This window comes from Tabrizicola sp., from assembly GCF_041919135.1.
Classification (GTDB): Bacteria; Pseudomonadota; Alphaproteobacteria; order Rhodobacterales; family Rhodobacteraceae; genus Tabrizicola.
In genome coordinates this window covers 163,821-217,253 of record NZ_JAYRUJ010000002.1, presented here as the reverse complement: position 1 = coordinate 217,253, position 53,433 = coordinate 163,821, and the positions used below count along the sequence as shown (strand labels likewise).

General features: G+C 68.2%; 58 protein-coding genes, 1 tRNA gene and 1 other RNA gene (2 of these 60 running past the window's edge). 26 read left to right on the top strand and 34 right to left on the bottom strand.

Annotated elements, in window-relative coordinates:
• From ACE3UA_RS03005 to ACE3UA_RS02995, 3 genes are all read right to left on the bottom strand, one after another.
• Positions 1-551, bottom strand: the beginning of a protein-coding gene (locus ACE3UA_RS03005; RefSeq protein WP_374642360.1) for a toxic anion resistance protein. It extends 622 nt beyond the left edge of the window; only the first 551 of its 1,173 coding nucleotides appear in the window; the start codon lies at positions 549-551; its stop codon lies beyond the left edge, outside the window.
• 14 nt (positions 552-565) lie between these two features.
• Positions 566-1,432 (bottom strand): 5-bromo-4-chloroindolyl phosphate hydrolysis family protein, encoded by an 867-nt coding sequence (locus tag ACE3UA_RS03000; protein ID WP_374642358.1) that lies wholly within the window; start codon positions 1,430-1,432, stop codon positions 566-568.
• 183 nt (positions 1,433-1,615) lie between these two features.
• Complete coding sequence (locus tag ACE3UA_RS02995; RefSeq protein WP_374642356.1) at positions 1,616-2,629, bottom strand: pseudouridine synthase; 1,014 nt, start codon at positions 2,627-2,629, stop codon at positions 1,616-1,618.
• Positions 2,630-2,706: 77 nt separating this feature from the next.
• Here ACE3UA_RS02995 and ACE3UA_RS02990 point away from each other — a divergent pair, with 77 nt between their 5' ends.
• Positions 2,707-3,171 (top strand): nucleoside deaminase, encoded by a 465-nt coding sequence (locus tag ACE3UA_RS02990; protein WP_374642353.1) that lies wholly within the window; start codon positions 2,707-2,709, stop codon positions 3,169-3,171.
• 390 nt (positions 3,172-3,561) lie between these two features.
• Here the strand turns inward: ACE3UA_RS02990 and ACE3UA_RS02985 are convergent, their stop codons facing one another.
• Positions 3,562-4,257: a metal-dependent hydrolase gene (locus tag ACE3UA_RS02985; protein ID WP_374642351.1), complete on the bottom strand. Its 696-nt coding sequence runs from the start codon at positions 4,255-4,257 to the stop codon at positions 3,562-3,564.
• 165 nt (positions 4,258-4,422) lie between these two features.
• On the opposite strand from ACE3UA_RS02985, the gene gatC reads away from it, so the two are divergent.
• The 7 genes from gatC (at position 4,423) to ACE3UA_RS02950 (ending at position 9,271) form a co-directional block, all read left to right on the top strand.
• A complete protein-coding gene (gene gatC / locus ACE3UA_RS02980; RefSeq protein ID WP_374642349.1) occupies positions 4,423-4,710 on the top strand; it encodes an Asp-tRNA(Asn)/Glu-tRNA(Gln) amidotransferase subunit GatC in 288 nt (95 codons plus the stop codon).
• Positions 4,707-6,191, top strand: a complete 1,485-nt coding sequence (gene gatA / locus ACE3UA_RS02975; RefSeq protein WP_374642347.1) for an Asp-tRNA(Asn)/Glu-tRNA(Gln) amidotransferase subunit GatA — start codon at positions 4,707-4,709, stop codon at positions 6,189-6,191. The genes gatC and gatA overlap by 4 nt, the downstream gene beginning before the upstream one ends.
• 34 nt (positions 6,192-6,225) lie before the next feature.
• Positions 6,226-6,951 (top strand): hypothetical protein, encoded by a 726-nt coding sequence (locus tag ACE3UA_RS02970; protein WP_374642345.1) that lies wholly within the window; start codon positions 6,226-6,228, stop codon positions 6,949-6,951.
• On the top strand, positions 6,948-7,589 hold the full coding sequence (locus ACE3UA_RS02965) for an N-acetylmuramoyl-L-alanine amidase (protein ID WP_374642343.1): 642 nt from the start codon (positions 6,948-6,950) through the stop codon (positions 7,587-7,589). The genes ACE3UA_RS02970 and ACE3UA_RS02965 overlap by 4 nt, the downstream gene beginning before the upstream one ends.
• Before the next feature lie 32 nt (positions 7,590-7,621).
• Positions 7,622-8,021: RNase P RNA component class A (rnpB, locus tag ACE3UA_RS02960), an RNA gene on the top strand.
• 236 nt (positions 8,022-8,257) lie between these two features.
• A complete protein-coding gene (gene rpmG / locus ACE3UA_RS02955) occupies positions 8,258-8,425 on the top strand; it encodes a 50S ribosomal protein L33 (protein WP_135448918.1) in 168 nt (55 codons plus the stop codon).
• A gap of 153 nt (positions 8,426-8,578) precedes the next feature.
• A complete protein-coding gene (locus ACE3UA_RS02950; RefSeq protein ID WP_374642340.1) occupies positions 8,579-9,271 on the top strand; it encodes a VIT family protein in 693 nt (230 codons plus the stop codon).
• 56 nt (positions 9,272-9,327) lie between these two features.
• Here ACE3UA_RS02950 and ACE3UA_RS02945 read toward each other — a convergent pair whose 3' ends face one another.
• Positions 9,328-10,059, bottom strand: a complete 732-nt coding sequence (locus ACE3UA_RS02945) for a Bax inhibitor-1 family protein (RefSeq protein WP_374642338.1) — start codon at positions 10,057-10,059, stop codon at positions 9,328-9,330.
• Positions 10,060-10,181: 122 nt separating this feature from the next.
• Complete coding sequence (locus ACE3UA_RS02940) at positions 10,182-10,385, bottom strand: DUF1127 domain-containing protein (RefSeq protein ID WP_374642336.1); 204 nt, start codon at positions 10,383-10,385, stop codon at positions 10,182-10,184.
• 119 nt (positions 10,386-10,504) lie between these two features.
• On the opposite strand from ACE3UA_RS02940, the gene ACE3UA_RS02935 reads away from it, so the two are divergent.
• Entirely contained in the window at positions 10,505-11,356 is an 852-nt protein-coding gene (locus ACE3UA_RS02935; protein ID WP_374642334.1) for a LysR family transcriptional regulator, read from the top strand.
• On the opposite strand, the gene ACE3UA_RS02930 is transcribed toward ACE3UA_RS02935, so the two are convergent.
• Positions 11,344-12,312 carry an NADPH:quinone oxidoreductase family protein gene (locus ACE3UA_RS02930; protein ID WP_374642332.1) on the bottom strand — a complete coding sequence of 323 codons (969 nt, stop codon included), beginning with the start codon at positions 12,310-12,312 and terminating at the stop codon, positions 11,344-11,346. The two genes, ACE3UA_RS02935 and ACE3UA_RS02930, sit on opposite strands and share 13 nt — an antisense overlap.
• A 367-nt stretch (positions 12,313-12,679) precedes the next feature.
• Here ACE3UA_RS02930 and ACE3UA_RS02925 point away from each other — a divergent pair, with 367 nt between their 5' ends.
• The 4 genes from ACE3UA_RS02925 (at position 12,680) to ACE3UA_RS02910 (ending at position 15,740) form a co-directional block, all read left to right on the top strand.
• Positions 12,680-13,042 (top strand): helix-turn-helix domain-containing protein, encoded by a 363-nt coding sequence (locus tag ACE3UA_RS02925; RefSeq protein ID WP_197646365.1) that lies wholly within the window; start codon positions 12,680-12,682, stop codon positions 13,040-13,042.
• A 75-nt stretch (positions 13,043-13,117) separates the two neighbouring features.
• Positions 13,118-13,915, top strand: a complete 798-nt coding sequence (locus ACE3UA_RS02920; RefSeq protein ID WP_374642330.1) for an inositol monophosphatase family protein — start codon at positions 13,118-13,120, stop codon at positions 13,913-13,915.
• Positions 13,916-14,029: 114 nt separating this feature from the next.
• Positions 14,030-15,370, top strand: coding sequence for an 8-oxoguanine deaminase (locus ACE3UA_RS02915; RefSeq protein ID WP_374642328.1), 1,341 nt, complete (start codon positions 14,030-14,032; stop codon positions 15,368-15,370).
• 52 nt (positions 15,371-15,422) lie between these two features.
• A complete protein-coding gene (locus tag ACE3UA_RS02910; protein WP_374642325.1) occupies positions 15,423-15,740 on the top strand; it encodes a ribonuclease E inhibitor RraB in 318 nt (105 codons plus the stop codon).
• Positions 15,741-15,902: 162 nt separating this feature from the next.
• Here the strand turns inward: ACE3UA_RS02910 and guaD are convergent, their stop codons facing one another.
• Complete coding sequence (guaD, locus tag ACE3UA_RS02905) at positions 15,903-17,183, bottom strand: guanine deaminase (protein WP_374642323.1); 1,281 nt, start codon at positions 17,181-17,183, stop codon at positions 15,903-15,905.
• A 118-nt stretch (positions 17,184-17,301) separates the two neighbouring features.
• Between guaD and mgtE the strand changes: the two genes are divergently transcribed.
• Together mgtE and ACE3UA_RS02895 are read left to right on the top strand one after the other, a co-directional pair.
• Positions 17,302-18,672, top strand: coding sequence for a magnesium transporter (gene mgtE / locus ACE3UA_RS02900; RefSeq protein ID WP_374642321.1), 1,371 nt, complete (start codon positions 17,302-17,304; stop codon positions 18,670-18,672).
• Entirely contained in the window at positions 18,669-19,229 is a 561-nt protein-coding gene (locus ACE3UA_RS02895; protein ID WP_374642319.1) for a 5-formyltetrahydrofolate cyclo-ligase, read from the top strand. Before mgtE ends, ACE3UA_RS02895 begins: the two co-directional genes overlap by 4 nt.
• Before the next feature lie 67 nt (positions 19,230-19,296).
• Here ACE3UA_RS02895 and ACE3UA_RS02890 read toward each other — a convergent pair whose 3' ends face one another.
• The 13 genes from ACE3UA_RS02890 to ACE3UA_RS02830 all read right to left on the bottom strand — a co-directional run bounded on the left by ACE3UA_RS02890 (position 19,297) and on the right by ACE3UA_RS02830 (position 31,353).
• The gene (locus ACE3UA_RS02890; RefSeq protein ID WP_374642317.1) at positions 19,297-20,613 is read right to left on the bottom strand and encodes an ATPase; all 1,317 of its coding nucleotides are present in this window, start codon (positions 20,611-20,613) and stop codon (positions 19,297-19,299) included.
• A 63-nt stretch (positions 20,614-20,676) separates the two neighbouring features.
• A complete protein-coding gene (locus ACE3UA_RS02885) occupies positions 20,677-21,174 on the bottom strand; it encodes a hypothetical protein (RefSeq protein ID WP_374642315.1) in 498 nt (165 codons plus the stop codon).
• Positions 21,174-22,031, bottom strand: coding sequence for a tetratricopeptide repeat protein (locus tag ACE3UA_RS02880; RefSeq protein ID WP_374642313.1), 858 nt, complete (start codon positions 22,029-22,031; stop codon positions 21,174-21,176). Before ACE3UA_RS02880 ends, ACE3UA_RS02885 begins: the two co-directional genes overlap by 1 nt.
• A 48-nt stretch (positions 22,032-22,079) precedes the next feature.
• Positions 22,080-22,628 (bottom strand): tetratricopeptide repeat protein, encoded by a 549-nt coding sequence (locus ACE3UA_RS02875; protein ID WP_374642311.1) that lies wholly within the window; start codon positions 22,626-22,628, stop codon positions 22,080-22,082.
• A 19-nt stretch (positions 22,629-22,647) separates the two neighbouring features.
• Positions 22,648-23,613 carry a type II secretion system F family protein gene (locus ACE3UA_RS02870; RefSeq protein WP_374642309.1) on the bottom strand — a complete coding sequence of 322 codons (966 nt, stop codon included), beginning with the start codon at positions 23,611-23,613 and terminating at the stop codon, positions 22,648-22,650.
• An 8-nt stretch (positions 23,614-23,621) separates the two neighbouring features.
• Positions 23,622-24,590, bottom strand: coding sequence for a type II secretion system F family protein (locus tag ACE3UA_RS02865; protein WP_197646390.1), 969 nt, complete (start codon positions 24,588-24,590; stop codon positions 23,622-23,624).
• An 8-nt stretch (positions 24,591-24,598) separates the two neighbouring features.
• Complete coding sequence (locus tag ACE3UA_RS02860) at positions 24,599-26,014, bottom strand: CpaF family protein (protein WP_374642306.1); 1,416 nt, start codon at positions 26,012-26,014, stop codon at positions 24,599-24,601.
• 17 nt (positions 26,015-26,031) lie between these two features.
• On the bottom strand, positions 26,032-27,291 hold the full coding sequence (locus ACE3UA_RS02855; RefSeq protein WP_374642304.1) for a CpaE family protein: 1,260 nt from the start codon (positions 27,289-27,291) through the stop codon (positions 26,032-26,034).
• Positions 27,292-27,533: 242 nt separating this feature from the next.
• Positions 27,534-28,190, bottom strand: coding sequence for an OmpA family protein (locus tag ACE3UA_RS02850; protein ID WP_374642302.1), 657 nt, complete (start codon positions 28,188-28,190; stop codon positions 27,534-27,536).
• A gap of 4 nt (positions 28,191-28,194) precedes the next feature.
• A complete protein-coding gene (locus ACE3UA_RS02845) occupies positions 28,195-29,586 on the bottom strand; it encodes a type II and III secretion system protein family protein (protein WP_374642300.1) in 1,392 nt (463 codons plus the stop codon).
• Between the two features lie 208 nt (positions 29,587-29,794).
• The gene (cpaB, locus tag ACE3UA_RS02840) at positions 29,795-30,643 is read right to left on the bottom strand and encodes a Flp pilus assembly protein CpaB (RefSeq protein WP_374642298.1); all 849 of its coding nucleotides are present in this window, start codon (positions 30,641-30,643) and stop codon (positions 29,795-29,797) included.
• 112 nt (positions 30,644-30,755) lie between these two features.
• On the bottom strand, positions 30,756-30,953 hold the full coding sequence (locus tag ACE3UA_RS02835) for a Flp family type IVb pilin (protein WP_374642296.1): 198 nt from the start codon (positions 30,951-30,953) through the stop codon (positions 30,756-30,758).
• A gap of 205 nt (positions 30,954-31,158) precedes the next feature.
• On the bottom strand, positions 31,159-31,353 hold the full coding sequence (locus tag ACE3UA_RS02830) for a hypothetical protein (RefSeq protein ID WP_374642294.1): 195 nt from the start codon (positions 31,351-31,353) through the stop codon (positions 31,159-31,161).
• A 353-nt stretch (positions 31,354-31,706) separates the two neighbouring features.
• On the opposite strand from ACE3UA_RS02830, the gene ACE3UA_RS02825 reads away from it, so the two are divergent.
• Complete coding sequence (locus ACE3UA_RS02825) at positions 31,707-32,558, top strand: lytic transglycosylase domain-containing protein (RefSeq protein ID WP_374642395.1); 852 nt, start codon at positions 31,707-31,709, stop codon at positions 32,556-32,558.
• Here ACE3UA_RS02825 and ACE3UA_RS02820 read toward each other — a convergent pair.
• The 3 genes from ACE3UA_RS02820 to ACE3UA_RS02810 are packed head-to-tail and all read right to left on the bottom strand — an operon-like array spanning position 32,555 to position 34,180.
• The gene (locus ACE3UA_RS02820; protein WP_374642292.1) at positions 32,555-32,845 is read right to left on the bottom strand and encodes a GNAT family N-acetyltransferase; all 291 of its coding nucleotides are present in this window, start codon (positions 32,843-32,845) and stop codon (positions 32,555-32,557) included. The two genes, ACE3UA_RS02825 and ACE3UA_RS02820, sit on opposite strands and share 4 nt — an antisense overlap.
• Positions 32,835-33,476 carry a 3-oxoacid CoA-transferase subunit B gene (locus ACE3UA_RS02815; protein ID WP_374642290.1) on the bottom strand — a complete coding sequence of 214 codons (642 nt, stop codon included), beginning with the start codon at positions 33,474-33,476 and terminating at the stop codon, positions 32,835-32,837. Before ACE3UA_RS02815 ends, ACE3UA_RS02820 begins: the two co-directional genes overlap by 11 nt.
• Positions 33,476-34,180 (bottom strand): CoA transferase subunit A, encoded by a 705-nt coding sequence (locus ACE3UA_RS02810; protein WP_374642288.1) that lies wholly within the window; start codon positions 34,178-34,180, stop codon positions 33,476-33,478. The genes ACE3UA_RS02815 and ACE3UA_RS02810 overlap by 1 nt, the downstream gene beginning before the upstream one ends.
• A gap of 117 nt (positions 34,181-34,297) precedes the next feature.
• Here ACE3UA_RS02810 and ACE3UA_RS02805 point away from each other — a divergent pair, with 117 nt between their 5' ends.
• Both ACE3UA_RS02805 and ACE3UA_RS02800 read left to right on the top strand, forming a co-directional pair.
• Entirely contained in the window at positions 34,298-34,846 is a 549-nt protein-coding gene (locus ACE3UA_RS02805) for a LuxR C-terminal-related transcriptional regulator (protein WP_374642286.1), read from the top strand.
• 141 nt (positions 34,847-34,987) lie between these two features.
• A tRNA-Leu gene (locus ACE3UA_RS02800) sits at positions 34,988-35,073 on the top strand.
• 19 nt (positions 35,074-35,092) lie between these two features.
• Here ACE3UA_RS02800 and ACE3UA_RS02795 read toward each other — a convergent pair.
• Entirely contained in the window at positions 35,093-36,001 is a 909-nt protein-coding gene (locus tag ACE3UA_RS02795) for a LysR substrate-binding domain-containing protein (RefSeq protein WP_374642284.1), read from the bottom strand.
• A 93-nt stretch (positions 36,002-36,094) separates the two neighbouring features.
• On the opposite strand from ACE3UA_RS02795, the gene ACE3UA_RS02790 reads away from it, so the two are divergent.
• Both ACE3UA_RS02790 and ACE3UA_RS02785 read left to right on the top strand, forming a co-directional pair.
• Complete coding sequence (locus tag ACE3UA_RS02790; RefSeq protein ID WP_374642282.1) at positions 36,095-37,666, top strand: trimethylamine methyltransferase family protein; 1,572 nt, start codon at positions 36,095-36,097, stop codon at positions 37,664-37,666.
• Positions 37,667-37,803: 137 nt separating this feature from the next.
• Positions 37,804-38,787: a GlxA family transcriptional regulator gene (locus ACE3UA_RS02785; protein ID WP_374642280.1), complete on the top strand. Its 984-nt coding sequence runs from the start codon at positions 37,804-37,806 to the stop codon at positions 38,785-38,787.
• A gap of 64 nt (positions 38,788-38,851) precedes the next feature.
• Here ACE3UA_RS02785 and ACE3UA_RS02780 read toward each other — a convergent pair whose 3' ends face one another.
• The gene (locus tag ACE3UA_RS02780) at positions 38,852-39,313 is read right to left on the bottom strand and encodes an Lrp/AsnC family transcriptional regulator (RefSeq protein ID WP_374642278.1); all 462 of its coding nucleotides are present in this window, start codon (positions 39,311-39,313) and stop codon (positions 38,852-38,854) included.
• A 104-nt stretch (positions 39,314-39,417) separates the two neighbouring features.
• Here ACE3UA_RS02780 and putA point away from each other — a divergent pair, with 104 nt between their 5' ends.
• Positions 39,418-42,867, top strand: a complete 3,450-nt coding sequence (putA, locus tag ACE3UA_RS02775; protein WP_374642276.1) for a bifunctional proline dehydrogenase/L-glutamate gamma-semialdehyde dehydrogenase PutA — start codon at positions 39,418-39,420, stop codon at positions 42,865-42,867.
• Between the two features lie 30 nt (positions 42,868-42,897).
• A complete protein-coding gene (locus ACE3UA_RS02770; protein WP_374642274.1) occupies positions 42,898-43,644 on the top strand; it encodes a rhomboid family intramembrane serine protease in 747 nt (248 codons plus the stop codon).
• 69 nt (positions 43,645-43,713) lie between these two features.
• On the opposite strand, the gene ACE3UA_RS02765 is transcribed toward ACE3UA_RS02770, so the two are convergent.
• The 3 genes from ACE3UA_RS02765 to ACE3UA_RS02755 form a co-directional block, all read right to left on the bottom strand.
• On the bottom strand, positions 43,714-44,499 hold the full coding sequence (locus ACE3UA_RS02765) for an inositol monophosphatase family protein (protein WP_374642272.1): 786 nt from the start codon (positions 44,497-44,499) through the stop codon (positions 43,714-43,716).
• A 69-nt stretch (positions 44,500-44,568) separates the two neighbouring features.
• Complete coding sequence (locus ACE3UA_RS02760) at positions 44,569-45,258, bottom strand: DUF1194 domain-containing protein (protein WP_374642270.1); 690 nt, start codon at positions 45,256-45,258, stop codon at positions 44,569-44,571.
• Between the two features lie 51 nt (positions 45,259-45,309).
• Positions 45,310-46,218 carry a LysR family transcriptional regulator gene (locus ACE3UA_RS02755; protein WP_374642268.1) on the bottom strand — a complete coding sequence of 303 codons (909 nt, stop codon included), beginning with the start codon at positions 46,216-46,218 and terminating at the stop codon, positions 45,310-45,312.
• A gap of 85 nt (positions 46,219-46,303) precedes the next feature.
• Here ACE3UA_RS02755 and metF point away from each other — a divergent pair, with 85 nt between their 5' ends.
• From metF to ACE3UA_RS02735, 4 genes are all read left to right on the top strand, one after another.
• Positions 46,304-47,170, top strand: a complete 867-nt coding sequence (gene metF, locus ACE3UA_RS02750) for a methylenetetrahydrofolate reductase [NAD(P)H] (protein WP_374642266.1) — start codon at positions 46,304-46,306, stop codon at positions 47,168-47,170.
• A gap of 118 nt (positions 47,171-47,288) precedes the next feature.
• Positions 47,289-47,729, top strand: a complete 441-nt coding sequence (gene aroQ, locus ACE3UA_RS02745) for a type II 3-dehydroquinate dehydratase (protein WP_374642264.1) — start codon at positions 47,289-47,291, stop codon at positions 47,727-47,729.
• Positions 47,726-48,958 carry an AMP-binding protein gene (locus tag ACE3UA_RS02740; RefSeq protein ID WP_374642262.1) on the top strand — a complete coding sequence of 411 codons (1,233 nt, stop codon included), beginning with the start codon at positions 47,726-47,728 and terminating at the stop codon, positions 48,956-48,958. Before aroQ ends, ACE3UA_RS02740 begins: the two co-directional genes overlap by 4 nt.
• Positions 48,946-50,013: a thiolase family protein gene (locus ACE3UA_RS02735; RefSeq protein ID WP_374642260.1), complete on the top strand. Its 1,068-nt coding sequence runs from the start codon at positions 48,946-48,948 to the stop codon at positions 50,011-50,013. Before ACE3UA_RS02740 ends, ACE3UA_RS02735 begins: the two co-directional genes overlap by 13 nt.
• Here the strand turns inward: ACE3UA_RS02735 and ACE3UA_RS02730 are convergent.
• The 5 genes from ACE3UA_RS02730 to ACE3UA_RS02710 all read right to left on the bottom strand — a co-directional run.
• Positions 50,002-50,544 carry a biotin transporter BioY gene (locus ACE3UA_RS02730; RefSeq protein WP_197642242.1) on the bottom strand — a complete coding sequence of 181 codons (543 nt, stop codon included), beginning with the start codon at positions 50,542-50,544 and terminating at the stop codon, positions 50,002-50,004. The genes ACE3UA_RS02735 and ACE3UA_RS02730 overlap by 12 nt on opposite strands.
• Positions 50,545-50,570: 26 nt before the next feature.
• Positions 50,571-51,170, bottom strand: a complete 600-nt coding sequence (locus ACE3UA_RS02725; protein ID WP_374642257.1) for a CbiQ family ECF transporter T component — start codon at positions 51,168-51,170, stop codon at positions 50,571-50,573.
• Positions 51,145-51,879 (bottom strand): energy-coupling factor ABC transporter ATP-binding protein, encoded by a 735-nt coding sequence (locus tag ACE3UA_RS02720; protein ID WP_374642255.1) that lies wholly within the window; start codon positions 51,877-51,879, stop codon positions 51,145-51,147. The genes ACE3UA_RS02725 and ACE3UA_RS02720 overlap by 26 nt, the downstream gene beginning before the upstream one ends.
• Positions 51,880-51,977: 98 nt before the next feature.
• Positions 51,978-52,238 (bottom strand): YMGG-like glycine zipper-containing protein, encoded by a 261-nt coding sequence (locus ACE3UA_RS02715; RefSeq protein WP_374642253.1) that lies wholly within the window; start codon positions 52,236-52,238, stop codon positions 51,978-51,980.
• Between the two features lie 97 nt (positions 52,239-52,335).
• Positions 52,336-53,433: the 3' portion of a sugar-transfer associated ATP-grasp domain-containing protein gene (locus tag ACE3UA_RS02710; RefSeq protein ID WP_374642251.1), read on the bottom strand. The gene runs 57 nt beyond the window's last position; only the last 1,098 of its 1,155 coding nucleotides appear in the window; its start codon lies beyond the right edge, outside the window; the stop codon is at positions 52,336-52,338.

The following is a 53,433-nucleotide window of genomic DNA, read 5'->3' as shown; positions in this document are numbered from 1 at the left end:
CCCGCCGCGATGTAAAGCGCCAGCTCGTTGTAGAAGGTCAGGGTCTTTTCATACAGCACGTCCAGGCTCTTGATGTCCTTCAGCAGCGTATGCTCATGGGTCAGAAGCTCGCCGGTGATCTTGTCGATCTGGCCCTGCACGTCCTCGTATTTGGCGACGAATTCGGCGAAGGGCGCGGCGCGGCCCAGAAGGCGCTCCCACCAGCTCGACTCGCGGCGCAGGTCCAGCTCCTCGCTGGCAAAGCCGCGGATCGTGGTGACGATCTTGCGCAAGCTGTCGCCCGCCGGGCCCACGTCCTTGTTCTTCACGTCCTGCAGCATGGCCTGGCTGATCACCTGCAACTCGGCCTGCGCCGACGAGCCGAAGGCGATGATCGACTGGGTGTTCGACAGGTCGACCTCGGTCATCCGCTGCCGGATCGCCTCGGCCTTGTCGGCGGGGGCTGCGGTCAGGGTCACGACCTCGGCCATGGGTTCTGGCAGGATCACGGCATTGACCTTCTCGACCTCGCTCAGAAGGGCGGCGGCATCGGCCTGGACGGTAGTGGACATGGCAATTCCCCGTTTCAGTGGTCAAGCTTGAGCCGGTCCCGCAGGACGGCGATTTCGACGTCAAGGTCGGTGCGGTTGTTCGACAGGAAGGCCGTCGTCTTCTGCGCGAAGGTGGTTTCCAGATCGGTCAGCAGCGCCTCGTAATCGGCGCGGGCGCTGGCGTCGCGGGTCTGGGCGTAATGGTCGGCGAACTTCACCGTCGCGTCGCGGGCCCCCATCAGGTAGACCGACATGTACTTCCGCGCCGCCGTCAGGTCGCCCGGATCGGTCTCGATGGTGCGGAAAAGGCCGCGGGCGGCGCCGGCGAACTGCGCCACCCGCTTCTCCAGGCCCCGGTCCTTCGCGCGCAGGATCGCGTCCTGCATCGCGGCCAGGTGCTTCTCGCCTTCCTCGACCGCATGGGCGACGCGGCCGGTCTGGAAGGCGTCGATCCCCTCCATCCCCTTGTCGGCCATCGGATCCAGCCCGAAGGCCCCCAGATGCAGGCCCGCGCCGACCAGCGCGTAAAGCAGCGGGATGATCAGGCCCTGATCCGCGATCACGCCGCCCACCGCCAGCGCGGCGCCGGTCAGGATCGCCCCCAGGAGCTTGCGCGGCAGGGCAGGGCGGCGGGCAAGCTTGCGGGAATGATAGGCGGCCTCGGCCTTCAGCCCCTCCCGCGTCAGCCAGGCGGCCAGCACGATCAGCCCGCCGGCGCCAAGGCCCAGCAGCATGTCGCCCGGATCGTCACCGAAGGCGGGAAAAAGGAACAGGAAGGCGCTCAGGAACAGAACCGTCGCCCGCCAGAGCCCGCGCGGCCGTACCTCGACGGTAGCGGATGGTCGCGGGCCGCCCTGGGTCGCGCCCTGCGGCGAATACTTCCCGCCGAACCGTTCGGCCATCAGATGCCCCCCGACCAGGCCACATAGGCCACCAGGGCAACCAGCAGGGTCAGCGCGAGGTTCCTCAATCCGGTTCCAGACATGGCCACCCCCTGCAACCGCCACTTGCGCCGACCTTAGCCGATGGCCCGGCCGCTTGCCAGCAGAGCATGGGGGGAATCGGCGGCAATCTTCCCCCTCGGGTCATCGGTCGCGGGGCGGCTTCGGACGAGGCCCGGGCCGCCCGGCAGGGCTGCGCGGCCCGGTCGGACGGTCGGTCGCGACCCGCTCGCCCGGCTTGCGCGGGGCGGCGGGGCGGGTGGCCTTCTGCCAGCTGTCCGAGAGCTGTTTCAGCCCCTCGCCGGGCTTCAGCGCCTTGCGGGCGGGTTTGGCCGGGGTCTTCTCCGCCGGTTTCGGCGTGGCGCGGCGGGGCTTGTCGCCGGCATCCGCCTCGCCCAGGCCCAACTGCTCGCGCAGGACGCGGGCCCTGACCTCCTCGACCTCGCCGGGCTTCAGCTCGTTCAGGCGGAAGGGCCCGTAGGAGATGCGGATCAGGCGGTTCACCGTCAGCCCGACATGCGCCATCGCCCGGCGGATCTCGCGGTTGCGGCCCTCGCGGATGCCCACGGTCAGCCAGGCATTCGCGCCCTGGTGCCGGTCGAGCTTGACCTCCATCGGCAGGAACTTCTCGCCCTCGATGGTGACGCCCTTGCGCAGGGGTTCGAGGTCCGGGTCGGTCGGGTTGCCCTTGACCCGCACCCGGTACTTGCGCAGCCAGCCGGTCGAGGGCAGCTCCAGCCGCCGCTTCAGCTCGCCGTCGTTGGTGAGGAGGAGCAGGCCCTCCGAGTTCAGGTCGAGCCGGCCCACGGACATCACGCGCGGCATGTCCTCGGGCAGGTGGTCGAAGACCGTGTCGCGGCCCTTTTCATCGGCGGCCGAGGTCACCAGCCCCTCGGGCTTGTAGTAGAGCCAGAGGCGCGGGGGTTCGGGCTGGCCCACGGGCTCGCCCCGGACGGTGATCTTGTCGCGGGGGGTCACGTTCAGGGCGGGCGAGGTGATGACCTTGCCGTTGACCTTGACCTCGCCCAGTTCGATCAGCCGCTCCGCCTCGCGGCGCGAGGCGATGCCGGCGCGGGAGAGGACCTTGGCGATACGCTCGCCCTCGGGGGCGTCGGCCGAGGGCTTTGCGGGGGCTTTGGGCTTTTCTTTTTCGGCCATGACCATCATCCTGCGGCGCAAGGTGGCCAGCCCCGCGGGTGTTCCACCCCCGGACCCCCGAGGATATTTGACCCGGTATGAAAGAGCAACGCGAAGGCTTCCGGTCGTTCATGGCGCTGGCGCTGGAGGAGGCGCGGGCGGCGGCGATGCGGGGGGAGGTGCCGGTGGGCGCGGTGGTGGTGCGCGGGGCCGAGGTAGTGGCGCGGGCGGGAAACCGGACGCGGGAGCTGGCGGACCCGACGGCCCATGCCGAGATGCTGGCGATCCGCGCGGCCTGCCGGCTGGCGGGGTCGGAGCGGCTGGGGGGACACGACCTTTATGTGACGCTGGAACCCTGCCCGATGTGTGCGGCCGCGATCAGCGCGGCGCGGATCGGGCGGCTTTACTATGGGGCGGCGGATCCGAAGTCGGGGGGGGTCGCGGTGGGGGCGCGGGTCTTCAGCCACCCCCAGTGCCACCACGTTCCCGAGGTCTACGACGGGATCGGGGGGGCAGAGGCGGAGGCCTTGCTCAAGGGGTTCTTCGCGGGGAAGCGCGGATAGGTGTCCACAGTGGACATCTTCTGATGGTTCCGTCTTTTCAATGGGATAGGCGCGGACGTTAGGGAATTGGAAAGATTTGCGGGGGAAGCTGCGCCCTCGTCCCGATCCTCTCCCCCAGGGGAGGGGACGCTTTTGGCGGCGGTTGCCCTGGCCCGCAAGGCGGCGCGGGTTCGGGTGGAGGAGCCGCCGGCGGAGGTATGTGCGCCAGTGGGAAGGGACAGGTGGCGCGCCCGTGCCTGGGGCGCATGCCTGGGGCGGGGATACTCGGGCGAAAATGAAAGGGCCGGGCTGGGGGCGGGGCGATACAAGCTTGACGCGGGGGAAATGCCCGCAGTCAAGCTGTCGATCCTGTGCGACCCTCTTTCGCCGACCCGCCTGGACGGCGGCCCTTCAGATGCGAATCGGGTCGAGGACCTCGTGCTCGATCACCTGGACGCCGGGGGGCAGGCCGGCGCGCAGCGCGCTGGCGTCCTGCGCGAGGATCGGGAAGGTCTTGTAGTGGCAGGGGATCACCCAGCGGAAGTTGAAGTATTTCCGGGCGGCGAAGGCGGCGCGGGCCATGTCCATCGTGTAATGCCCGCCGCAGGACAGGATGCCGATGTCGGGCTGGTGATACTCGGCCATCCAGGCCATGTCGGCCATGATGTCGGTATCGCCCGAGAGGTAGATCGTATGGCCCTCGCCCGCGATCATGAAGCCGGCGGCCGAGCCGGCGGGCAGGAGGCCCTTGTCGCCGAAGTCGATGCTGGCGGAATGGACCGCGTTCACCATCGTCACCCTGGCCCCGCCCAACTCCAGCGTGCCGCCCTTGCCAAAGCCCACCGTCTGCGCCCCCTGGCCGTTCAGCCATTCCGAAAGCTCATGGATGCAATGCACCTTGATCCCGAGCTTGCCCGCCAGCCGGGCGGCATCGGCGGCGTGGTCGCCATGGGCATGGGTCAGGAGAAGATGCGTGGCGCCCTGCACGGCCTCGTCCTCGCGGCCTGCGGGAAAGCTGGGGTTGCCGGTGATCCAGGGATCCACCAGGAACACGGCGTCCTCGATCTCGATGCGAAAGCCGGAATGGCCAAGCCAGGTGATCTGCATGGGTCTCTCCATCGTCATTCGGGAAGGGGCCAGTTTCGGGAAATGTCGCGGTCCTGACAATCCGCAATCGTCGGAATGGCCTGATTGCCCCCTGCCGTCGCCCGCCTTGCGCTTGCAGGGGCAGGGGCAGCGGGCTAAACGGAGGCCAAACCATCGGAGAGCCCAATGGCCATTGATATCGACACCGCCCGCAAGGTGGCAAAGCTGGCCCGGATCCGGGTCGAGGAGGCCGATCTGCCCAGGTTGGCCGGCCAGCTTTCGGGGATCCTGGGCTTCATGGAACAGCTGAACGAGGTGGATGTCGAGGGCGTGGAGCCGATGACCTCGGTCACGCCGATGCGGCTGAAGCGGCGGGCGGACGAGGTGACGGACGGCAATATCCAGGCGCAGGTGCTGAAGAACGCGCCGGATGCGCGCGAGGGGTTCTTTGCGGTGCCGAAGGTGGTGGAATGAGCGCGAATACCTGGACCATCGCGGCGGCGCGGGATGCGCTGCGCAAGGGCGAGATCTCGGCGGTCGACCTGACCATGTCCTGCCTGACGGCGATCGACGCGGGCGAGGGGCTGAACGCCTTTGTCCACAAGACGCCGGAGATCGCGCTGGAGCAGGCGCGGGCGGCGGATGCGCGGCTGAAGGGCGGAGAGGCCCCGGCGATGTGCGGGATTCCGCTGGGGATCAAGGACCTGTTCTGCACCAGGGGGGTGCCGTCGCAGGCGGCGTCGAACATCCTGAAGGGGTTCCGGCCGGAATACGAATCGACCGTGACGACGAAGCTGTTCGGTGCGGGCGCGGTGATGCTGGGCAAGCTGAACATGGACGAATTCGCCATGGGCTCGTCCAACGAGACCTCGTGCTATGGCAATGCGGTCAGCCCGTGGCGGCGCAAGGGATCGGACGCGCCGCTGACGCCGGGAGGGTCCTCGGGCGGGTCGGCTGCGGCGGTGGCGGCGGACCTGTGCCTGGCGGCGACCGGGACGGATACCGGCGGGTCGATCCGGCAGCCGGCGGCCTTTACCGGGATCGTCGGGATCAAGCCGACCTATGGCCGGGTCTCGCGCTGGGGCGTGGTGGCCTTTGCCTCCAGCCTGGACCAGGCGGGGCCGATGACCAAATCGGTCCGCGATGCGGCGATCATGCTGGGCGCGATGTGCGGGCATGATCCGAAGGATTCGACCAGCGCGGATATTCCGGTGCCGGATTTCGAGGCGGCGCTGACCGGCGACATCCGGGGCAAGGTCATCGGGATTCCGAAGGAATACCGGATGGACGGGATGCCCGAGGAGATCGACGCGCTTTGGGCACGCGGGATCGAGATGCTGCGCGATGCCGGGGCCGAGGTGCGGGACATCTCGCTGCCCTACACGAAATATGCGCTGCCGGCCTATTATGTGATCGCGCCCGCCGAGGCGTCGTCCAACCTCGCCCGTTATGACGGGGTGCGCTACGGCCACCGCGCCAGGCTGAGCCACGGCGACGGCGTGACCGAGATGTACGAAAAGACCCGGGCCGAGGGGTTCGGGCCGGAGGTGCAGCGCCGGATCATGGTCGGGACCTATGTGCTGTCGGCGGGGTTCTATGACGCCTACTACAACCGCGCGCGGAAGGTGCGGGCTTTGATCAAGCGCGATTTCGAGACCGTGTTCGCCGATGGGGTGGATGCGATCCTGACGCCCGCGACGCCCTCGGCCGCCTTCGGGCTGGGCGAGATGGCGGATGTGGATCCGGTGAAGATGTATCTGAACGACGTCTTCACCGTGACGGTGAACCTGGCGGGCTTGCCGGGGATCTCGGTTCCGGTGGGGCTGGACCACCAGGGGCTGCCGCTGGGGCTGCAACTGATCGGCCGGCCCTGGGAGGAAGGGGCGCTGCTCAATTACGCACATGTGTTGGAAAGCCGCGCGGGCTTTGTGGCCAAGGCCGGGAAATGGTGGTAAGGGGCGGCCGAAAGTTCGCTTGCCGAGGCAGTTGATGAGCCGTAATTCCATTGGTCCCGTTGCCGGTGCCGCCCTTGCGGCGCTGTTGCTGACCGCCTGCACCCCTTCGACCCGGAGCAGCGACTCGGGCGTGGGGTTCCAGGACTACAACTCCTATGTCCGTGGCGCGCAGCCGCAGCCCGCGACGGTCGCGCCGCCCGCCGCCGGCTTCGATCCGGCCGCGGCCTCGGCGGCGATCGACCGGGCCTCGGGCGTGACCCCGCCGCCGGTGGTGACGCCGCTGCCGGGGACGGATGCCGGCATCATCAGCGACAACCGCCCGCGCGGCGGCGCTCCGGCCGGGATCCAGGAAGAATCGGGCGAGGTCAGCCACGCCGGCATCTCGGACGAACAGGACTTCACCGCCGTCGCGGCGCGCGAGACGATCGAGAGCGACGCGGAGCGAATCGCCCGCAACCGGGCGGATTATGTCGTGGTCCAGCCGAAAGACCTGCCGCAGCGGCCGGGGGACACCGGGCCGAACATCGTGGAATTCGCGCTGGCCACCAACCACGCGCCCGGCGTGCAGATGTACAAGCGCAGCGGCCTGGGCTCGCGCGATTCCAGTTCGGCCTGCGCGCGCTTCGCCTCGCCGGATCTGGCGCAGCAGGAGTTCCTGGCCAAGGGCGGGCCGGAGCGTGACCGGATGGGCGTGGACCCGGATGGCGACGGCTTCGCCTGCGCCTGGGACCCGCGCCCGTTCCGCACCGCGCTGCAGTGAGCCTGACGCATCCGTCGCCGAACTTCGGCGACCGGCGCGGCAGGCGGGTGGAACTGGTCGTCCTGCATTACACCGCGATGCTCGGCTGCGCCGAGGCCCTGGCGCGGCTGTGCGATCCTGCGGCCGAGGTTTCGGCGCATTACCTGATCGACACGGACGGAACGGTCCTCTCCCTGGTGGATGAGGGCGCGCGGGCCTGGCATGCCGGGGCGGGGGAATGGCGGGGCGAGGGGGATGTGAACTCGCGCTCGATCGGGGTGGAACTGGCCAATCCGGGCGACCACCCGTTCGCCGAGCCGCAGATGCGGGCGCTGGAGCGGGTGCTGGCGGGGATCCTGGACCGGCATGGCCTGGCGCCGCGGGCGGTGATCGGTCACAGCGACATGGCCCCGGGCCGCAAGGGCGACCCCGGCCGCCGTTTCGACTGGCGCAGGCTGGCCGACGAAGGGCTGTCGGTCTGGCCCGAGGCCGGGGAGCCGGGAGACTTCGCCGCCGACCTGAAGGCCTTCGGCTATCCCGAGGCCGCGCCCGAGACCCTGCTGACCGCCTTCCGCCTGCGTTTCCGGCCCTGGGCGCGGGGGCCGCTGGACGATACCGACCGGGCGCTTGCGGCGGGGCTGCGCCGTTTTGCCGATTGACGCGCCGGGCCTGCCTGCCTAACTGATCCCGCGCGGAGGGCTGGATGACCGCGGGGTGCAAGCCTCGAGGAAAGTCCGGACTCCCGTTGGCAAGGGTGCCGGGTAACGCCCGGCGGGGGCAACCCCAGGGAAAGCGCCACAGAGAACAGACTGCCCTTGTCCGCAAGGGTAACGGTGAAAAGGTGGGGCAAGAGCCCACCGCGGGACTGGCAACAGGACCGGCATGGCAAGCCCCACCCGGAGCAACGCCAAATAGGGGCCTCGCGCGGGGGCCGGTCCCGAAAGGGATACCGCCCGCAGGGACGCCAACGCCCGAGAGGCCCGGGTTGGCAGCTTGACCGCCGTGGCGACACGGTCGGCAGAGGAATGGTCATCCAGCCCCGGATCACGGTCCGGGGTGGACAGAATCCGGCTTACAGGCTCTCCGCGCAGTCACGATCCGGTGGATCTGAACCAACCATGCCAACGCCGCCGGGCCATCCTGCGGAGGCGCAGGACGCCGCCGGCGACCAGGATGGCGACGGCAAGCTCTTGCCCCGGGAGCCGTGGGCGGCGATGTGGCAAGAAGTCAGCCGATTGCGGTTGACTCTGCCACGAAGCTGGCTAAAAGGCGGGCTTCAAGGATTTGACCGGGGGCCGATGGTTTCCCCGATGCAGAGGAAACGACCATGGCAAAGCCCGCCACCATCAAGATCCGCCTGAACTCGACCGCGGGCACCGGCCACTTCTATGTGACCAAGAAGAACGCCCGCACGATGACCGAGAAGATGGTCATCAAGAAGTACGATCCCGTGAAGCGGGAGCATGTCGAATACAAGGAAGGCAAGATCAAGTAAGATCTGCCGATCCGTCGGGAAGCAGGGGCCGTGTCCGTGGGACGCGGCCCTTTCCTTTTGCGCCAGGCCGATGCCGAAGCGATTTCCGGTGCCGCCGCTTGACGGGTTGGCGGCCAGAGGCGATCCCTGCGGTGGCAGGCAGCGGAGGCCCAGATGGAACGCAAGCACCGGGAAGAACATTACGTCGCGCGGGTCGGCTGGCTGCGCGCGGCGGTGCTGGGGGCGAATGACGGCATCGTCTCGACCGCCTCGCTGATCGTGGGGGTCGCGGCGGCCTCGGGCCGGGGCGAGGTGCTGCTGGCCGGGGCGGCGGGCCTTGCGGCGGGGGCGCTGTCGATGGCGGCGGGGGAATATGTCTCGGTCTCGTCGCAGGCCGATACCGAGGCCGCCGACATCACCCGCGAGCGGCGGGAGATCGCCGCGGACCCGGCCGAGGAGCTGCGCGCGCTGGCCGGGATCTACGAGGACCGGGGCGTGCCGCCCGAACTGGCGCGGCAGGTGGCCGAGGCGCTGCATGCCAAAGACCCGCTGGCCGCCCATGTGCGCGACGAGCTGGGGATCTTCGAGCATACCGAAGCGCAGCCGCTGGTGGCGGCGGGGGCCTCGGCCCTGACCTTCGCGGTGGGGGCGGCCCTGCCTTTGGCGGCGGCAGCCCTGGCGCCCGAGGCGCAGATCGCGCTGTGGGTCACCGGCCTGTCGCTGATCTGTCTGGCGCTGCTTGGGGCGGTGGGGGCGAAGGCCGGCGGTGCCAGCCTGCCGCGCGCCGTGGCGCGGGTGACTTTCTGGGGCGCTGTGGCGATGGCGGTGACCTGGGCGGTCGGCCATTTCTTCGGCGCGGTGATCTGAAACGAAAAGGGCCGGTCTTGCGACCGGCCCCCGCCTGTGTGTCGTCGGACTTCGCGTTATTCGCGGTTGCCCAGGAATTGCAGCAGGAACATGAACATGTTGATGAAGTTCAGGTACAGGTTCAGCGCGCCCATGATCGCGGACTTGCCAAGCCATTCCTGGTCCATCGCCTGAGCGTGCTCGATGTAGGAGTTCTTGATGTTTTGCGTATCGAACGCCGTCAAACCTGCGAAAATAAGCACGCCGATCAGCGGAATCGCGAAGGCCAAGCCCTGCGAGCCGATGAAGATGTTCGCCACTGACGCAACGATAAGGCCAATCAGGCCGATGATGAGGAACGCACCGAGCGGCCCGAGGTCACGTTTCGTCGTGTAGCCGTAGAGTGACAACGCAGCAAAGCCGGCCGAGGTCGCAAGGAAGGTCTGGAAGATCGAGCCGAGACTGAAGGCGGTGAAAATCCACGAGATCGACAGACCCATCACCGCCGCGAAGGTGTAGAAGAACAGCTGTGCGGCCGCGGCCGACATGCGGTTCACCATGGCACCGAACGCGAAGATCATCGCGAGGGGGGCGAACATCACCACCCAGCCGAGGATCGTCATCCCACCGTCGGGCGTGCGCAGGAAGTTAAGAAGGTCCGAAGTGCCGACGCCCCAAGCAACGCCGGCGGTGACCAGCATCGCCACGGACATCAGCCCGTAGACCTTGTTCATGTGGGCGCGAAGCCCTTCGTCGATCTGCGCGCGGGCGCCGACGCCTGCGCTGCGGATCGTGTCGTATTGAGCCATTGAAGCCTCCGATGTTGTCCCTAAGGGCAACGCCGGGAACCGGCGCGACCTCATGCGGGAAATATCGGAACGAACGCCTGCGATTTCAAGCGCCTCATCGCGCGCGCGTGGAAGTTTCCCGGTCAGAGTGTCCAATGTGCCGGGGGATCCCAGAGTGGGCGGGCGGTCTCGGCCAGGGCCTCCTCGCGGGTAAGGCCGATGTCGCGCAGGAGATGCGGGTCGAGCCGGGCCAGCGCCTTGCGGCTGCGGTCTGCCTTCAGCGCGGCGGCGAGGGCGGCGAGCGGGCGGGGGCGGCGGGCCAGGAGGCGGAGGGCGAGGGTGGTCATCGGGTCATCCTTTGCGGTGATGCATTGGGAGGGATGGTTCATTTCTGTTGATGAAGATGCGCCCCTGTGGCACATTTCTCAAACGAATGATTGTGACGAAACCGATCAGGATCCGTGATATGTCGCGCAACCTCGACCTGACCGCCCTCCGTTCGTTCGTCACCGTGGCCGAAGTCGGCGGGGTGACGCGGGCGGCGGGCTATCTGAACCTGACGCAGTCGGCGGTCTCGATGCAGATCAAGCGGCTGGAGGACTCGCTGGGCCTGACGCTGTTCCTGCGCGCGGCGCGGAAACTGGCGCTTTCGCCCGAGGGCGAGCAGCTTCTGTCCTATGGCCGCCGGATGCTGGCGCTGAACGACGAGGTGCTGTCACGCTTCTCGGCCAGCTGCTGCCAGGGGTCGATCCGGCTGGGGGTGCCGCATGACGTGGTCTATCCGGCGATCCCGGGGATCCTGCGGCGGATGGCGCAGGCCTGGCCGCTAGTGCAGGTCAACCTGGTGTCCTCGTTCACCGTGCTGATGAAGGAGGAATTCGCCCGGGGCGAGTTCGACGTGATCCTGACCACCGAGGAGGCCCCGGATGCGGCGGCCGAGGTGGTCTCGGCCCGGCCGCTGGTCTGGGTCGGCGCGCCGGGGGGCAATGCCTGGCAGCGGCGGCCGCTGCGTCTGGGGTTCAAGGACAGCTGCATCTTCCGCCCGACGGCGCAGGGCGCGCTGGATACGGCGGGCATCCCCTGGGACATGGCGACCGGGGGCGAAAGCGAGCAGGCGGTCGAGGCGACGGTGGCGGCGGACCTGGCGATCTCGGTGCGGATGGCGGGCAGCATTCCGGAGGGAATGGAGCCGATCACCGGCGACAACCAGTTGCCGCCGCTGGGCGAGATGAAGCTGGCGCTGTACCGCGGCAACCGCCGCAACGACGAGGCGATCGGGACGCTTCTGTCCGAATTGCGCTGCGGCTACGGCGCCTGAACCCGGATCACCACCTTGCCGGTGGCCTTGCGGGCGCGCAGAAGCTCCAGCCCCTCGGGGAAGGCGTCGAAGGGCAGGACCTGGCCGATATGCGGGCGCAGCGCCCCCTCGGCCCGCCACTGCAGAAGCCGGGCCATGCTGGCGGCGACACGGGCCGGGGCATGGGCCTGGAAGCCGCCATACCAGAAGCCGGAGACGGTGAGGTTCTTGACCAGGAGGAGGTTGGCCGGCACCTGCGGCACCTGGCCCGAGGCGAAGCCGATCGCCAGAAGCCGCCCTTCGGGCCGGCAGGCGCGGAGCGCGGCGTCGAAGGCCGGTCCGCCGACCGCGTCATAGACCACGTCCACGCCGCCCTCGGCGCGCAGGCGGTCCTTCAGCCCCGCCGCCTCGCTGTCGATCAGCACATCGGCCCCCGCCGCCCCGGCCACCGCCAGCCGGTCGGCCCCCCGGGCCGAGGCGATGACCCGCGCGCCGAGACGCTTGCCGATCTCCACCGCGGTGAGGCCCACGCCGCCCGCCGCGCCGGTGACGAACAGCGTCTCGCCGGGTTGCAGCCGCGCGACATGGGTCAGCGCGAGATGCGAGGTGCCATAGGCGATGGGAAAGCCCGCGGCCTCGTCGAAGGACATGGCGTCGGGCAGGGCGGCGAGGGCCAGCGTCGGAACGGCGATCCGCGCGGCCAGGGCGCCGCTGGTGCAGGTGCCCAGAACGCGCGTGCCGATTGCGGGGCCCGTGGCGCCGGGGCCTAGCGCCTCGACCACGCCGGCAAATTCCATGCCCGGGATATAGGGCGGGGCGACGCGGACCTGGTACTTGCCCTCGATCATCAGGAGGTCGGCGAAGTTCAATCCAACCGCCGCGACCCGCACCAGCACCTCGCCTTCTGCGGGAGTTGGGCCGGGAAGCCGGACCCGCTGCGGGGCGGCCCCAAGTGCCGGAATCTGCCAACTCTCCATGGATTGTCTCCGATATTATCTTTCGTTTCGCGCGAAAACCTTGGTTCATTTCGCAACCGGGAACAATAATCCGAAGATAGGCGCCAAGCAATCTTTTGCAAAATGCGAAATACAGGGGTTATGTTCGCAAAATGCAATGCAAAGCGGGATTCGCGCATAAGGCGAGTTGCGGCGCCAGGGGGCCTATCGATGATCGAGCTGGGGACAACTCCTCCGTGTCTTATACAAGTGGATAATTCGACTTGTCCAAAAGGACAGGTTTTCCGGGTCGATCAAACTTTTCTTCGCGACTGCCCGATCCGGGCAATCTTGGCACGAAACTTGCTTATAGGATTGCAAGGGGACTGACTTGTACTCGGAGTGAAGAATGAAACATCCCGTAGACGCCCATGTTGGCAAGCGCATCCGTCACCGCCGCTGGATGGTGGGCATGACGCAACAGCAACTTGCCGACAAGGTCGGCATCAAGTTCCAGCAGATCCAAAAATACGAAACCGGCATGAACCGGGTCAGCGCCTCGCGGCTGTGGGATGTCGCGGATGCGCTGGGGGTGTCGATCTCGTTCTTCTTCGAGGGGCTTGCCGACGGTCAGGCGGTTGCCGCGCAGGCGCAAGGCGACATGATGGCCGACAAGGAGGCGCTGGAACTGGTGCGCTCCTATTACGCCATCCCCGAGGCGCAGCGCCGCCGCCTGTTCGACCTGGCTCGCGTGCTGTCGGACGCCGCCTGAGCTTGACCTCGGCCTCGCGAGCCGTTAGCGCCCGCGAGGCAGGCCCCTTCGGCCTGCGGATGACGGAGGGGCAGGATGCGCGTGACACCGGAACTGGCCGAGGATCTGGTCGCCACCGCGCATGAGCTGGCCGATGCGGCCCGCACCGCGACGCTGCAGCATTTCCGCAGCCGGGACCTGACGGCCGATACCAAGGAAACCCACCGCTTCGACCCGGTGACCGAGGCCGACCGGCTGTCGGAGGCGCAGATGCGCGCGATCCTGGCGCGCCGCCGCCCGGCCGACGGCATCCTGGGCGAGGAATATGGCCCGGTCTGCGGCAGCACGGGCCTGACCTGGGTGCTGGACCCGATCGACGGCACGCGCGGCTATCTCTCGGGCACGCCGACCTGGGGGGTGCTGATCTCGGTCCGCGACGCGACGGGGCCGATCTACGGCATCATCGACCAGCCCTATATCGGCGAACGCTTCGAGGGCGGGCTGGGCCGGGCGCTGGTGCGCGGCCCCCTGGGCGAAGCGCCGCTGGCCGTGCGCGCGCCGCGGGCGCTGAACGAGGCGATCCTGTTCTCGACCTTTCCCGAGGTCGGCACCGAGGACGAGGGCGCGGCGTTCCGCCGGGTGGCCGGGCGGGCCAGGCTGGTGCGCTACGGGATGGATTGCTACGCCTATGCGCTGGTCGCGGCCGGGCAGATCGACCTGGTGATCGAGGCCGGGCTGCAGGCCTATGACGTGCAGGCCCCGATCGCGGTGATCGAGGCGGCCGGGGGCATCGTCACCGACTGGCAGGGCCGCCCCGCGGCCGAGGGCGGGCGGGTCATCGCCGCCGCGAGTCCCGCCCTGCATGCCGAGGCGCTGCAACTGCTCAACGGTTGAGCGATTTTTCTTGTTAGAAAGGATTTCGGCGGCTAGAGAGCCGCTGCCGCCGTGTCCTTCTCCCTTCCGACGGTCGGCTGATGCGGCAGAAGGGTATACGAGGCAGTTGCATCCATGCCCGATATCCTGATCCGCAACGCCCTGGTCGTGGTGACGATGAACGCTGCCCGGGCCGAACTGGCCGGGGCCGACATCTATATCCGCGACGGCGTGATCCTGGCGGTCGGTCGCGACCTTGCCGCGGCCGAGGCGCAGGTGGTCGATGCGGCGGGCTGCGTGGTCACTCCCGGCCTGGTGAACACGCATCACCACCTGTACCAGACCCTGACGCGGGCGGTGCCGGGGGGGCAGGATGCGCTGCTGTTCGGCTGGCTGAAGACGCTGTATCCGATCTGGGCGCGGTTTGGTCCCGAGGAGATCTTCACCTCGGCTCAGGTCGGGCTGGCGGAGCTGGCGCTGTCGGGCTGCACGATGACCTCGGACCACCTGTATCTTTATCCCAACGGCGCGCGGCTGGACGACACGATCGCGGCGGCGGGCGAGGTGGGGCTGCGCTTTCATCCGACGCGCGGGGCGATGTCGATCGGGACCAGCGCGGGGGGCCTGCCGCCGGACAGCCTGGTGGAAAGCGAACGCGCGATCCTGGACGACATGATCCGCGTGGTCGATGCCTTCCACGACCCGAAACCCGGCGCCATGGTGCGGGTGGGGCTGGCGCCGTGTTCGCCCTTCTCGGTCAGCCGCGAGCTGATGCGGGACGCCGCCCTGCTGGCGCGGGACAAGGGGGTGATGCTGCACACCCATCTGGCCGAGAACGACGAGGACGTGGCCTATTCGCTGGAACGCTTCGGCTGCCGGCCGGGGCAATATGCCGAGGATCTGGGCTGGACCGGGCCGGATGTCTGGCATGCGCATTGCGTGAAGCTGGACGGCTCGGAGATCGACCTGTTCGCGCGGAGCCATACCGGGGTTGCGCATTGCCCCTGCTCGAACTGTCGGCTGGGTTCGGGCATCGCGCCGGTCCGGGCGATGCGGGACGCGGGGGTGAAGCTGGGGCTGGGGGTCGACGGCTCGGCCTCGAGCGATGCGGGCAACCTGATCGCCGAGGCGCGGATGGCGCTGCTTCTGCAGCGCGTGGCGCGGGGGGCGGATGCGATGGCCGCGCGCGAGGCGCTGGAGATCGCGACGCTGGGCGGGGCGCGGGTGCTGGGGCGGGCGGATCTCGGCGCGATCGAGGTGGGCAAGAGGGCGGATCTGGCGATCTGGGACATGCACGGGGTCGAGGCGGCGGGGGGCTGGGATCCGGTGGCGGCGCTGGTCCTCTGCGGCCCGACGCGGGTGCGCGACCTGATCGTGGACGGGCGGCCCGTGGTGCGCGAGGGGCGGATGGTGACGCTGGACCTGCCCCTGGTCCTGGAGCGGCAACGCATCCTGGCCGCGCGGCTGGCGGGTTAGCTCTCTGGCGGGGGCAGGGGGCTTGCGGTAGAAGGCCGGCAAGGAGGGCCCGATGTCCCACAACTTTGAAGCCCAGCGGCGCGAGACCTTTGACACCTTCCGCCAGTCGAAGGGGATCAGCCTGCCGAAGACGGCGGTGGTCGAATATGCCTTCTTCATCGAGGAGCTGGACGCCTCATGGCCGGCGCTGGAGCGCGCGCTGCGGCTGGAAGGGTTCCGCACCCGGCGGCTGAAGGACGGCGAGACGCTGATCGCGGCGGTCGGGCCGATTCCGGTGACGGCGGAGGAGGTCTGGAAATACGAGCGGATCGCGACCTCGATCGCGCTGAAGCATGATTTCTACCCGGATGGCTGGGAACTGGCGGAATAGCTGTCCGGGCGGGATACGCCCTTGGTGTGAAGCTATGGGCCGGCCCCCCACCCCCGGCCCCTCCCCACGGAGGGGGAGGGGAGGCGCTTCAGGCCGGCGGTGGCGCGGGTTTTTGCGGTGGGAGCCTCCGGCGGGGATATTTGCGCCAGTATGAAAGGGCTTTCAGGTCGGCAGGCGGCGGCCGTTCACCCAGACTTCGGCCACGGCGCGGTCGTCGCCCATCATGATGGTGGGGAAAAGCTGCTGCCAGAGATCCTCGGCCCGGCGGGTGGCCTGTTCGATGGCGGGGGTGGAGGCGAGGTCGATCACCACGAGGTCTGCCTCCATTCCCGGCGCGATGTTGCCGATCCTGTCCTCGGCGTGCAGCGCGCGGGCGGAGCCTTGGGTGGCAAGCCACCAGAGCTGCGACGGATGCAGGGACTGGCCACGCAGCTGGGCGACCTCATAGGCGGCGGCCATGGTGCGCAGCATCGAGAAATTCGAGCCGCCGCCGGTGTCGGTGGCGAGGCCGACGCGGAGCTGGCTGGCGAGGCCCATGTCGAAAAGGCCGGAGCCGATGAAGGTGTTGGAGGTCGGGCAGTGGACGAGGCTGGCCCCGGCCTCGACCAGGCGCGCGCGCTCGCGGTCGGTGAGGTGGATGGCATGGCCGTAGACCGCGCCCTCGCGCAGGAGGCCCTGCGCTTCATAGGTGTCGAGATAGTCGCGGGATTGCGGGAAGAGCGACCGGACCCAGGCGATCTCGTCGGTCTGTTCCGAGAGATGGGTCTGCATCAGGCAATCGGGATATTCGCGCCAGAGCTGGCCGAGGGCCTGCAGTTGCTCGGGCGTGGAAGTGGGCGAGAAGCGCGGGGTGATGACGTAGGAGAGGCGGTCCACCCCGTGCCATTTCTCCAGCAGGCGCCTGCTGTCGTCGTAGGCGGAGCGGGCGGTGTCGCGCAGGCCTTCGGGGGCGTTGCGGTCCATGCAGGTTTTCCCCGCGAAAAGCCGCATCCCCCGCGATCGGGCGGCGGTGAAGATCGCCTCGACGGATGCCGGGTGGATGGTGGCGTAGGAGCAGACGGTGGTGGTGCCGCGGGCGAGGACCAGGTCCAGGTAGCGGTTCGCGATCTCCTGCGCATAGGCGGGATCGGAAAAGCGCATCTCCTCGGGGAAGGTGTAGGTGTTCAGCCAGTCGATCAGCCGTTTCCCCCAGGAGGCGATGATCGCGGTCTGGGGATAGTGGACATGGGCGTCGATGAAACCGGCGGAGATGAGCCTTTGCCCATGGTCGTGGATGCGGGCCTGCGGGTAACGGGCGCGCAGGGTGGCGGCCTCGCCCACGGCGGCGATGCGGCCATTCTCGATGGCGACAGCGCCCTGGGTGAGCGGGCGGGCGGCGCCCGGCCCGTCGACGAACGGGTTGCCGTCGAAGCGGATCACCTGGCCAAGGAGTAGGTCTGTCATGCTGTCCCCCGCGTGCAGGCGGCCAGACTAAGGCCATTCGCTTGCGCGGTAAATTCGCCGCCGCCCCTGTTTCCCCGAAACAGTTTTCGCTAAGGTCGCGCAATCGCACGGGGGAAGAATGGCGGAAGACCTGGCCGAAACCGAGGACGAGGTGCTGGACCAGCCCCGGATCGATGCCGTCCTGGCCGCGGTCGAGGCAGGGGACCGGGCGGGGGTCGATTCGCTGCTGGACCCGCTGCACGCGGCCGATATCGCCGACCTGCTGGAGCAGATCGGTCCGAGCGACCGGCGGGCGCTGCTGGCGCTCTGGTCGCATGAGATCGACGGCGAGATCCTGTCGGAAATCTCGGAAGGGATCCGCGAGGAAGTGGTCGAGGCCATGCCGCGCGAGGTGCTGGCCGAGGCGGTGCGCGACCTTGAGACCGACGATGTGGTCGATATCCTGGAGGACCTGGACGCGCCGCAGCAGGAGCTGATCCTGACGGCGCTGGAGGATGCCGACCGGGTCGCGGTCGAGCAGGCGATGGCCTATCCCGAGAACTCGGCCGGGCGCCTGATGCAGCGCGAACTGGTGGTCGCGCCCGAGCACTGGACCGTGGGCGAGGCGATCGACTTCCTGCGCGGGGCGGAGCATCTGCCGGACCAGTTCTATCACGTGATCCTGGTCGATCCCCGGATGACCCCGGTGGGCTATGTGACCCTGGGGCGGATCCTGTCCTCGGGCCGCGAGGCGCGGCTGCGCGACATCACCGAGGACAGTTTCCGCAGCGTGACGGCGACCGACGAGGAGGCCGATGTCGCCTATATCTTCAACCAGTATCACCTGATCTCTTGCCCGGTGGTCGATGGCTCGGGCCGGCTGGTGGGGGTGATCACCATCGACGATGCGATGAACGTGCTGGACGAGGAGCATGAGGAGGACATGCTGCGTCTGGCGGGCGTCGGCGACGAGGCGGATGTGAGCGACGGGCCGGTCGAGACGGTGAAGCAGCGGCTTCCCTGGCTGGTCATCAACCTGTTCACCGCATCGCTTTCGGCGCTGGTGATCAGCCAGTTCCAGAATACGATCGCCACGCTGGTGGCGCTGGCGGCGCTGATGCCGATCGTGGCCTCGACCGGGGGGATCGCGGGGACGCAATCGCTGGCGGTGGCGGTGCGGGCGCTGGCGACGCGCGACCTGACGCGGGCCAATGCGGCGCGGGTGGTGCGGCGCGAGCTTCTGGCGGGGATGATGAACGGGGTGGGCCTGGCGCTGATCCTGGGGGCGGCGGGGGTGCTGATCTTCGGCGACTGGCATCTGGGCGCGGTGCTGGGGCTGGCGATGATCGTGAACCAGGTCGTCGCGGCGCTGGGCGGCGTGCTGGTGCCCCTGACGCTGGAGCGGATGGGGCTGGACCCGGCGCTGGCCTCGGGGACCTTCGTGACGACGCTGACGGATGTGATGGGGTTCTTTGCCTTTCTGGGGCTGGCGACGGTGATGCTGACATGACGGACGGGGCTTTGGCGGATTTCAAGGCGGCGGCGCGGGCCGAGGCCTTCGCGCGGCGGGCGGCGGCCTATGCCGCGGGGCAGGGGCAGGCGGCGGAGATCCTGGCGGATTTCCTGGCGCCGCACCGGGGCAAGGTGCTGTCGGGCTACATGCCGATGCGGTCGGAGATCGACCCGCTGCCGGCGATGGCCGCGCATCAGGGGCCGGTGGGGGTGCCGGTGATCCTGGAGAAGGCGGCGCCCCTGCGGTTCCGCGAGTGGTCGCCGGGCTGCCGGCTGGTCGAAGGCGCCTTCAGGGCGATGATCCCGGAGGAGGGGGCCTGGATCGAGCCCGAGGTGATGATCGTGCCGATGCTGGCTTTCGACGCGCGGGGCTATCGGCTGGGCTATGGCGGCGGGTTCTACGACCGGACGCTGGAGCTGTTGCGGGCGCGCGGGCCGGTGCTGGCGGTCGGGTTTGCGTTCTCGGCGCAGGAGGTGGCTGAGGTGCCGGTCGATGCGTTCGACCAGCGGCTGGATGCGGTGGTGACGGAGAAGGGTGTCACTCTCTTCGGCTGATTGCTCGTCGATGACTTCGTCACTCCTCGCGGCCGAGGAGGAGACGAAGTCGAACGACGAGGGGCCGTCAGTGCGCGATCTCTTCCTGGCGGACGAACATGTTGCCCCAGGCGCGGTCGATGAGTTCGGGCGTCATCTGGTAGGGGATGTTCTCGAATTCGCAGACCGCGATCATCTGGTCGATCAGGAAGACCGGCTGGTAGTTCGCATAGTTGTTCTGGATCGTCGGGAACTTGACCTTCATCAGATGCATCAGCGCGGTTTCGTCCAAGGGCATCTTCTTCTTCCGCGCGACCATGGCGAAGATCTTCAGGAAGTTCTCCTGGCTCGGCCCGTCGATCTTGATCTTGAAGAAGATCCGGCGCAGGGCCGCGCCGTCGAAGATCTGGTTCGGGTGGAAGTTGGTGGAGAAGATCACCAGCGTGTCGAAGGGCACGGTGAATTTCTCGCCCGATTGCAGGGCGAGGATGTCGCGGGATTCCTCGAGCGGCACGATCCAGCGGTTGACGATCTTCTGCGGCGGTTCCTGCTGGCGGCCGAGGTCGTCGATGATGAAGATGCCGCCAGTGGCCTTGAGCTGCAGGGGCGCCTGGTAGGTGCGGGCCGTGGGGTTGTAGTTCAGGTCCAGCATGTCGAGGCTGAGTTCGCCGCCGGTGATCACCGAGGGGCGCTCGCAATAGACATAGCGGTTGTCGAAGCGGTTCGAGGTGCGGCGCAGCGAGTTCGGGTCGTCCACCGCGGCCTCGGCGGCGGAGTGGACGATGGGGTCGTAGACGCTGATGATCTGGCCGGAATATTCGATGGCGCGGGGGACATAGACCTTGTCGCCAAGCGCGGCGCGGATGCCGTGGCTGATCGAGGACTTGCCGTTCCCCGGCGGACCGTAGAGCAGGATCGAACGGCCCGAGGTCACGGCGGGGCCGAGGTTGTCGATCAGGTCGGGCGGCAGGATCAGGTGGCCCATGCCGGACATCAGCTGCTCGCGGTTCAGGCGGATGTCGCGCACCGACTGGCGCTTGATCTGCACGCCATACTGCTCCAGCGGCACCGGCATCGCGCCATAATATTCCGACTGCGAGAGCGCATCCAGCGCGCGCGCCTTGCCGGCATCGGTCAGCTCATAGCCCATTTCGCCGCCGGCGGTGGCGTGCATGGTGCCGGTCGCGGTCAGGAGTTTCTGCGACCGGGCGAGGTCGACCAGTTCCTGGGTCAGAGGCACCGGCAGGCATATCACCTTGGACAGTGCGGAGACCTGGTCCTGGTTGGTGCGGAACATCGACTTCAGCAGGATGTCACGCATCATCACGGTCGAGAGGCCGGTATCGGCCAGCGACCGGGGAGAGGGCGGCGGCGTGACGCCGGACACCGGGGCTTCAGCGTTCATTCGACAAGCTCCGTGGACAATCGCGGCAAAGGGCTTTGATTTGAGTCTTAGGCGTAACTTGTGTCAGACCTGTGGCCAGATGGCGGCAACAAGATAGATCACGACCATGGCCGAAAGCGCCACGCCGAAGGGCATGATGCGCCAGTGCCGGAAGCCGACCCACTCGTCCGAGGCGCGGCTTACGGCGGGAATCAGGCGGACCAGCTGCACGGCAAGCGTGGCCCCCAGCATGCTGAGGGCGATGAGGATCAGCACCTCGCCGATCGGGGCGCCGACGAAGACGGGCGAGATCGCGGCGGCGAACTTGCCGTCGCCGCCGGGAAAGCGGAACAGCGCGAAGGCGAGATAGGCGATCAGGATCCCGATCCCGAGGAAGGCGAAGCCCCAGAACCAGGCCGTCCAGGTCGGCACGGCGAGCCAGCCCAGAAGCGGCCAGACGGCGGCCATGGCCATGACCGCCTTGTTCGGGATCTTCAGGCGCTTGAGGTCGCTGAGGGCCGCCCAGATCGCGATGGGCAGCACGGGAACCAGCAGGATCAACGCTCCGGTCGGGGTAATCATTACAGCTTCACATTGGAATCGAGGGTTTCAAGGCTGCGCGCGGCGGCGTCGAAATACTGCGGATGGGTGTCGATCGCCTGCTGCAACAATCCCTTGCCCACCGCGACATCGCCCTGCTTGATCGCGGCGAGCCCGAGGGAATAGAGAAGCTCCGCCCGCTCGGTCTGGGTCATGCGGACCACGGGCAGGTCGTATTTGCGTTGGGCGGCGCGGGCGAGGACCAGGTTGTTCTTGGCGGTGAACATCGACGGGTCGTAGGTCAGCGCCTCGGTGAACAGCTTCTCGGCGCCCGCCGCGTCGCCCCGGGTCAGCTTGGAGAAGCCCCAGTTGTTCAGCACGCTGGCGGGCCGCGTGGTCAGGCCGACGGCGGTCTCGTAGAAGCTGTCGGCCTTCTTCCAGTTCTTGTCGGCGTCGGCCACCATCGCCTCGAGCCGGTAGCGGTCGAAGCTTTCGTGGGTCGGCGGGATCTGGTTCAGCTCGGCCTTGGCCTCGGCCCACTGGTTCGAGCGGATCAGCGCGTCGGCCAGCATCACCCGGTCATCGGCCACCGCCTCGGGATGGGCGACGACCTGACGCCAGACCTGCGCGGCCTCGGTCGGTTTCTGGGCGCGGGTCAGGGACTTGCCGAGGCCGCGCATCAGGTCGACGCGGCCGGGATTGTCCTGGACGGCCTTGGTGAAATAGGCCACCGCCTCGCCGGGGTCGGCGACGGTGAGCATCACCTCGTTCAGGTTGGATTCGTCGATGACGTTGATGTCCTTCATCGCCCGCTTGACCTGCGCGTCGGAATTGTTCTGGCAGGCGGACAAGGCGAGTGCGCTGCCGAGGCAGAGCATGACAAGACCCGGTTGGCGCATCTTGGGCGTCCTTTTTTCAGACTGCTCGTTGACTGCTCGGGGTCCCGTCTAGAGCTGGGTGAGAAGGACGTATTTGCCCTTTTCCTGCCGGACGAGGCGGAACCCGCCTTCTTCTTCTTGGCTGGGATCATACACCGCCGATTCGCTTCGGGCGATAGCAAGCTTCAGATTTTCGCGGATCGAGTCCGTTTGGCCACTGTCCAGCGCGAAGGCCTGCTGGAAATAGATCCGCGCCTCGCCGAAATTGCCGCGTTCCATCAGGACGACGCCAAGGTTGTTCAGGGCCGGGACGGAGCTGTTGTCCTGCTCGACCGCGCGCCGCAGGATCTGCTCGGCCTGGCCCAGGCGCCCCAGCGCGAGGTTGGCCGAGCCGATGGCGGAGAGGACATCGGTGGTGATCCCCTGCTCGCCGGCGGCGCGGAGATAGGCCTTGAGCGCCAGTTCGGGTTGTTTCGCCTCCATCAGCCGGTGGCCGACCATGAGGCCATCGACCGCCTCGCCGCGCGGATCGACGCCGTAGGGCTGGTTGCGCGAGACGCCCGACCCGGGGGTGCAGGCGGCCAGCGCGACGGGGATCAGGAGGAGAAGGGTGCGCATCAGCGCGGCCGGGCCGCCGTCACATGTTCCCGAGCATTGTTGCGATGCCATAAAGCGACGGACCGATGAGAATGACCAGAAGGGGCGGAACAGTGAACAGCATTGTGCCAAGGGTCAGCTTGGTCGGCAACATGTTTGCCTTTTCCTCGGCGCGCATGATCCGTTTGTCGCGCATGTCGGCGGAATAGACCCGCAGCGCCTCGGCGACCGAGGTGCCGAAGGTCGCGGACTGGACCAGGGTGGTGACGAAGGAGGCGACGTCGGGCACGCCCACACGCTCGGCCATGTCCTTGAGCACCGAGGTGCGGTCCTTGCCGGCCTTGATCTCTTGCGCGACCATCTCGAATTCGTCGGCCAGCGCGGGATAGGCGGCGCGGCTTTCCTTGCCGAGGCGGATGATCGACTGGTCAAGCGACTGCCCGGCCTCGACGCAGACGAGCATGAGGTCAAGCGCGTCGGGGAAGCCCTCGATGATCTCGGTCCTGCGCTTCTCGACGCGCTTGTCGACCCAGTAGCGCGGGATGAAATAGCCGACGAAACAGGGGATCAGGGTATAAAGCACCAGAGACTTGCCCGAAACCTCGGCCGTGTAGGACTGGATCAGGGCGTAGACCGCGCCGACCATCAGGAGGCTGACGGCAAGGATGAACTGCATCGCATGGAACATGCGCACGGCGTTCTTCGAATCGTAGCCCGCCCGCAGCATCTTGAGCTTGGCGGCCGAAAGCTCCTCTTTCTTCTGCGGTTCGAGGAAATGGGCGTATTTCTCGAGCTTGTCGAGGCGGCCGACCTTGCGCAGGGCGCGCTTCTTGTCCTTGGTCCCGGCGGCGGGCTGCACTTCCTTCAGCTCGCGGAAGCGGTCGCGCTGCTTTTTCATCACGGTGGGCAGCGCGATCAGGATCAGCAGGAGGCCGAGCAGGCCGATCGCCAGAAGCGGGCCCAGCGGGCCGAAACGGTCGGTCAGGAAGGACAGGGCAGCATCCATCGCGGGCCTCAGACCTTAATGTTGGTCATCATCTTCATGTAGATGATGTTGATGATCAGGAAGACGACGACGAAAAGCGCGGCCGGAATGAAGGCGGCGGTTTCCTTCACGTCGTCGTAATAGTCGGGGCGGACCACGGTGATCAGGATCAGCGCGCCGATCGGGAAGGCCGAGAGGAACATGCCGGACCATTTCGCCTCGGCGGTGATGGCGCGGACGCGGCGGAACAGCTTGAAGCGGGCGCGGATCACCTTGGCGAGACCTTCCAGGATCTCGGCCAGGTTGCCGCCCGATTGCTGCTGGATCGACACGGCGACGGCGAGGAAGCGCAGGTCCTGGCTGTCCATCCGCTCGGCGAAGGCCTTGAGCGATTCGGTCACGTCGCGGCCATAGGCGGCCTCGTCGGCGATCACGCCGAATTCCGAGCCGAGGGGATCGGGGATTTCCTTGGCGACGATGCCGATGGCGGTCGAGAAGGGGTGGCCGACGCGCAAGGAGCGCACCATGAGTTCGATCGAGTCGGGCAGCTGCTCCTCCAGCAGGTTCATCCGCTTCTTGGCCTTGCTGTTGACCCAGTAGTAGACCCCGCCCACCCCCATCACCGCGCCAAGCGCCAGCCGCACCGGCAGGGCCGCGGGGGTGAAGACGCTGAGCATCATGAAGGCCAGCACCGAGACCATCGCCATCACCCCCATCAGGGCCTTGGGCGAGAAGGCGATGTTCGCCCGCTGCGCCTTCTTGGCGAAGACCGAGTAGAGCGGGATGCTTTTCGAGTTCAGGTGCTGATTCATCTCCTTGCGGAGCTGTTCCAGCACCTGCTCGCGGTTGGCGTTCTTTTCCAGAAGCGCAAGCCGGCGGCTGAGGCGGTTGTTCAGGCTGATCGACTTGCCGAAGGCGGTCAGATAGACGCCCTCGACGATCACCACGACGGCGACGAAGATCAGGATATAGATGAGCGGCTCGATGCTGATCTGCATGGGGGGCCTCAGATGATCGGTTCGTAGATCGAGGCCGGCAGATCATAGCCCCACTGGCGGAATCGGTCCGAGTAGTAGGACCGCAGCCCGGTGGCGTTGAAGCGCCCGATGATCTTGCCCGAAGGCTCGACCCCGAGGCGTTCGAAGCGGAACACCTCCTGCATCGAGATGACCTCGCCCTCCATGCCGGTGATCTCGGTCACGCTGGTCATGCGGCGGGTGCCGTCCTGCAGGCGGCTGGCCTGGACGATCAGGTTGACGGCGCTGGCGATCTGGTTGCGCATCGCCTTCAGCGGCATCTCGATCCCGGCCATGGCGACCATGTTTTCCAGACGGCTGATCGCGTCGCGCGGGTTGTTGGCGTGGATCGTAGTCATCGAGCCGTCGTGGCCGGTGTTCATCGCCTGCAGCATGTCGATCACTTCCTCGCCGCGGGTTTCCCCCACGATGATCCGGTCGGGGCGCATCCGCAGCGCGTTGCGCAGGCAGTCGCGCTGGGTGACGGCGCCCTTGCCCTCGACGTTGGCGGGGCGGCTTTCCATCCGGCCGACGTGGACCTGCTGGAGCTGGAGTTCGGCCGTATCCTCGATCGTCAGGACGCGTTCGTGGTTGTCGATGAAGGACGACAGCGCGTTCAGCGTGGTCGTCTTGCCCGAACCCGTCCCGCCCGAGACGATGATGTTCAGCCGGCAGGACACCGCGGCCTGGAGATAGGCGGCCATCTCGTCGGTGAAGGCGCCGAAGCGGACCAGGTCCTCGATCTTCAGCTTGTCCTTCTTGAACTTGCGGATCGAGACCAGCGAGCCGTCCACCGCGATCGGCGGGATCATGCAGTTGAAGCGGCTGCCGTCCTGCAGGCGGGCGTCGCAATAGGGGTTGGATTCATCGACCCGGCGGCCCACGGCGCTGACGATCTTGTCGATGATGCGCAGCAGGTGGCGTTCGTCGCGGAAGGTGACGTCCGAAAGCTCCAGCCGGCCGGCGCGTTCGACGAAGATGCGCTTCGGGCCGTTAACCAGGATGTCGTTGATCGTCTCGTCCTTCAGAAGCGGCTCGATCGGGCCAAGGCCCATGACCTCGTCGTAAAGTTCCTGCGTGAGGGCGAGGCGGTCGTCCTTGTTCAGCGCGACCGACATTTCGTCCAGCGCCTCGCCGGCAAGCGAGGCGATCTCGGTGCGCAGCTGCTGCTCGGAGGCGGATTCCAGGGCCGAAAGGTTCAGGTCCTCCAGAAGGCGCTTGTGGATCTCGACCTTGAGTTCGGTCAGGCGTTCCTTGCGCTTCTTTTCCTTGTCGGCCGCCATCGCCTCGGCCGGATTGCGCTGCGGGGCGGAGACGGCGGGGCGCATCGTGCTGGCCGGCTTTTCCGCCTGGGCCGTGGCGGCCGGATTGCCGGCGGGCGTGTTGTTCTTGAAGCGGCTAAACACGGATCAATCCCCCTTGATCAAGCCTTGGCGGACTCGGCCGCCTTGTTCAGGTCGTGCAAGGACTTGGCGAGTTTCTGCAGTTCCTTGCGCAGTGGGTTCTTGGCCGCGCTTTCGGCGATGGGCAGGCCGTGGTCATTGGCCTGGGTGATCTGCTCACCACCGTCGGGCAGCTGCACCTCGATGTCGATGTCCAGGCTTTCCGCCATGCGCTTGACGCGGGCCTTGGCGGAGAGGTCGGTGAACTTGGGCGCGCGGTTCAGGATGTAGCGGACCTTTTCGTGCGGCAGCGCCTCGGCCTTCAGGGCGCGGATGAAGCGCAGGATGTTCTGGGCCGAGCGCAGGTCGAGTTCCAGGAGCGCGAAATAGACGTGCGCCCGGGTCAGCACCGCCTCGGTCCAGGAGACGACGGTGGAGGGCATGTCGACGATCACGAAGTCGAAATTCGCCTGGGCGGTGTCCAGGATGCGGCCCACGTCGTCGGGCGTGATCATCTCGAGCGGCAGCATGTCGGCCGGAGCGGTCAGCACATGCAGCTTGTCGTTGAAGGTCTGCATCGACTTTATCAGGCTGTCGGCATCAAGGGCCGCGGTGTCGGTGAGGACTTCGAGCACGGCCTCCTTGCGCGACAGGTCGAGATAGGTGGCGATGGCGCCGAACTGCAGGTCGAGGTCAAGCACGCAGACACGGGTGCCCTCGCTGTCGGGAAGCGTGGCCAGCTCCCAGCCGAGGTTGGCGGCGAAGGTCGAGGAGCCGACGCCCCCCGCCATGCCATGCACGGGCAGGATCACGCCATTGCGGTCGCCCTTGGGGCGCAGGTTGGGGTTGAAAGTGCCGGTTTCGGGATCGAAGCCGGGGGGGACGACCGGATCGGGCCGGCGCAGACGCTCGATCGCCTCGTGCAGCGAGCCCTCGGGCAGCGGGTAGGGGACGAAATCGTCGGCGCCTAGCTTCAGCATCTGGTGCAGGACCGAGGGGCTGACCTGGTTGGCGATGAGCAGGACCTTGATCTTCTTGGCCTTGGCCGCCTTGATCACGTCGTTCATCTTGGACAGTTCGCTCTCGTCCTCGCTGTCGACGGCGATGGCGACGAACTGCATTCCGGTGCTGTCGGGCTGCTTGAGGAAGACAAGCGCGTCCTCGAAGTTGAGATCGCCCCAGGCTTCGCCCAGCTCCTGCTCCATGTCGTCGATCAGAAGGTCGAATCGCTGCACGTCGCGGGAAATCGTGCAGGCCAGGATCGGGGCGGGATCACTGTTCACGGTGGGCTTGCTTGTCATCTCGCTTTGCGTCCTTTCAGCACGGTACCGTAAGACATTGAACTGGCGTTAAATGTCGCAGCATGACGGGAAGCGACAACGACCATTTAACGGAACGGCCCGCACTTTTCTTACATGGGCGACCTTGGTCAGGAATGGTGGCGATATTGGGGCCAAAAATGCCTGATTCTGCGGTTTCACCACGAACCGGAAACGAAAAGGCCGGGCAGGTGCCCGGCCTTCGCGCAAGGGGATGTCCCGCCTCAGCCCCCCGGCGCAATCGTGGTGGTTTCGGCCGCCTTGCCGCCCGGCACCGCGCTGGCGACGTATTCGCGCCAGATGATCGCGGCGTATTTGCCGTTCAGCACCAGGGGATGCGACTCGACGAAGCCCGAGACCTCGGTGACGGTGCGGCGGTTGCGCTCCTCGGGCTGGTTGGTCTGCACGATCGGGCGCGTCTTGCCGTAGCTGACCACCGCCTCGAGACGGGACCGGGAAATCCCCTGGGCGGTGAGATAGGCCACGGCGGCCTGGGCCCGGCGCAGGCCGAGGCGCTGGTTGTAGGCGGCCGAGCCGACGAGATCGGTATGGCCGTAGACCCGGAAGCGGACCTCGGGGAACTGGCGGATGAAATGCGCCTGCTTGCGCAGGATCGCCTTGGCCTCTTCATCCAGCGTCGAGCTGTCGAAGGCGAAGTTGATCGTGTCCGGCACCTCGGCATTGAAACGCTCGGCCAGGGCCACGGTATAGCTGATCTGTCCGGTCTGGATCAGCGTGTTGTTCATCGTGGCATTGCCGAACTGGCCCTCGTCCAGCTGGGCGCCTGCTTCGCTGTCGAAGCTGTTGGTGTATTCGGCCCCGCAGGCGGTCAGTGCGAGGAGTGCTGTGGCGGCAAGCAGCCGGGGAAACATGGCGGTCATCGTCTTACTCCATCACATAGCCGTAGGAGGTGGAGAAGTCCTGACGGGCAACCTCGCCCACAGCACCGCTGTTCGCCGATTCGGCCACCGAGCCGAGCAGGAACAGCTCCCGCTCGGTCGGGATCCGGATCCGGTCGGTCGGCAGGGCCAGCGCCTCGCCCGAGACCGGGGTCACCAGATGCGGCGTGACGATGACGACGAGTTCGGTCTGCGCCCGCTGGTATTCCGAGCTGCGGAACAGCGCGCCCAGGACCGGAATGTCGCCGACCCAGGGCAGCTGCGAGTTGGCGTCGCGGAAATCGTCCTGCAGGAGGCCCGCGATGGCGAAGCTTTGCCCGTCGCGCATCTCGACCGTGGTCGAGGTCCGGCGGGTGCGGAAGGCCGGGATCACCGTGTCGTTGCCGGTGGAGATGCCGTTCGCGGTGTCGATCGAGGAGACGGCCGCGTTGATCGTCAGGTTGATGATGTCGCCATCGACGACCACCGGCACGAAGTTCATCTCGACGCCGAAGGGGCGGTATTCGATGGTGATGCCACCGGAATCGGATTCGCCGGGCACCGGATATTCGCCGCCGGCAAGGAACTTGGCTTCCTGGCCCGACAGCGCGGTCAGGTTCGGCTCGGCCAGGGTGCGGACCATGCCCTTGGCTTCCAGCGCCTCGATCAGGACGCCGAATTCAAGGCCGCCGATCGTGCCGCCGCCCTGGATGCCGCCGGCGATGCCGGGGCGATAGGTGAAGTTGCCTCCGTTCACGCCGCTGCCGAGCAGGGTGCCGGTCTCGCCGCCGAGGCGGCCACCGTCGCCGAAGGTCAGCGAGGAGGAGAGGTTCTTGGTGACGGTGCGGTTCATCTCGGCGAAGCGGACCTTCAGCATCACCTGCTGCGTGCCGCCCACCACCATCAGGTTCGACACCCGGTCGGGGGCATAGCGGTTGGCCAGGTCGAGCGCGCGGTCGAGCTTGGCGGTCGAGGAGACGGTGCCGGACAGCACGATGCCGTCGTTGGCGGTCCGCACCTCGATCCGTTCGCCCGGCAGGATCTGCTGCAGGCGCTCCTTGAACTCGGCCACGTCGGGCGTGACCTGCACGTCCACGTTCGAGATCAGCTGGCCCTCGGGCGACAGAAGCGTGAGCGTCGTCCGCCCCGGCGCCTTGCCGAGGACGTAGATCGAGCGGTCGGACAAGGTGGAAATATCGGCAATGCCCGGGTTCGCGATCGAGAGTTCCCCGAAGGGGACGTCGCTTTCGACGACGACAGCGCGGTTCATCGGAACGGCGAGGACGTCGGAGGCCTGGCCCTGCATGACGCGCAAGACCTCGGCATTGACCGGAGTCAGCGCCGTGGATGCCGCAAGCACCCCCAGGTAGCCCGCAATAACGAGTCGTTTCATGTTCATGTGATCTGCCCTTTCGACCACGCCTCGGTTGGGTCTTTTACTGCCCTTGATGGCGACACGATGCCGGAGGGGTCGATTTTTTGCAAGAATCAAGTGGTTGGATGGTTTTCTTGATGTGGATAAACTGCAACACGCGCAAGTTCTTGGAAAAGCAAAGGGGCGCGGCCCCATATGATGTGGCCGCGCCCCTGACGAAATCGAGCGGAAATCAGTCGGTGCAGGGGATCACGGTCTCGATCAACTCGCCGCCCTTGCGCGACTTGATGGTGCAGACCCGCTCGGCCTCGGGGGCGGGGGCGGCCTCCTCCTCGACGATGCCGAGCATGGATCTGGTGTTGACCTCGACCTGGCCTTCGATCACCGCGGCATTGGCGCCGACCAGCGAAAGCGACAGCTTGCCCGAGCTTTGCGCCTGGGTCAGGCGCGCGACCTGTTCGGGGCTGACGGCGACCGTCACCGACCTTGCGACCGTGTTGCCGGTCATCTGGCCTTCGTCGATCTTGCTGTCGACCGCGATGATCTGCACCGAATTCTCGATCAGCCGGGTGACCTCGCCGTCGGTGCCGCGCACGCTGCCGGTCCAGTAGATATCGACGAAATCGTCTGGCTTGACGAAGGCCGAGACGCCCGAGGCCACGCCGACGCGGATCGCAAAGGCGCGCTGGCCGGGTTGCAGCTTGGCGGTGAGGTTGGCGAGTTGCCCCGGTTCGGTCAGGCGCGAGGCGAGGACCGGCTCGAATGGCTCGGTCGGGCGCATGATGTAGCGCGGGCCGGGGGCATTTTCGGGGAAGAGGGCGGCCTTGTCGCGGAAGATCGTCGGCGGCAGGGCCTTCTCGGGCCAGTAGATCAGCTGGACGTCCGCTTCGGTAAGGGCGTCACCGTATTTCAGCGGCTTGGTGAAAACGAAGACCTCGACCAGCTTGCCGGCCTTGGCGTTGAATTCGCGCTCTTTCTGCAAGAGCGCCTCGGTCCGGGCCATGTGCTGCTGGATCAGGTAGACGGCGGCCCCCGCCAGCGCCATGCCGACGATAAGGACCAGTCCGAAAATCGCGCGCATTCGCATCCCCTTCGTGGGCTTGGGAAAAGTGTCTGGACGGTGATTCTAAAGTGAAAGGGGCGCCCCATCAAGCTGATGGAAGGGCGCCCCCGATGCGGTCTGGCCGGATCCGTCAGCGGTTCGCGGCCTCTTCCAGGTTGTCGCCGGCGACGCCGACCTGATCGCCGATCAGCACGGCCATGTCGCCGACGGCGCGGACGATCGGCGGCATCACCACGATCCCCAGGATCACCACGCCCGAGGTGAGGACGACCCAGTCGACCGTCACCGCCCCGCTTTCGTCGCGCAGAAAACGCTTGAACCGCGTCATGTCACACTCCCGAACCTGCGGCCGGGATCCCCCGCGCCCTTGGGATTATCCTTGCGGTGGAATAAGGCGAAACTTCAGCAGACTTTGGACAATTCGGCGTTTTGTGGGGGCAAACCGCCTTGTCTGTGGTCGGGTCGGCGGAATCGACAAGGGCCACGCTTCTGTTGGAAGCGTGGCCCGACGGTCAGAAGATGAGGGAGTGGCCTCAGTTGCCCGCGTCGATCATCGTCGAGCCAGCTTTGGTGACTTCGCTGCCGATGTCCGAGGCCAGCTGCGAAACGGCCGGAGCGACGAAGTTGAAGACGACGAGGCCGAGGGTCACGACGGCGGCGGTCAGGACGACCCAGTCAACGGTCACGGCGCCGGTTTCGTCGTTCAGGAAAGCGGTGAACTTGGTCATGATCTTGTCCCTTTCGAGGTGTTGCACTGTTACTTACAACCGCTTCGGGGGTGGCTCTCTGTCCGGGTGTCCCGCTCGGTATGGCCTTATAAAGCCCCTCAATCGTGGCAGCAGTTGGGAGGGAGGCCGAAGTTTTCGCGCCATTTCCGGGAAATGAGCGAAAGAGCCGCAAGCTATTGAAAAAGCATGAAACATTTCTTTATCAGAGGTTAATGCCGGACGCCTGGACCGTGCTTTTCGGGTCGAATTTGGCGGAAATGCCATGATTGTAGCCCAAAATCGCTGGCCGAACCCCTGCGAAACTGCGATTCCTTGTGGCAATGACAACGAGGCGAGCAGGCCCGATCATGGACATGACCTTCCGGACGGTCGCAGCGATTCTCTGCGTCCTTCTGCCCTGCACGGCGGCGGCAGAGGAGCATACGTTCAAGCGCATCAAGGTGGGCGAAAGCCAGCCCGGCAAGCGCATCACCGTGCAGATCGACCCCGAGGAGCAGGCGCGCTACCTGGCCGCGCTGCCGAAGGTCGATCCGCATCCCAAACCCTCGCCGGACCTGCCGCCGGTCGGGGCCGACAGGCCCGAGGGCGAGGCGGCGCCGGCCCCTGCCTCCTCATATGCCTGGTTCTGGGACAAGGTGCCGCCGGGCCTGAGCGAGGCGAGCGGCCGCTTCGACCTGGCGCTGGCGGCGCTGGCCCAGGGGCCGGATGGCACGGTGGTGGGCGCGCCGCGGATGCAGCATCTGCAGTCGGTCGCCGACCGCTATGGCAAGGACATCCTGCGCGCCACGCTGGACACGAGGGTCTCGCCGGCGCTGGTGCTGGCGGTGATCGGGATCGAGAGCGCGGGGCGGACGGATGCGGTCAGCCATGCCGGGGCCGTCGGGCTGATGCAGCTGATCCCGGCGACGGCGGAACGGTTCGGTGTCAGCGACAGCACCGATCCGGTGCAGAACATCGCGGGCGGGGTCGCCTACCTGGATTGGCTGCTGCGCGAGTTCGACAATGACCCGCTGATGGTGCTGGCCGCCTATAACGCGGGCGAGGGCGCGGTCCGGGCCAACCAGGGCGTGCCGCCCTATGCCGAGACGCGGGATTACGTGCCGAAGGTGCTGGCCGCCTGGCAGGTGGCGCAGGGCCTCTGCCTGACGCCGCCCGAGCTGGTGACCGATCCCTGCATCTTCCGGGTGATGACGGCCGGCGGTTAGCCGAAGACGTCTGCCCACTCGGGATGTTTCCTGCGCGTCGCGTTCACGAAGGGGCAGAGGGGGACGACCTTGAAGCCGTCCTTGCGCGCCGCGGCCACCAGCGCCTCGACCAGGGCGAGGCCCGCGCCGGTGCCCCGAAAGCTGTCCGGCACGGCGGTGTGGTCGGCGATGATCAGGCCGGGCGTCGTCACCGAATAGGTGAGTTCGGCCTCCTCCGCTCCGCGACGGATCACGAAGCGACCCTTGGTCGCCCCGTGTTCGCGCACGACCTGATGATCAGTCGACAATGGTCGCCTCCGTCGCGGCGCGGAGTTCTGCTTCCGTCACTCCGGGGGCGAGTTCCACGATGTGCAGGCCCTTGTGGCCGACGTCGAGGACGCCGAGGTTGGTGATGATCCGGTCGACCACGCCCTTGCCGGTGAGGGGCAGGGTGCAGGCCTTCAGCACCTTCGACTCGCCGTGCTTTGAGGTGTGGTCCATCACGACGACCACGCGGCCCACGCCCGCCACCAGGTCCATCGCCCCGCCCATGCCCTTGACCAGCTTGCCGGGGATCATCCAGTTCGCAAGGTCGCCATTCTCGGCCACTTCCATGGCCCCCAGGATCGCCATCGCGATCTTGCCGCCGCGGATCATCGCGAAGGAGGTGGCGCTGTCGAAATAGGCGGTCTGCGGCAGTTCGGTGATGGTCTGCTTGCCCGCGTTGATCAGGTCGGGGTCTTCCTCGCCCTCATAGGGGAAGGGGCCCATGCCGAGCATGCCGTTTTCCGATTGCAGGGTCACGTTCACGCCCTGGGGGATGTAGTTCGCCACCAGCGTCGGGATGCCGATGCCCAGGTTCACATACATCCCGTCGCGCAACTCCTGCGCCGCGCGGGCGGCCATGCCGTTGCGGTCCCAGCCTTTTGCCTCGCTCATCACACCGCCTCCTTCTTGCGCACGGTGCGTTGTTCGATCCGCTTCTCGTGCTGCCCGGCGATGATCCGGTGGACATAGATCCCCGGCAGGTGGATGCTGTCGGGGTTCAGCGAGCCGAGCGGCACGATTTCCTCGACCTCGACCACGCAGGTCTTGCCGCAGGTGGCGGCGGGGACGTTGAAGTTGCGGGCGGTCTTGCGGAAGACGAGGTTGCCGCTCGGGTCCGCCTTCCAGGCCTTGACGATCGACAGGTCGGCGACGATGCCGCGTTCCAGGATATAGGTCTTGCCGTCGAACTCGTGGTGTTCCTTGCCCTCGGCGATCACGGTGCCGACGCCGGTCGCGGTGTAGAAGCCGGGGATGCCCGCACCGCCCGCCCGCATCCGCTCGGCCAGCGTGCCCTGCGGGTTGAATTCCAGCTCCAGCTCTCCCGAAAGATACTGGCGCATGAATTCCGCGTTCTCGCCGACATAGGACGAGATCATCTTCTTGACCTGCCGCGTTTCCAGCAGGACGCCCAGGCCGAAGCCATCGACGCCCGCGTTGTTCGACGCGACGGTCAGGCCCTTGACGCCCGACTCGCGGATCGCCGCGATCAGCAGCTCCGGGATGCCGCAGAGGCCGAAGCCCCCGGCGGCGATCAGCATGCCGTCGTGCAGCACGCCCTTCAGCGCCTCGGCGGCGCTTGGGTAAACCTTGTTCATCCTTGTTCTCCCCGCCCGGACCCGCCTGTCGGGGCCCGGGGATGGACCGGACTGTGAAAGATTGCATCCCGGCCTGCCATCCGTAAGAATACGTAGATGCCTACGTAGATCGCCCGGATGGATTACGACCGCCTCGCCTTTCGCCATGCCCCGGATGCCACGCTGATCCTGGCGGACCGGGTGGTCCTGCGCGCCAGCCTGCGGGTCGAGGCGGTGTTCGGCTGGCGGCCGGCAGAGCTGGAGGGCCAGTCGATCCGCCTGCTTTACCCCGGCCAGACCGATTACGAGGTGATCGGCGAACGCGCCCGCAAGGCGATGCTGGCGGCCGAGGTCTATCGCGACGAGCGGTTCATGCGGCGCAAGGACGGGCAGGTGGTCTGGATGGAGGGGCGGGGCACGGCGCTGGACCGCGAGGATCCGCAGCGGCTGGCGGTCTGGACCTACCGCCCGCTGGAGGGCGAGGGGCCGGCGGGCACGCTGACGCCGATGGAACGGCGGATCGCGCGCTATCTGGTGAACGGCTTCACCTCGAAGGAAATCGCGCTGGCCCTGGGATCCTCGCCCCGGACGGTCGAGGTGCACCGGGCGAACATGGTGCGCAAGATGCAGGTCAGGAACAGTTTCGAGCTGGTGAGCCGGTTGCTGGCGGCCCCTGCGGTGGAGTGATCGCGGATGGCTGCCCGCCCGCGACTGCGCCACTCCTCGGCGGGCGGGCAGGCCGAGGAGGAGACGAAGTCGAACGAGGAGGGTCCGGCGGCAGGAAGGCGGTGGCGTTGCGTTGCGAAATCCGTATGGTGCCGCCACGGGGCCCGCGTGGTGGAACGGTAGACACAGGGGACTTAAAATCCCTCGGCTGCAAGGCCATGCCGGTTCGAATCCGGCCGCGGGCACCAAGGCTCCCCTGCTGCCGGATCAGGCCCCCGGCTGGGCGAGAAGCCAGTCGCGCACCTCTTGCGCGGGGCGGCTGAGGGCGACATCGCGCGGCCAGATGACGTGGAACTGCATCCCCGTGGCCAGCACATGGTCGGTGAGCCGGACCAGGACGCCGCTGTCCACCAGCCCCTCGACCAGATGCCGCCAGCCAAGCGCCACGCCCTGGCCCGCCATGACCGACTGGATCACCAGCACGTAATCGTTGATCTGCAGGCCCCTGGGCACCCGCCGCCCCTCGATGCCCACGGCGGCGAACCAGTCGCGCCAGGTCGCGGCCGAGCGATGGGGTTCTTCCAGGTGGATCAGCGGGTGGCTCAGCAGGTCGGCCGCGGTTTCGGGGCGCGTGCGCCCGGCCAGGTAGCTGGCCGCGCAGACGGGATAGATCTCCTCCGGGGCCAGCGGCTCGGCCTGGTATTGCGGCCAGTCGCCCGGATTGCCGCCGCGCACCGCCAGCGGGATGCCCTCGCCCACCAGGTCGAGGTCGCGGTCGGCCGACTGGATTCGCAGGTCGATATGCGGCAGGTCAGCGCGGAAGCGGGCCATGCGCGGCACCATCCACCAGGCCGCGAAGGCGGTGGAGCAGGCCAGGGTCACATGGCCGCCCGTCGCCACCGCCCGCAGGTTCTGCGCCGAACGCTGGATATGCGACAGGCCGATGGTGACATCGGCATGGAAGCGTTCGCCCGCCTCGCTGAGCCGGACGCGGCGATGCTCGCGCCGGAACAGCGCGGCGCCCAGATGATCCTCCAGCCGCGCGATGGCATAGGAGACCGCCGCCTGGGTCATGCGCAACTCCCGCGCCGCGGCGGTGAAACTGGAAAGCCGCCCCGCCGCCTCGAAGACGACGAGACTGTTGATCGAGGGCAGCAGGCGGCGCAGGTTTTCCATAAGAACAGTTTATCAAGTCGATGAAACTTTTCCAGCGTCACGCAAGGATCGCGCGGGCGTAATTTGCCGGCGGTTTATGCGAAGGGGGCGAGCATGGCAGACGGCGACACCACGGGCCAGGAAGCACGGCGCAGCCGCGGTGGCCGGCAGCAGCGCCGGGACGCGCGTGTCGGCGTCGAGGCGGGTATCCACCGCCCCTATATCGTGCGCGGCATCCCGACCTATGACATCCTGTCCGAGGAAAGCCTGCAGGCGATCGAGGCCACCGCCGACCGCATCCTGGCCGAGATCGGGATCGAGCTGCGCGAGGACCATGAGGCGATGCGGCTTTACAAGGCCGCCGGGGCCGAGGTCACGAGCGAGACCGAGGATGTCTGGCGGATCCGCTTCGCGCCCGGAATGCTGCGCGAGATCCTGAAGACCGCTCCGGCCGAGTTCACCCAGCATGCCCGCAACCCCGCCAACAACGTGCGGATCGGCGGCAAGAACGTGGTCTTCGCGCCCTCCTACGGCAGCCCCTTCGTGATGGACCTCGACAAGGGGCGCCGCTACGGCACGATCGAGGACTTCCGGAACTTCATCAAGCTGGCGCAATCCTCGCCCTGGCTGCACCATTCCGGCGGCACGGTCTGCGAGCCCACAGACGTCCCGGTGAACAAGCGCCACCTGGACATGGTCTATTCCCATATCCGCTATTCCGACCGTGCCTTCCTGGGTTCGATCACCGCGGCCGAACGCGCGGCCGACAGCGTCGAGATGGCGCGGATCGTCTTTGGCGAAGGCTTTGCCGACCAGAACTGCGTGGTGATGGGCAACTTCAACACCACCTCGCCGCTGGTGATCGACGGCGTGACCGCCGCCGGCATCCGCACCTATGCCGAGGCGAACCAGGGTTCGATCCACCTGCCGTTCCTCCTGGGCGGGGCGGTGGCGCCCCTGACCATCGCCGGGATGGTGGCGCAGGGCTTCGCCGAATCGATGGCCTCCTGCGCGCTGACGCAACTGGTGCGGCCCGGCTCTCCGGCGATCCTGGCCTCGTTCTTCTCGTCGATGTCGCTCAAGACCGGCTCGCCCACCTTCGGTATGCCGGAACCCGCCATCGGCTCGCTCGCCATGGGCCAGCTGGCCCGCCGCATCAACCTGCCGCTCCGCTGCGCCGGGAACTTCTCGACCTCCAAGCTGCCCGACGGCCAGGCGATGTGGCAAAGCATGATGTCGATGATGTCGGCGATCCAGGGCGGGGCGAACTATGTCCTGCACTCGGCCGGTTTCCTGGATGGCCTCCTGTCCATGTCCTACGAGAAGGTCGTGATGGACACCGACATCTGCGGCGCGCTGCATGCCTATCTCGACGGCATGGCGGTGAACGAGGACACGCTGGCCTTCGAGGCGCTGAACGAACTCGGGCCCGGCCAGCACCTGTTCTCGACCCAGCACACGCTGCGGCACTATGAGACGGCCTATTGGGACTCGGCGCTGGACGACAACCAGCCCTGGGAGACCTGGGACGAACAGGGCGGCATCGATTATGCCCAGCGGGCCAACACCCGCTGGAAGAAGATCCTGCGCGAGTATGAGGCCCCGGCGCTGGACCAGGGCATCGACGAGGCGCTGCAGGACTTCATGGCCCGCCGCAAGGCCTCGATGGCCGACATGTGGTACTGAGCATCCGACCGACCGCCGCCCCCGAACGCGGGGGCGGTGGCTCCGCGCATCCGAATCCGGCCGACGGGGGAATGCCCGACCGGACCCGGACCTTCGGGCCGCGCGACCAGTCTGCAACCCTGCCGGAACGGTGATCCATGGGGCCGTCGCATTTCGTCTTCCTCCTGCTCGACGGCTTTCCGCATATCTCGCTGTCCTGCGCGATCGAGCCGCTGCGGCTGGCGAACCATGTCGCCGGCGCCGAAATCTATCGCTGGAGCCTTGCCTCGCTTGACGGAGGGGCGGTCACGGCCTCGAACGGCCTGTCGACGCCGGTCGGCCAGGGGTTGATGCAACTCGAACGGCGCGAAAAGCTCCTGATCGTCGCGGGGGACGAGGCGCTGCGCGACCAGGGGGCCGACCTCGGTGCCTGGCTGCGCACCCAGCGCGCCCGGGGCGCGGTCCTGGGCGGGATCTGCTCGGGGGCCTATCCGCTGGCGCGGGCGGGGCTTCTGTCCGGACGCGAGGCCGCGATCCACTGGGCCTATCACGACGCCTTTTCCGAGCGGTTCCCGAACGTCCGCCTGACCAGATCGCTGTATGTGGCGGATGCGCTGCATCCGACCTGCTCGGGCGGCATGGCGACGCTGGACCTTCTGTTGCACATGATCTTTCAGGACCATGGCCGCGACCTGGCGGTGGCGGTGGCCGAGCAACTGGTCTGTTCGGGGATGCGCGACGGCAAGTCGCTGCAACGCTTCTCGGCCCAGTTCCGTCACGGGGTGCGCAACTCGCTTCTGGCCCGTGCCATCGCGCGGATGAACGAGAACATCGAGACGCCGATGCAGGCGCATGAGCTGGCCGAGGAACTGGGAATCTCCTGCCGCCAGCTTGAACGGATCTTCGCCAAGCACCTGGATGTCGCGCCGATGCGCTACTGGCTGGAACTGCGCCTGGGCCGGGCGCGCAACCTGCTCTTGCAGTCCGAGGCCAGCGTCTCGGAGATCGCCGTCGCCTGCGGCTTCTCGTCGATGTCGCATTTCTCCAAGGTGTTCCGCGCCCGCTTCGGCTATTCCCCGGCCAATGAGCGCGCGGTCCGGGCGGCGGCCGAGCCTGCGCCCAGGATCAGGCAAAGCGGTTAGGACAGCGGCAATCCGGCCCTCATGGCGGGGTGCCGGCATGGCCCGGGCAATTGCCCGCCCTGTCTCAGAACACCTCCTTCACCGCTTCCATCGCCACATAGGTCGAGGTCGAGGCGACATGCGGCAGGGCCGAGATCACCTCGCCCAGCACGCGGCGGTAGCTCTGGATATCGGCGGTGCGCACCTTCAGCAGGTAGTCGAAACTGGAGGCCATCATGTGGCACTGCTCGACCTCCGGCACATTCAGCACCGCCCGGTTGAAGGCGGTCAGCGCCGATTCGCGGGTGTCCGACAGCCGCACCTCGACAAAGGCGACATGCGCCTGGCCCATCCTGATCGGGTCCAGGATCGCCCGGTAGCCGGTGATGATCCCCGCTTCCTCCAGCCGTTTCATCCGCGCCTGGGTCGGCGATTTCGACAGGCCGATCCGGCGGGCAAGCTCGACCGCCGGGATCCGGCCGTCGGTCTGCAGGACTCGGAGGATGGCAAGGTCGAAGCGGTCCAGTTCGGCGCGGTCGGTTGGCATCGCATTTTCCATGGTTCGGCGTCCTATCGCCTGCATATCATCCAAGCTTCGGGAAAACAGCCCGGCAGTTTCGGTATATGCTGGGCGAAACGAAAGGTGCCCCCATGCCAAGCCAAACCGCCCCCTCCGCCTGGTCGATCATCCAGACCGGAACCCTGACCGACGAGACCGCGCTGGTGCAGCGCCTGGTGGCCGAGGCCGCGCTGGATGCGCCGGCCCGCGCCGCCATCGTGGCCAGGGGCGCCGATCTGGTGAAGCGCATCCGCGCCAGTTCGAAGCCGGGGCTGATGGAGGTCTTCCTGGCCGAATACGGCCTTTCCACCGACGAGGGCATCGCGCTGATGTGCCTGGCCGAGGCACTGCTGCGCGTGCCCGACGCCGAGACGATGGACGCGCTGATCGAGGACAAGATCGCCCCGTCCGACTGGGGCCGGCACCTGGGCAAGTCGGCCTCGTCGCTGGTCAACGCCTCGACCTGGGCCCTGATGCTGACCGGCAAGGTGCTGGACGACCGCGAGGGCGGCATCGCCGGCGCCTTGCGCGGGGCCGTGCGCCGCCTGGGCGAGCCGGTGATCCGCACCGCCGTTTCCCGCGCGATGAAGGAGATGGGGCGCAACTTCGTCCTGGGCGAGACGATCGACAAGGCGATGAACCGGGCCGAGGAGCTGGAGGCGAAGGGTTACACCTACAGCTACGACATGCTGGGCGAGGCCGCGCGCACCGAAGCCGATGCCCACCGCTATCACCTGGCCTATTCCCGCGCGATCACCGCCATCGCCCGGGCGGCCAAGGGCAACGACATCCGCACCAACCCGGGCATTTCGGTCAAGCTCTCCGCCCTGCACCCGCGTTATGAGGTCGCCAAGCGCGAGCGGGTGATGGAGGAACTGGTCCCCCGCGTCCGGGCGCTGGCCTCGCTGGCCAAGGCGGCGGGCCTTGGCTTCAACATCGACGCCGAGGAAGCGGATCGGCTGGCCCTGTCGCTGGAGGTGATCGAGGCCACGCTCTCGGACCCCGCGCTGAAGGGCTGGGACGGGTTCGGCGTCGTGGTGCAGGCCTATGGCCGCCGCGCGGGGGCGGTGATCGACTGGCTGCACGCCCTGGCCCTGCGGCTGGATCGCAAGATCATGGTGCGCCTCGTGAAGGGCGCCTATTGGGACGCCGAGGTGAAGCGGGCGCAGGTGCTGGGGCTGACCTCCTTCCCGGTCTTCACCCGCAAGCAGTCCACCGACGTCTCCTATATCGCCAATGCGCGGAAGCTCTTGTCGCTGACCGACCGCATCTATCCGCAGTTCGCCACCCATAACGCCCATACCGTCGCCGCGATCCTGCAACTGGCGGGCGCTCAGGGGCTGACGCCGCTGGACTATGAATTCCAGCGCCTGCACGGCATGGGCGAGCGGCTGCACGACATCGTGCTGACCGACAGCGCCACCCGCTGCCGGATCTACGCCCCGGTCGGCGCGCATCGCGACCTGCTGGCCTATCTCGTCCGCCGCCTGCTGGAGAACGGGGCCAACTCCAGCTTCGTCAACCAGATCGTCGACGAGGACGTGCCGCCCGAAACCGTCGCCGCCTGCCCGCTGACGGCGGTGGAGGGGCTGGCGACGATCCCGAACCCGGCGCTGGCGACCGGGCCGGCGCTATTCTCGCCCCGTGCGAATTCGCGCGGCTGGGACCTGACCGACACGGCCGAGCTTCAGGCGCTGGAGGCCGCGCGCAGCGCCTATGCCGAGGCCCCGTTCGACGCCGCGCCGCGTCTGGCGGGCCGGGCGGTGGGCGGGCCGCAGCTCGCGGTCCTGAACCCTGCCACCGGCGCGCTTGTCGGCCATGTCACCACCGCCGGCCTGCCGGATGTGGACACCGCCCTGCGCCTGGCCGAGCCCTGGGCCGCCGCCGCACCGGAACGCGCCGAGGTGCTGAACCGCGCCGCCGACCGGATGGAGGCCGACGCCGGCCGCATCTTCGCGGTCCTCGCGCGCGAGGCGGGCAAGACCCTGCCCGACGCCGTGGCCGAACTGCGCGAGGCGGTGGACTTCCTGCGCTACTACGCCAGCCAGGCCGCGCAGCCGCACCCCGCCCGGGGCGTCTTCGCCTGCATCAGCCCGTGGAACTTTCCGCTGGCGATCTTCTGCGGCCAGATCGGGGCTGCCCTTGCGGCGGGGAACGCCGTCCTGGCGAAACCGGCCGAGCAGACGCCGCTGATCGCGACGCTTGCCGTCGATCACCTCTTGGCGGCGGGCGTGCCGCCGACCGCGCTGCAACTCCTGCCCGGCGACGGGACCGTGGGCGCGGCGCTGACCCGCGACCCGCGCGTCAATGGCGTGGCCTTCACCGGCTCGACCGAGACGGCGCAGGCGATCCGGCGGTCGATGGCCGACCACCTCGACCCCACCGCGCCGCTGATCGCGGAAACCGGCGGGTTGAACGCGATGCTGGTCGATTCCACCGCGCTGCCGGAACAGGCGGTGCGCGATGTCATCGCCTCTTCCTTCCAGTCGGCCGGGCAACGCTGCTCGGCGCTGCGCTGCCTTTATGTGCAGGAGGATGTGGCGGAAAACGTCACCGAGATGCTCTTCGGCGCGATGGAGGATCTGGCGCTGGGCGATCCCTGGGCGCTTGCCACCGACATCGGCCCGGTGATCGACGCCGAGGCGCAGGCGGGTATCCGCGCCTATGTCGACGCGGCGCGGGCCGAGGGCCGGGTGCTGAAGGAACTGGCGGCCCCGGCACAGGGGACCTTCATCGCCCCCACGGTGCTGTCGGTGAACGGGATCCAGGACATGCCGCGCGAGATCTTCGGGCCGGTCCTGCACATCGCCACCTTCAGGGCGCAGGACATCGACAAGGTGATCCAGGCGATCAACGCCACCGGCTACGGCCTGACCTTCGGCCTGCACAGCCGCATCGACGACCGGGTGCAGAGCATCGTCGAGGGGCTGACCGTCGGCAACACCTATGTCAACCGCAACCAGATCGGCGCGGTCGTCGGCTCCCAGCCCTTCGGCGGCGAGGGGCTTTCGGGCACCGGGCCCAAGGCGGGGGGGCCGCACTACCTGGCCCGCTTCACCCTGCCGCCGGTTCCGGCCGCGGAACCGGACGGGGCCACGATGGCGCTGGCCGATGTCGCCCGCGCCCTGGCCGCGCCAGCGCCGGTGGTCGCGCCCCTGGCGCAGGACATGCCGGGGCCGACCGGCGAATCGAACCGGCTGACGCAGGTGCCGCGCCTGCCTGTCCTCTGCCTTGGTCCCGGACGGTCCACGGCGCTGGCGCAGGCCGAAGCGGTGCGCAGGCTGGGCGGCCATGCGGTCGAGGCGCCGGGCCTTGCGCCCGCGGCACTGGCCGACCTGAAGGGCTTTTCCGGCGCGGTCTGGTGGGGCGATGCGGCCGAGGGGCGCGCCTATGCCCGGGCGCTTGCCGGGCGGGCCGGGCCGATCCTGCCCCTGATCGCCGCGCCCGATGCGGGCCATGCGCTGCTGGAGCGGCATCTCTGCATCGACACCACGGCCTCGGGCGGGAACGCCCAGCTTCTGGCCGCCGTCGCCGAGGCTTGACGCCCCTGCGCGGATCGGGAACGCTGCGCCATGTTCCCGATCCGCGACCATAACCCGTCAGGCCAGACGCCCTTTGTCACCCTCGCGCTGATCGCGGTCAACGTGCTGGTCTTCCTGGGATTCTTCCTTGGACGGAATGATTTCCAGTTGCAGGAGCTCTTCTTCCAATGGGGGCTGGTCCCGGCCCGGATCATGGCGGGCCACAGCTACGAGACCGTCGTGACCTCGATGTTCCTGCATGCGGGCTGGCTGCATCTGGCGGGGAACATGCTGTTCCTGTGGATCTTCGGCGACAATCTGGAAGAGGAGATGGGGCATTTCGGCTTCCTCCTCTTCTATCTTGCCGCCGGGCTGGCGGCGGCGGGGTTGCAGACGCTGGCCGACACCGGCTCGCGCCTGCCGATGGTCGGGGCCTCGGGCGCGATCGCGGGGGTGATGGGGGGCTATCTGCTGCTGTTTCCCCGGGCGAAGGTCGATGTGCTGTTCATCTTCCTGATCTTCTTCCGCATCTTCGCGGTCCCGGCCTGGATCGTGCTGGGCCTGTGGTTCGGCATCCAGATCTTCGCGGGCCTCAGCACCCCCAGCGATGCCGGAGGGGTCGCCTACTGGGCCCATGCGGGCGGGTTCGTCGCCGGGCTGGTCCTGACCCTGCCGGCCTGGTTGCGGCGTGGGGCAGGGGACTACTGGCAGGCGACGCGGGGCCGCCCGCCGCATCCGGCCTCTGACTTCGAGGCCGCGCGGTCGAACATCCCGCTGGTGCCGAGACGGCGGAAATAGGAACCAAGATCCTTGAGGAAGGATTTTGACAAGTTTCTTCCTCAAGAAATTTGGGTCCCGGCGGACCTGTCAGCCCCGGAGAACCTTGGCGAAACCGTCGAACAGCCCGTCATTCGCCGCGATCAATGCGCCGTCCAGCGGATCGCTGCCCTCGCGCAGGCCCTGCACCATGCCGCCCGCCTCCTTGACGAGGAGGATGCCCGCCGCCACGTCCCAGGCGGAAAGCTCGCGCTCCCAATAGCCGTCGAAGCGGCCGGCGGCGACGAAGGCCAGGTCAAGCGAGGCCGCGCCCCAGCGCCGCACGCCGGCGCAGGCCGGCATCAGGCGGCCGAGATCCTTCAGCATCGCGGGCAGCGTCGACTTCGCGCCGAAGGGCACGCCGGTGGCAAAGACCGCCTCATGCATCGCGCGCCGGGCCGAGACGCGCAGGCGGCGGTTGTCGTTCAGCCAGGCGCCCGCGCCCTTTTCCGCCCAGAACATCTCGTCCTTGGCCGGATCGTAGACCACGGCCGAGACGATCTCGCCCTTGTGTTCCAGCGCGATCGAGATGGCCCAGTGCGGCATCCCGTGCAGGAAGTTCGTGGTCCCGTCCAGGGGATCGACGATCCAGCGCCGGGTCGGGTCGGCCCCGGCGGCGGCGCCGGTCTCCTCGCCCAGCCAGCCATAGGTCGGGCGGCCGCCAAGGAGTTCCTCCTTGATCAGCCGCTCGGCCTCGCGGTCGGCTTTCGTGACGAAATCGCCCGGCCCCTTGGCCGAGACCTGCAGGTTCTCGACCTCGCGGAAGTCCTTCACCAGGCTGCGCCCCGCCTTGCGCGCCGCCTTGATCATCAGGTTGAGGTTGGCCGAGCCCTGCATCATCCGCTCCACGTCGTTCAGGCCCGGGGCTATAGCGGTTCGGGGCAAGGAAAGAAAGGGGGCGGGCCATCAGCTTCGGGTGCGGGGACGGGGCAGCAGGCCGATCTGCGGCCCTTCGAGTTCCCGCAGGAGCTTGCGGCGAATTGCCTGCGGATAGTCGGCCTGCCGGGGGGCGACCTCGACAAAGGCGCCGGGGCCGCGGATCACCTCGTCGTGGAAATAGCGGGTCAGGTCCAGTTCGTGCTCGCCGATGGCCAGCGCGTTGACGGTGATGCCCTCGAACGGATCGCGCTCATAGACGCTGGCGACCGGCAGGCCCTGGTTGCTGCGCCCGTCGCCCGCCACGTCCAGCACCCGGCGCGCGCAGGGCGGGGCGGCGGTCATCAGTCCCGCGCCATAGCGCAAGGCCTCACCCAGCGCGGTGGCCTGCCGCCGTTCGGGCCGTGCCGCCCGGCGGATCGCCCGGACCGCCGCGTCCAGCGCCTCGGGCGTTTCCAGCAGGACCCAGGGCTGGACCAGGCCCTGATGCGCCGGGCCGCTCCACTGGTAGACGGACAGCGCCACGGTCCCCTCGGGGCCGAAGATCGCGGCGCGGACCTCGGCATCCTCCAGCGCCGCGGCCAGGCCCTCGGTCTGGATCGCATAGTCCGCGGCGTCGATCGACCGCGAGACATCGACCGCCAGCGCAAGCGCCAGGCGGCAGTCCCCCAGCGCCGGGGCGGCAGAGAGAAGCAGGGGCAGGAGGAGACAGATCCGCATGGCGCCCTCCGCCGGACAGTCTAGACCGGAAGGGCCATCCGGCAAAGCGCCCTAGAGACCGCGTTGCAGCTTCACCGGCTCGCTGCGGGCGAGGCGGAGGAAATGGGCCATGTAGGGCTTGGCCACATCCTTGTCCCGCGTCGCGGCATACATGCGCTTGGTCACCGGACCGGGGCCGAGCGGGCGGGTGACGTAATCGGCATTGGCCTTGACCTCGCGCATCACCCAGTCGGGCAGCACCGCCACCCCCCGGTTCGAGCCGACCAGCATCAGGATCACCGCCGTCAGCTCCGCCGTCCGCTGTGCCCGGGGTTCGACCTTGGCCGGAGTCAGGACCTCGGAGAAGATGTCCAGCTTGTCGCGGCCGACGGGATAGGTGATCAGCACCTGGTCGCGGAAATCCCCGGCGGTGATGAACGGCTTTTCGGCCAGCGGGTTCTGGGACGAGGCGACGAAGGTCGGGTGATAGTCGAAGAGCGGGTTGAACACGATCCCCGGCGGCGGCTCCCGGTCCGAGGAGATCACCAGGTCCACGTCCTCGCGGTTCAGGGCGGGCAGGGCCTCGAAGGCGAGGCCGGCCTTGATGTCCACGTCGATCTCGGGCCAGGCGTGGCGGAACAGTTCCAGCACCGGAAACAGCCAGTCGAAACAGGCGTGGCATTCGATGGCGATGTGCAGCCGTCCCGTCCGTCCGGCGCGCAGCGCGCGGAACTCCTCCTCCATCGCGTCGATCTCGGGCAGGATCCGCTCGGCCGCGCGCAGCATCCGGTGCCCGGCTGCCGAGAGGCGCATGGGTTTCGAGCGGCGGACGAAAAGCTCCATCCCCGCCTGGTCCTCCAGCCCCTTCACCTGATGGCTGAGCGCCGATTGCGTCATGTTCAGCATCTCGGCCGCCCGGGCAAGGCCCCCGGCCTGCTGGATCGCGCGGATCGTCCGCAGGTGGCGCAGCTCGACGTACATGAGCGATCCTCATCAAGAAGGTGAAAACTATGAATTGGTCTCACATCGGAGAACCTGCCACAAGGGGCCATCGAAGGAGAGCATCATGCCCGCACCCCGCATCAGTTTCGAATTCTTCCCGCCGCAGTCGCTGGACGCCTCGTTCCGCCTGTGGGAGACGGTGCAGGCCCTGGCGCCGATGCAGCCGTCCTTCGTCTCGGTGACCTATGGCGCTGGCGGCACCACCCGGACGCTGACGCATGAGGCGGTCTCGACCATCCACCGCAACTACGGCCTGCCGGTCGCCGCGCATCTGACCTGCGTCGATGCCACCCGGACCGAGACCCTGGCCATTGCCGAGGCCTATGCCGCCGCCGGGGTGACCGAGATCGTGGCGCTGCGCGGCGATGCGCCGAAAGGGGCCGCGCGTTTCGTGCCGCATCCGCTGGGCTTCGCCAATTCGGTCGAACTGGTCGAAACGCTGGCCCGCACCGGCAAGTTCAGGATCCGCGTCGGCGCCTATCCCGAGCCGCATCCCGACGCCGCCGACAGCCGCGCCGACGTGACCTGGCTCAAGCGCAAGATCGACGCCGGGGCCTCCAGCGCCATCACCCAGTTCTTCTTCGAGGCCGACACCTTCTTCCGCTTCCGCGATGCCTGCGTGAAGGCCGGGATCGACGCGCCGATCATCCCCGGCATCCTGCCGATCACCAGCTGGCAGGGCGTGAAGAACTTTGCCCGCCGCTGTGGGGCGCAGGTGCCGGCGAAGCTGGACGAGGCCTTCGCCACCGCCGCCCGCGACGGGCGCGAGGACCTGCTGGCGCTGACGCACTGCACCCAGCTTTGCGACAAGCTGCTGCAGGGAGGGGTCGAGGATCTGCATTTCTACACCCTGAACCGGCCGCAGCTGACGCGCGAGGTCGTGCGCGCCCTGGGCATCACGCCCGAGGTCGTGCTGGAGAAGGTAGCCTGAAACCTGCCCTTCCGGGCGAACGATGTCTCCCTGGGCGGCTTTCCGACCTGATCTGCAGGCCCCGGAAAGCCGCCATCTTTTTCTTTCGCTCCCCGGGCGGCCCGGCTAATCTCGGCCCATGTCCAAGCTTGTCACCCTTCTGAACGGCCCGAACCTGAACCTTCTTGGCCTGCGCCAGCCGGAAATCTACGGCCGCGAGACGCTGGACGACGTGGCCGCGCGCTGCGCCGACCTGGCCGAGGATCTGGGCCTGCGCCTGCGCGCCCTGCAATCCAACCATGAGGGCCAGCTGATCGACTGGATCCATGAGGCGCGGGAAAGTTCGGCCGGGATCATCATCAATCCGGGGGCCTATTCCCATACCTCGATCGCCATCCTTGACGCGCTGAACGCCTATGACGGCCCGGTGCTGGAGGTGCATATCTCCAATATCCACAAGCGCGAGGCGTTCCGGCACCACTCCTACGTCTCGTCCCGGGCCGAGGGGGTGATCGCGGGCTTCGGCACCGAGGGCTACCTTCTGGCGCTGCGCCGGATGGCGACGCTGCTGAACGCATGACCGAAGGCTTTCGCTGGCACCCGGCCGCGCGCCTGTTCGACAGCGCGGGGGAGGAGGCTGCGCGCCAGCCGCTTGCCGGCCCGGTGCTGCCCGACAGCCCGCAGGGTCTTGCCGCCGCCATCGGCCTGCCCGCCTTCCGCATCGGTGCGCCCGACCAGCCGGCGCCCTTGCCCCGGGACCAGCCGGTGTTCGAGACGCTGACCTCCGGCTCCACCGGCCAGCCGCGCCGGATCCTGCGGACGCAAGCCTCGTGGACCGCCAGTTTCGCGGTGAATGCGGATTTCGGCATCGGCCCCGGTGCAAGGGTGGCGGTGCTGGGGCGGCTGGTCCACTCGCTGGCGCTTTACGGCGCGGTCGAGGGGCTGCATCTGGGGGCCGAGGTGCATCTGCTGGACGCCCTGCGCCCGGACCGCCAGCGCAAAGCCCTGGCCAGGCTGCGGATTTCCCATCTTTACGCCACCCCGGCCCAGTTGCGCCTGCTGGCGGAAGGGCAGGGCGTCTGTCCCGACCTGCGGCTGGTGTTGGTGGGGGGATCGAAGCTGGACGCCCGGCTGCGGGCGGCGGTCGCTACCATGGCCCCGGCGGCGCAACTGTGCGAGTTCTACGGCGCCGCCGAGACCAGTTTCATCACCCTTGCCGATGACGGGACACCCGAGGCTTCGGTTGGCCACCCCTATCCGGGGGTCGAGATCAGGATCGAGGCCGGAGAGGTCTGGGTCCGCAGCCCCTATCTGTTCCTGCGCTACGCGGATGCGCCGGCGAACGCCGTCCATCCCGCGCTTCCCTCACCCATCCTGGGGGAGGGAGGGGAGGCGTCCGCCGTCGACCCGATGCGGGGCAGGACGCGCTGGCGCGACGGCTGGCTTTCGGTCGGCGAGATCGGGCGGCTGGAGGGCGGGTTCCTCTATCTGGACGGACGCGCGGGGCGGATGGTCACGGTGGCCGACCAGAATGTCTTTCCCGAGGCGATCGAGGCGCTGCTGGAGACCCTGCCCGGCGTCACCCGCGCGGCCGTCCTGCCGGTTCCGGATGCCCGGCGCGGCGTGGTGCTGGTGGCGATAGTGCTGGGCGATCCGGGGTCGGAGGCCGGGATCATGGCCCGGCTGAGAGCGGAGCTTGGGCCGCTGAAAGCACCCAAGGCGCTGATCTGGCAAGCGGACTGGCCGGTGCTGCCTTCCGGCAAGACCGACCTCAAGGCTCTCGGGGCACGGCTCGCATGGCCCGGCTGATCGCCGCCCGCCGCACCGCCGTGGTCCCGCGCGGCGGGGCCTTCGCCCGGTTGCGGATCGAGGATCTGGCCGCGCCGGTGGTGCGGGCGGTGCTGGCCGATGCCGGGATCGCGCCGGGGCAGGTGGATGAGGTGATCCTGTCCAACGCGCTTGGCGCAGGCGGCAATCCGGCGCGGCGGGTGGCGCTAGCGGCGGGGCTCCCGCATGTGGCCGGGCTGAGCATCGACCGGCAATGCGCGGGCGGGCTGGACGCGATCCTGCTGGCCCGGGCGCTGGTCGATTCGGGCGCGGCCGAGGCGGTGCTGGCGGGCGGCGTCGAAAGCTACTCCCGCCGCCCCCTGCGCCTTGCGCCCGACCCCGGGGGCGGCCCGCCGATCCCCTATGAGCAGGCCCCCTTCACCCCCTGGCCTGAGCGCGACCCGGACATGGCCGAGGCGGCCGACCGGCTGGCCGGGCGGCTGGGGATCAGCCGCGCGCGGCAGGAGGGCTGGGCGGTGGAAAGCCATGCCAGGGCGCTGGCGCTGGACACCGCCGAGATCGTCCCGCTGATCGGCGTCACGCGCGATGCCTTTCCCCGCCAACTGTCGCCCCGCCTCCTCGCCCGCGCGCCCGTGGTGCATGGCAGCGTCACGGCGGCCACGGCGGCGGTGGCGGCGGATGCGGCGGCGGTCTGCCTGGTGGTCTCGGACCGGCTGGCGCAGAGCAGGGGGCTGGCGCTTCTGGCCGGGGCGACCCTCGGCGGCGATCCGATGGAGCCGGGCCTGGCCCCGGTCGCGGCGATCAGGGCGATCTGGCATGGCGAAGCCTTGCAGATGGCCGAGGTGATGGAGGCCTATGCGGTGCAGGCCATCGCGGTGGTCGAGGGCGCGGGGCTGGACCCTGCCGTGGTCAACCCCGGCGGCGGCGGGCTGGCGCGTGGCCATCCCGTCGGCGCCTCGGGCGCGGTGCTTGCCGTCCGGCTGTTCCACGGGCTGAAGTCAGGCCGGGGCCTTACCGCCATCGCGGCGGCAGGCGGGATCGGGACGGCGCTGCTGGTCGAAGCCTCAGGCGCGTGACAGAAGCGAGGCCGGACGCATCCGCGCCAGGCTTTGCGTCACCATCCCCGCGAGGACGGCCTTGACGATGTCGCCCGGCAGGAAGGCCATGCCCAGGAAGGCGGCTTCGGTCGGCGTGACGCCCAGCATCAGCGCCATGCCGCCGATGCCGAAGACGTAAAGCACCCCGATCCCCCCGATGACCGAGGCCGCGCCCGCCGCGAGGCCCGTGGAAAGCGTCGTGCGCTCCATCAGCCAGCCGGTGACGAAGGCGGCGACGGGGAAGCCCACCAGATAGCCGACCGAAGGCCCGGCAAAGACCCCCAGGCCGCCGCGCCCGCCCGACAGCAGCGGCAGGCCGGCCGCGACGAGGGCCAGGAACAGCAGCACCGCCAGCGCACCCCGGCGCGCGCCAAGGACCGTACCGCACAGCATGATGCCCAGCGATTGCGCGGTGATCGGCACCCCGGCGGCAAGGTCGATCTTCGGGACCAGCCCCAAAACCGCGATCAGCGCGGCGAAGAGGGCGATATGGGTGAGGTTGCGTTCCATCTTCGTCTCCGGGTTGCGTCAGCCTATTAACCAGCCCCGCCCCGGGCCCGCAAGGCCTCGGCCGCGCGGTCGGCGTCGTCGAGGGCGGCCAGCGTCGCGGGCACCAGCACCCGCCAGCGCGGCGATCGCGGCGAGCGCGCGCGCCAGCTTTGCTTGATCTGCTCCATCCGCTCCAGCATCACCGGAATGAAGCGGACGACCAGCGCCATGGCCAGGGCCAGGCGGCGGGGCGACAGGCCCGTGACCGCCAGCGGCCGGGCGATGCGTTGCACCGTGGCGATCATGTCGGACAGCCGGGTGGTCATGGTGACGAAATTCGCCAGCGCCACGGCCGCCACCATGCGCAACAGGATCACGCCCCCGGCCTGCCATGCCCCAGTCCATAGGTGCCAGAGGCCGACGACGACGAGGAAGGGCCAGAGCGGGCGCAGCAATCGCAGGCCGGCCAGGGCAAAGCGGCCCCCGGCGCTGGCGTAAAGCCCGGCCACGGCCAGGGCCGCTGCGGCCAGCCAGAGCGGCCGGTCCAGCGTGAACAGCCCCGTCGTCGCCAGCGCCAGCAATCCCAGCTTCAGCCCCGCAGGCAGGCGGTGCGCCCAGGTCTCAACCGGCGAGGTCAGCGTCAGCATCGCAGGCTCCGATCCGTTCCATCTCGGCGGTGAAGGCGGGCAGCACCTCGGCGGGCGGGCCGTCCAGCGCGATCCGTCCGGCCTCGAGCCACACCACCCGGTCCGCCCCCTCCAGCGCCGCCGGGTCATGGGTGATGGTCACCAGCCGTTGCGGCAGGGCGGCCAGACGGCGGGACAGTCGCGCCTGGGTCGGCAGGTCCAGGCCGGCAAAGGGCTCGTCCAGCAGGATCGTCCGGGGCTGCATCATCAGGACCGCCAGCAGGCAGAGGTAATGCCGCTGGCCCTGGCTCAGGGTCGAGACCGGGGCCTGCGCCCAATGGCTGCGGCCCTCTCTGGCCAGAAGGTCATGGGTGCGGGCCAGGGCCTCGCGCTGCGGCAGGCCTTGCTGGACCAGTCCGAAGGCCAGTTCCTCCTCGACGGTGGGGAACAGGATCTGGTGGTCGGGGTTCTGGAACAGGATGCCGAGATTGCAAAGCGCGGCCTTGCGGTCGGCGAAGGGATCCGCGCCCTCGACCGTGACGCGGCCCTGATCGGGGGCGATCAGCCCGGCGATCAGCCGCAAGAGCGTGGTCTTGCCCGAGCCGTTGCGGCCCAGGATGCCGATGCGCTGTTCACAAAGGGACAGGCTCAGCCCGTCCAGCACGACACGCCCGCCAAGCCTGACCGTGGCCTGGTCAAGCCGGATGCCGGAAGGTGCGGGGTCGGGCATCGGCGGCCTTTCGCAAAGGGACGCGCCCTTTTAGCCATTGGCTGCCGGAGAGGGAAGGTGGTGCCCCCGCATCGCGGGACGCGGGGGCAGGTCCGTCATCAGCAGGGGGCGATGAACCGGCGGCCGTACTGGTCGCGGTAGTAGCAGTCGCCGCTCTTCTGGGCCGGCCCGATCAGTTGCGAGCCGACGAGGCCGACCACGGCGCCGATCGCGGCGCCCTTCTCGCGGTCGTCGTCCGACGAGACGGCGGCGCCGACGGCCGCCCCGCCCAAGGTGCCGATCGCCGCATTCTGCTCGGCCGGGGTGCAGGCGGCGAGGGCCAGGGGAAGGGCGGTAAGGACGATAAGGAATCGGGTCATGTGAGCCTCCGAGAGCTGATTTGTCGGCACTATAACGTGTGCCGTGGGGCCAAGTTCCCCCGGTCGAGTCTATCCGCGATTTTCCGCCGGTCCGATGTCAGAAGCGGTCCGCGCCGCCACCGTGCAGGCGGGCAAAGGCCCGCGCGCGCTCGTAGGCCGGGCGCAGTTCGGGGTTCAGCAGCGGCCGCTGCGCCGCGACCTGATAAAGGTGTCCGGGCGTCACGTTCGCCTCGTTCAGAAGCGGACCGGCCTCGGTCAGGAACACATCCCAGCCGATGAGGCCATGGCCGGGGAAGGCAAGATGCCCCTCGCGGCAGATCTCGACCGCGCGGGGCCAGTCGGGCAGGGTGGTGCCCAGGAACGGCCTGTCGGGGTCATGGCCATGCGTCAGGTCGGGGGTCAGCGGGTCGCGCAGGTTGCGCAGCCTGGCGATCCGGCCGGTTTCCAGCTCGATCAGCCCCCAGATCCGCAGGTCGTGGGCGTCGCCGTCATGCATGGCCGTCCGCGCGGGCAGGCGGATCACGGCATACCAGGGCTCGATCCCGCGCGCGGTCCACAGCGTCACGATCCGCACCGAGGCCATGGCCTGCCCGGTGTGGCTGCGGATCGAACCGGCGCATTGGTAGAAATCCTGGAACAGATAGCCCGCGCCCCAATCCTGCGCGATCTCGGCCGCCAGCGCCCGCACCGGCGCGGTTGCCCCGGTCAGGAAGCGCAGGCTGCCGGGCGCTGCAAGACCCGCGATCACCGTCGCGCCACGGGCAAAGCTGTCGGCGCGCGGCTTGCCGAAGGTGGGCAGGTTGGCCGGGTCGGAGAGAAAGCCCTCCAGCGCGGCGGGGCTTTCCAGCACCTTCAGCCCCGGCAACTCGGGCAGCGCCGCCGCGCCCGGCGGTTGCCAGACCGCGCGGCTGCGCGAGACGGGCAGGCCACGCGCCAGAAGCAGCGCCTCGGTCGCCAGCTTGTCGTTCATCACCGCCTCGGCCAGCCCCCGGTCGGGCATCAGGAGCGAGGCGTTGAAGGCCCGCTTGCGGTGGTTCGGCAGGAAGCCCTTCAGGAAGGCCCGCCCCCGATCCTTGCGCCATAGGGCATAGGTGAAATATTCCTCGGGCCGCACTCCGCTGCCGGACAGGGCAAGCCAGAGGATGTGCAGCGCCTGGCGCCAGGGGGAAGGTCCGCCCCTTGCCGCCAGGTCGTT

Coding starts and splice junctions, on each gene's coding strand:
- ACE3UA_RS03000 (WP_374642358.1), bottom strand. CDS start 1,432: ATGGCCGAACGGTTCGGCGGGAAGTATTCGCCGCAGGGCGCGACCCAG.
- ACE3UA_RS02995 (WP_374642356.1), bottom strand. CDS start 2,629: ATGGCCGAAAAAGAAAAGCCCAAAGCCCCCGCAAAGCCCTCGGCCGAC.
- ACE3UA_RS02990 (WP_374642353.1), top strand. CDS start 2,707: ATGAAAGAGCAACGCGAAGGCTTCCGGTCGTTCATGGCGCTGGCGCTG.
- ACE3UA_RS02985 (WP_374642351.1), bottom strand. CDS start 4,257: ATGCAGATCACCTGGCTTGGCCATTCCGGCTTTCGCATCGAGATCGAG.
- gatC (WP_374642349.1), top strand. CDS start 4,423: ATGGCCATTGATATCGACACCGCCCGCAAGGTGGCAAAGCTGGCCCGG.
- gatA (WP_374642347.1), top strand. CDS start 4,707: ATGAGCGCGAATACCTGGACCATCGCGGCGGCGCGGGATGCGCTGCGC.
- ACE3UA_RS02970 (WP_374642345.1), top strand. CDS start 6,226: ATGAGCCGTAATTCCATTGGTCCCGTTGCCGGTGCCGCCCTTGCGGCG.
- rpmG (WP_135448918.1), top strand. CDS start 8,258: ATGGCAAAGCCCGCCACCATCAAGATCCGCCTGAACTCGACCGCGGGC.
- ACE3UA_RS02950 (WP_374642340.1), top strand. CDS start 8,579: ATGGAACGCAAGCACCGGGAAGAACATTACGTCGCGCGGGTCGGCTGG.
- ACE3UA_RS02945 (WP_374642338.1), bottom strand. CDS start 10,059: ATGGCTCAATACGACACGATCCGCAGCGCAGGCGTCGGCGCCCGCGCG.
- ACE3UA_RS02940 (WP_374642336.1), bottom strand. CDS start 10,385: ATGACCACCCTCGCCCTCCGCCTCCTGGCCCGCCGCCCCCGCCCGCTC.
- ACE3UA_RS02935 (WP_374642334.1), top strand. CDS start 10,505: ATGTCGCGCAACCTCGACCTGACCGCCCTCCGTTCGTTCGTCACCGTG.
- ACE3UA_RS02930 (WP_374642332.1), bottom strand. CDS start 12,312: ATGGAGAGTTGGCAGATTCCGGCACTTGGGGCCGCCCCGCAGCGGGTC.
- ACE3UA_RS02925 (WP_197646365.1), top strand. CDS start 12,680: ATGAAACATCCCGTAGACGCCCATGTTGGCAAGCGCATCCGTCACCGC.
- ACE3UA_RS02920 (WP_374642330.1), top strand. CDS start 13,118: ATGCGCGTGACACCGGAACTGGCCGAGGATCTGGTCGCCACCGCGCAT.
- ACE3UA_RS02915 (WP_374642328.1), top strand. CDS start 14,030: ATGCCCGATATCCTGATCCGCAACGCCCTGGTCGTGGTGACGATGAAC.
- ACE3UA_RS02910 (WP_374642325.1), top strand. CDS start 15,423: ATGTCCCACAACTTTGAAGCCCAGCGGCGCGAGACCTTTGACACCTTC.
- guaD (WP_374642323.1), bottom strand. CDS start 17,183: ATGACAGACCTACTCCTTGGCCAGGTGATCCGCTTCGACGGCAACCCG.
- mgtE (WP_374642321.1), top strand. CDS start 17,302: ATGGCGGAAGACCTGGCCGAAACCGAGGACGAGGTGCTGGACCAGCCC.
- ACE3UA_RS02895 (WP_374642319.1), top strand. CDS start 18,669: ATGACGGACGGGGCTTTGGCGGATTTCAAGGCGGCGGCGCGGGCCGAG.
- ACE3UA_RS02890 (WP_374642317.1), bottom strand. CDS start 20,613: ATGAACGCTGAAGCCCCGGTGTCCGGCGTCACGCCGCCGCCCTCTCCC.
- ACE3UA_RS02885 (WP_374642315.1), bottom strand. CDS start 21,174: ATGATTACCCCGACCGGAGCGTTGATCCTGCTGGTTCCCGTGCTGCCC.
- ACE3UA_RS02880 (WP_374642313.1), bottom strand. CDS start 22,031: ATGCGCCAACCGGGTCTTGTCATGCTCTGCCTCGGCAGCGCACTCGCC.
- ACE3UA_RS02875 (WP_374642311.1), bottom strand. CDS start 22,628: ATGCGCACCCTTCTCCTCCTGATCCCCGTCGCGCTGGCCGCCTGCACC.
- ACE3UA_RS02870 (WP_374642309.1), bottom strand. CDS start 23,613: ATGGATGCTGCCCTGTCCTTCCTGACCGACCGTTTCGGCCCGCTGGGC.
- ACE3UA_RS02865 (WP_197646390.1), bottom strand. CDS start 24,590: ATGCAGATCAGCATCGAGCCGCTCATCTATATCCTGATCTTCGTCGCC.
- ACE3UA_RS02855 (WP_374642304.1), bottom strand. CDS start 27,291: ATGACAAGCAAGCCCACCGTGAACAGTGATCCCGCCCCGATCCTGGCC.
- ACE3UA_RS02850 (WP_374642302.1), bottom strand. CDS start 28,190: ATGACCGCCATGTTTCCCCGGCTGCTTGCCGCCACAGCACTCCTCGCA.
- ACE3UA_RS02845 (WP_374642300.1), bottom strand. CDS start 29,586: ATGAACATGAAACGACTCGTTATTGCGGGCTACCTGGGGGTGCTTGCG.
- cpaB (WP_374642298.1), bottom strand. CDS start 30,643: ATGCGCGCGATTTTCGGACTGGTCCTTATCGTCGGCATGGCGCTGGCG.
- ACE3UA_RS02835 (WP_374642296.1), bottom strand. CDS start 30,953: ATGACGCGGTTCAAGCGTTTTCTGCGCGACGAAAGCGGGGCGGTGACG.
- ACE3UA_RS02830 (WP_374642294.1), bottom strand. CDS start 31,353: ATGACCAAGTTCACCGCTTTCCTGAACGACGAAACCGGCGCCGTGACC.
- ACE3UA_RS02825 (WP_374642395.1), top strand. CDS start 31,707: ATGACCTTCCGGACGGTCGCAGCGATTCTCTGCGTCCTTCTGCCCTGC.
- ACE3UA_RS02815 (WP_374642290.1), bottom strand. CDS start 33,476: ATGAGCGAGGCAAAAGGCTGGGACCGCAACGGCATGGCCGCCCGCGCG.
- ACE3UA_RS02810 (WP_374642288.1), bottom strand. CDS start 34,180: ATGAACAAGGTTTACCCAAGCGCCGCCGAGGCGCTGAAGGGCGTGCTG.
- ACE3UA_RS02805 (WP_374642286.1), top strand. CDS start 34,298: ATGGATTACGACCGCCTCGCCTTTCGCCATGCCCCGGATGCCACGCTG.
- ACE3UA_RS02795 (WP_374642284.1), bottom strand. CDS start 36,001: ATGGAAAACCTGCGCCGCCTGCTGCCCTCGATCAACAGTCTCGTCGTC.
- ACE3UA_RS02790 (WP_374642282.1), top strand. CDS start 36,095: ATGGCAGACGGCGACACCACGGGCCAGGAAGCACGGCGCAGCCGCGGT.
- ACE3UA_RS02785 (WP_374642280.1), top strand. CDS start 37,804: ATGGGGCCGTCGCATTTCGTCTTCCTCCTGCTCGACGGCTTTCCGCAT.
- ACE3UA_RS02780 (WP_374642278.1), bottom strand. CDS start 39,313: ATGCCAACCGACCGCGCCGAACTGGACCGCTTCGACCTTGCCATCCTC.
- putA (WP_374642276.1), top strand. CDS start 39,418: ATGCCAAGCCAAACCGCCCCCTCCGCCTGGTCGATCATCCAGACCGGA.
- ACE3UA_RS02770 (WP_374642274.1), top strand. CDS start 42,898: ATGTTCCCGATCCGCGACCATAACCCGTCAGGCCAGACGCCCTTTGTC.
- ACE3UA_RS02765 (WP_374642272.1), bottom strand. CDS start 44,499: ATGCAGGGCTCGGCCAACCTCAACCTGATGATCAAGGCGGCGCGCAAG.
- ACE3UA_RS02760 (WP_374642270.1), bottom strand. CDS start 45,258: ATGCGGATCTGTCTCCTCCTGCCCCTGCTTCTCTCTGCCGCCCCGGCG.
- ACE3UA_RS02755 (WP_374642268.1), bottom strand. CDS start 46,218: ATGTACGTCGAGCTGCGCCACCTGCGGACGATCCGCGCGATCCAGCAG.
- metF (WP_374642266.1), top strand. CDS start 46,304: ATGCCCGCACCCCGCATCAGTTTCGAATTCTTCCCGCCGCAGTCGCTG.
- aroQ (WP_374642264.1), top strand. CDS start 47,289: ATGTCCAAGCTTGTCACCCTTCTGAACGGCCCGAACCTGAACCTTCTT.
- ACE3UA_RS02740 (WP_374642262.1), top strand. CDS start 47,726: ATGACCGAAGGCTTTCGCTGGCACCCGGCCGCGCGCCTGTTCGACAGC.
- ACE3UA_RS02735 (WP_374642260.1), top strand. CDS start 48,946: ATGGCCCGGCTGATCGCCGCCCGCCGCACCGCCGTGGTCCCGCGCGGC.
- ACE3UA_RS02730 (WP_197642242.1), bottom strand. CDS start 50,544: ATGGAACGCAACCTCACCCATATCGCCCTCTTCGCCGCGCTGATCGCG.
- ACE3UA_RS02725 (WP_374642257.1), bottom strand. CDS start 51,170: ATGCTGACGCTGACCTCGCCGGTTGAGACCTGGGCGCACCGCCTGCCT.
- ACE3UA_RS02720 (WP_374642255.1), bottom strand. CDS start 51,879: ATGCCCGACCCCGCACCTTCCGGCATCCGGCTTGACCAGGCCACGGTC.
- ACE3UA_RS02715 (WP_374642253.1), bottom strand. CDS start 52,238: ATGACCCGATTCCTTATCGTCCTTACCGCCCTTCCCCTGGCCCTCGCC.